The organism is Niastella sp. sgz303648, from assembly GCF_059587045.1.
In genome coordinates this window covers 980,413-1,038,083 of record NZ_JCAPSW010000001.1, presented here as the reverse complement: position 1 = coordinate 1,038,083, position 57,671 = coordinate 980,413, and the positions used below count along the sequence as shown (strand labels likewise).

General features: G+C 44.3%; 42 protein-coding genes (2 of these 42 only partly in view). 27 read left to right on the top strand and 15 right to left on the bottom strand.

The genetic code is table 11. The annotated features are described in order from the left end of the window. Positions 1-1,011, bottom strand: partial view of an FAD-binding protein gene (locus tag AC59IL_RS03570; protein WP_496550705.1) — the 5' portion only. It extends 582 nt beyond the left edge of the window; only the first 1,011 of its 1,593 coding nucleotides appear in the window; the start codon lies at positions 1,009-1,011; the stop codon falls past the left edge of the window. 77 nt (positions 1,012-1,088) lie between these two features. Continuing rightward, complete coding sequence (locus AC59IL_RS03565) at positions 1,089-1,451, bottom strand: hypothetical protein (protein WP_496550704.1); 363 nt, start codon at positions 1,449-1,451, stop codon at positions 1,089-1,091. 229 nt (positions 1,452-1,680) lie between these two features. Between AC59IL_RS03565 and AC59IL_RS03560 the strand changes: the two genes are divergently transcribed. Next, a complete protein-coding gene (locus AC59IL_RS03560) occupies positions 1,681-3,015 on the top strand; it encodes a hypothetical protein (RefSeq protein WP_496550703.1) in 1,335 nt (444 codons plus the stop codon). 50 nt (positions 3,016-3,065) lie between these two features. On the opposite strand, the gene AC59IL_RS03555 is transcribed toward AC59IL_RS03560, so the two are convergent. From AC59IL_RS03555 to AC59IL_RS03545, 3 genes are all read right to left on the bottom strand, one after another. Continuing rightward, positions 3,066-4,631 (bottom strand): RagB/SusD family nutrient uptake outer membrane protein, encoded by a 1,566-nt coding sequence (locus AC59IL_RS03555; protein ID WP_496550702.1) that lies wholly within the window; start codon positions 4,629-4,631, stop codon positions 3,066-3,068. Between the two features lie 19 nt (positions 4,632-4,650). Then, entirely contained in the window at positions 4,651-7,755 is a 3,105-nt protein-coding gene (locus tag AC59IL_RS03550; RefSeq protein WP_496550701.1) for a SusC/RagA family TonB-linked outer membrane protein, read from the bottom strand. 366 nt (positions 7,756-8,121) lie between these two features. Beyond that, positions 8,122-8,724, bottom strand: coding sequence for a hypothetical protein (locus AC59IL_RS03545; RefSeq protein WP_496550700.1), 603 nt, complete (start codon positions 8,722-8,724; stop codon positions 8,122-8,124). Between the two features lie 251 nt (positions 8,725-8,975). On the opposite strand from AC59IL_RS03545, the gene AC59IL_RS03540 reads away from it, so the two are divergent. The 9 genes from AC59IL_RS03540 (at position 8,976) to AC59IL_RS03500 (ending at position 20,785) form a co-directional block, all read left to right on the top strand. Beyond that, entirely contained in the window at positions 8,976-11,342 is a 2,367-nt protein-coding gene (locus tag AC59IL_RS03540) for an ABC transporter permease (protein WP_496550699.1), read from the top strand. A gap of 594 nt (positions 11,343-11,936) precedes the next feature. Then, positions 11,937-12,758: an HAD-IIA family hydrolase gene (locus AC59IL_RS03535; RefSeq protein ID WP_496550698.1), complete on the top strand. Its 822-nt coding sequence runs from the start codon at positions 11,937-11,939 to the stop codon at positions 12,756-12,758. A 302-nt stretch (positions 12,759-13,060) separates the two neighbouring features. Continuing rightward, positions 13,061-13,435, top strand: a complete 375-nt coding sequence (locus AC59IL_RS03530) for a heavy-metal-associated domain-containing protein (protein WP_496550697.1) — start codon at positions 13,061-13,063, stop codon at positions 13,433-13,435. Between the two features lie 305 nt (positions 13,436-13,740). Further along, on the top strand, positions 13,741-14,703 hold the full coding sequence (locus tag AC59IL_RS03525; protein WP_496550696.1) for a hypothetical protein: 963 nt from the start codon (positions 13,741-13,743) through the stop codon (positions 14,701-14,703). Between the two features lie 537 nt (positions 14,704-15,240). After that, positions 15,241-16,407: a T9SS type A sorting domain-containing protein gene (locus AC59IL_RS03520; RefSeq protein ID WP_496550695.1), complete on the top strand. Its 1,167-nt coding sequence runs from the start codon at positions 15,241-15,243 to the stop codon at positions 16,405-16,407. A 224-nt stretch (positions 16,408-16,631) separates the two neighbouring features. Further along, complete coding sequence (gene hypF, locus AC59IL_RS03515) at positions 16,632-18,953, top strand: carbamoyltransferase HypF (protein ID WP_496550694.1); 2,322 nt, start codon at positions 16,632-16,634, stop codon at positions 18,951-18,953. Positions 18,954-18,977: 24 nt separating this feature from the next. Then, the gene (locus tag AC59IL_RS03510; protein WP_496550693.1) at positions 18,978-19,232 is read left to right on the top strand and encodes a HypC/HybG/HupF family hydrogenase formation chaperone; all 255 of its coding nucleotides are present in this window, start codon (positions 18,978-18,980) and stop codon (positions 19,230-19,232) included. Between the two features lie 100 nt (positions 19,233-19,332). Continuing rightward, positions 19,333-19,845, top strand: a complete 513-nt coding sequence (locus AC59IL_RS03505) for an OsmC family protein (protein WP_496550692.1) — start codon at positions 19,333-19,335, stop codon at positions 19,843-19,845. 133 nt (positions 19,846-19,978) lie between these two features. Next, the gene (locus AC59IL_RS03500) at positions 19,979-20,785 is read left to right on the top strand and encodes a lipocalin family protein (protein ID WP_496550691.1); all 807 of its coding nucleotides are present in this window, start codon (positions 19,979-19,981) and stop codon (positions 20,783-20,785) included. 61 nt (positions 20,786-20,846) lie between these two features. Here the strand turns inward: AC59IL_RS03500 and AC59IL_RS03495 are convergent, their stop codons facing one another. Both AC59IL_RS03495 and AC59IL_RS03490 read right to left on the bottom strand, forming a co-directional pair. Beyond that, positions 20,847-21,248 carry a DUF4267 domain-containing protein gene (locus AC59IL_RS03495; RefSeq protein ID WP_496550690.1) on the bottom strand — a complete coding sequence of 134 codons (402 nt, stop codon included), beginning with the start codon at positions 21,246-21,248 and terminating at the stop codon, positions 20,847-20,849. A gap of 148 nt (positions 21,249-21,396) precedes the next feature. Then, positions 21,397-21,972: a Crp/Fnr family transcriptional regulator gene (locus AC59IL_RS03490; protein WP_496550689.1), complete on the bottom strand. Its 576-nt coding sequence runs from the start codon at positions 21,970-21,972 to the stop codon at positions 21,397-21,399. Positions 21,973-22,532: 560 nt separating this feature from the next. Here AC59IL_RS03490 and AC59IL_RS03485 point away from each other — a divergent pair. The 7 genes from AC59IL_RS03485 to AC59IL_RS03455 all read left to right on the top strand — a co-directional run bounded on the left by AC59IL_RS03485 (position 22,533) and on the right by AC59IL_RS03455 (position 33,326). Continuing rightward, a complete protein-coding gene (locus AC59IL_RS03485) occupies positions 22,533-24,590 on the top strand; it encodes a chondroitinase-B domain-containing protein (RefSeq protein ID WP_496550688.1) in 2,058 nt (685 codons plus the stop codon). Between the two features lie 218 nt (positions 24,591-24,808). Then, positions 24,809-25,819 (top strand): T9SS type A sorting domain-containing protein, encoded by a 1,011-nt coding sequence (locus AC59IL_RS03480; RefSeq protein WP_496550687.1) that lies wholly within the window; start codon positions 24,809-24,811, stop codon positions 25,817-25,819. Between the two features lie 18 nt (positions 25,820-25,837). After that, complete coding sequence (locus tag AC59IL_RS03475; protein ID WP_496550929.1) at positions 25,838-25,954, top strand: T9SS type A sorting domain-containing protein; 117 nt, start codon at positions 25,838-25,840, stop codon at positions 25,952-25,954. A 414-nt stretch (positions 25,955-26,368) separates the two neighbouring features. Continuing rightward, entirely contained in the window at positions 26,369-27,139 is a 771-nt protein-coding gene (locus AC59IL_RS03470) for a cupin domain-containing protein (protein ID WP_496550686.1), read from the top strand. Positions 27,140-27,488: 349 nt separating this feature from the next. Continuing rightward, positions 27,489-28,850 carry a Gfo/Idh/MocA family protein gene (locus AC59IL_RS03465; protein ID WP_496550685.1) on the top strand — a complete coding sequence of 454 codons (1,362 nt, stop codon included), beginning with the start codon at positions 27,489-27,491 and terminating at the stop codon, positions 28,848-28,850. 68 nt (positions 28,851-28,918) lie between these two features. Further along, a complete protein-coding gene (locus tag AC59IL_RS03460; RefSeq protein WP_496550684.1) occupies positions 28,919-29,986 on the top strand; it encodes a DUF6807 domain-containing protein in 1,068 nt (355 codons plus the stop codon). 415 nt (positions 29,987-30,401) lie between these two features. Further along, positions 30,402-33,326: a sensor histidine kinase gene (locus AC59IL_RS03455; protein WP_496550683.1), complete on the top strand. Its 2,925-nt coding sequence runs from the start codon at positions 30,402-30,404 to the stop codon at positions 33,324-33,326. Between the two features lie 98 nt (positions 33,327-33,424). Here AC59IL_RS03455 and AC59IL_RS03450 read toward each other — a convergent pair whose 3' ends face one another. Beyond that, a complete protein-coding gene (locus tag AC59IL_RS03450; RefSeq protein WP_496550682.1) occupies positions 33,425-35,023 on the bottom strand; it encodes a Na+/H+ antiporter in 1,599 nt (532 codons plus the stop codon). Between the two features lie 341 nt (positions 35,024-35,364). Here AC59IL_RS03450 and AC59IL_RS03445 point away from each other — a divergent pair, with 341 nt between their 5' ends. Both AC59IL_RS03445 and AC59IL_RS03440 read left to right on the top strand, forming a co-directional pair. Beyond that, positions 35,365-36,513, top strand: coding sequence for an AI-2E family transporter (locus AC59IL_RS03445; protein ID WP_496550681.1), 1,149 nt, complete (start codon positions 35,365-35,367; stop codon positions 36,511-36,513). A 160-nt stretch (positions 36,514-36,673) separates the two neighbouring features. Further along, entirely contained in the window at positions 36,674-37,162 is a 489-nt protein-coding gene (locus AC59IL_RS03440; RefSeq protein ID WP_496550680.1) for a DUF6496 domain-containing protein, read from the top strand. Positions 37,163-37,207: 45 nt separating this feature from the next. On the opposite strand, the gene AC59IL_RS03435 is transcribed toward AC59IL_RS03440, so the two are convergent. From AC59IL_RS03435 to AC59IL_RS03425, 3 genes are all read right to left on the bottom strand, one after another. Next, a complete protein-coding gene (locus AC59IL_RS03435; protein WP_496550679.1) occupies positions 37,208-37,792 on the bottom strand; it encodes a TetR/AcrR family transcriptional regulator in 585 nt (194 codons plus the stop codon). Between the two features lie 41 nt (positions 37,793-37,833). Further along, the gene (locus AC59IL_RS03430; RefSeq protein WP_496550678.1) at positions 37,834-38,583 is read right to left on the bottom strand and encodes an SDR family oxidoreductase; all 750 of its coding nucleotides are present in this window, start codon (positions 38,581-38,583) and stop codon (positions 37,834-37,836) included. Between the two features lie 90 nt (positions 38,584-38,673). Beyond that, positions 38,674-39,954, bottom strand: coding sequence for a GNAT family N-acetyltransferase (locus AC59IL_RS03425; RefSeq protein ID WP_496550677.1), 1,281 nt, complete (start codon positions 39,952-39,954; stop codon positions 38,674-38,676). Between the two features lie 109 nt (positions 39,955-40,063). On the opposite strand from AC59IL_RS03425, the gene AC59IL_RS03420 reads away from it, so the two are divergent. After that, positions 40,064-41,875 (top strand): ABC transporter ATP-binding protein, encoded by a 1,812-nt coding sequence (locus AC59IL_RS03420; protein WP_496550676.1) that lies wholly within the window; start codon positions 40,064-40,066, stop codon positions 41,873-41,875. Here AC59IL_RS03420 and AC59IL_RS03415 read toward each other — a convergent pair whose 3' ends face one another. Both AC59IL_RS03415 and AC59IL_RS03410 read right to left on the bottom strand, forming a co-directional pair. Beyond that, a complete protein-coding gene (locus AC59IL_RS03415) occupies positions 41,876-43,816 on the bottom strand; it encodes an AAA domain-containing protein (RefSeq protein ID WP_496550675.1) in 1,941 nt (646 codons plus the stop codon). It lies immediately after the preceding gene. Positions 43,817-44,213: 397 nt separating this feature from the next. Further along, entirely contained in the window at positions 44,214-45,026 is an 813-nt protein-coding gene (locus AC59IL_RS03410; protein ID WP_496550674.1) for a hypothetical protein, read from the bottom strand. A gap of 426 nt (positions 45,027-45,452) precedes the next feature. On the opposite strand from AC59IL_RS03410, the gene AC59IL_RS03405 reads away from it, so the two are divergent. The 3 genes from AC59IL_RS03405 (at position 45,453) to AC59IL_RS03395 (ending at position 48,096) form a co-directional block, all read left to right on the top strand. After that, on the top strand, positions 45,453-46,265 hold the full coding sequence (locus AC59IL_RS03405) for a cyclase family protein (protein ID WP_496550673.1): 813 nt from the start codon (positions 45,453-45,455) through the stop codon (positions 46,263-46,265). A 186-nt stretch (positions 46,266-46,451) separates the two neighbouring features. Beyond that, complete coding sequence (locus AC59IL_RS03400) at positions 46,452-46,868, top strand: hypothetical protein (protein ID WP_496550672.1); 417 nt, start codon at positions 46,452-46,454, stop codon at positions 46,866-46,868. Between the two features lie 262 nt (positions 46,869-47,130). After that, on the top strand, positions 47,131-48,096 hold the full coding sequence (locus AC59IL_RS03395; RefSeq protein ID WP_496550671.1) for an OmpA family protein: 966 nt from the start codon (positions 47,131-47,133) through the stop codon (positions 48,094-48,096). Between the two features lie 265 nt (positions 48,097-48,361). Here the strand turns inward: AC59IL_RS03395 and AC59IL_RS03390 are convergent, their stop codons facing one another. Continuing rightward, positions 48,362-48,703 carry a hypothetical protein gene (locus tag AC59IL_RS03390; protein WP_496550670.1) on the bottom strand — a complete coding sequence of 114 codons (342 nt, stop codon included), beginning with the start codon at positions 48,701-48,703 and terminating at the stop codon, positions 48,362-48,364. Positions 48,704-49,158: 455 nt separating this feature from the next. Further along, positions 49,159-49,923: a DeoR/GlpR family DNA-binding transcription regulator gene (locus AC59IL_RS03385; RefSeq protein WP_496550669.1), complete on the bottom strand. Its 765-nt coding sequence runs from the start codon at positions 49,921-49,923 to the stop codon at positions 49,159-49,161. 706 nt (positions 49,924-50,629) lie between these two features. Here AC59IL_RS03385 and AC59IL_RS03380 point away from each other — a divergent pair. The 4 genes from AC59IL_RS03380 to AC59IL_RS03365 form a co-directional block, all read left to right on the top strand. Continuing rightward, positions 50,630-53,926: a SusC/RagA family TonB-linked outer membrane protein gene (locus tag AC59IL_RS03380; protein WP_496550668.1), complete on the top strand. Its 3,297-nt coding sequence runs from the start codon at positions 50,630-50,632 to the stop codon at positions 53,924-53,926. A 54-nt stretch (positions 53,927-53,980) separates the two neighbouring features. Then, positions 53,981-55,723 (top strand): RagB/SusD family nutrient uptake outer membrane protein, encoded by a 1,743-nt coding sequence (locus AC59IL_RS03375; protein ID WP_496550667.1) that lies wholly within the window; start codon positions 53,981-53,983, stop codon positions 55,721-55,723. Between the two features lie 13 nt (positions 55,724-55,736). Then, positions 55,737-57,086 carry an alkaline phosphatase family protein gene (locus tag AC59IL_RS03370; RefSeq protein ID WP_496550666.1) on the top strand — a complete coding sequence of 450 codons (1,350 nt, stop codon included), beginning with the start codon at positions 55,737-55,739 and terminating at the stop codon, positions 57,084-57,086. A 255-nt stretch (positions 57,087-57,341) separates the two neighbouring features. Beyond that, positions 57,342-57,671, top strand: the beginning of a protein-coding gene (locus AC59IL_RS03365) for an MFS transporter (RefSeq protein WP_496550665.1). It continues 996 nt past the right edge of the window; only the first 330 of its 1,326 coding nucleotides appear in the window; the start codon lies at positions 57,342-57,344; the stop codon falls past the right edge of the window.

Below are 57,671 nucleotides of genomic sequence, written 5' to 3'. Positions count from 1 at the left end.
CAGCTCATCGCCGTATTGATAATTGCCGGGTGTTGGCTGCGGTTTGGGATAATCAGCGCGGTAGGGTACTTTGTATAATACTTTCAGAAAAACGCCTTTATCGGGATCGTTTTCGGCAAACCGGTGCGGATTAACCACTACTTCAAAATGATATAAACTGCGGTTGTTGCTTTCCGGTGCAAATGGAAGAAATTCCTGAATGGCATCAAAGTTCCATTCGTTGATGGCGAGTTTCAGTTTGTCGTTATAGGGAATATTAGCTACGGTATATTTCTCCAGTAAATAAATGGGTTCTGTTTCCAGTAAAATACCATGAATAAAACCAAAACTGCCAAAGCTTACCACCGCTGCGTTGAACAGATCATCATCGCGAAAAACTTCGGCGCCCAGCCAGTCTAAATATTCCTGCGAGGCCACCGGGTTTGATGCCCTTTCGAGCCATACATGTCTGTTAGCGCCGGTAACAATATGCAACCCGATAATGGCATCATGCACGGCGCCCACTTTAAAACCGGCGCCATGTGTTCCTGTAGAAGTGGCGCCTGCAATGGTTTGTCCGTTGCTGGCGCCTGAAGCGCGCAATGCCCTGAGCCAGCCATTTTCCTGTTCAAGCTCTTTGTTCAATTGTAAAATACTCATGCCACATTGGGTAAATACTACATCCTGTGCGGTTTTTCCTTTGGCAAGGTATTGGGGTGATAGAAAACTATTCCCCAAACTAAAAAAGGTGCGCAGTTCGCGGGTATCTACCAGTCCGCCTTTGCATACGGCTACATCACTGAACGACCAGCCGTTGCCCAATGCCCTTAATGAAATATTATTATCTATTGCATGTTGAATGAGCCATTGAAAATTTTGTGTAGTGGCTTTATAATTTCTTTCCTGTTCGGTAAAAGAAAATGGCAGGCGCATATTAAAACTGGCGTCCTTCGTTAACTGAACTGTAAAATTCTGATGACCGTTTTGCCAGTCGGTAATGGGAATTAATGATATGCCATCTGGTAGTGCCATAAATTTTTTAAGTATTACATTTTTAACCTGTTTAATTTTGGTTGGGCAAATTGAATATTTGGGTTATTGCCCATTGCCTATTGTCTATTGCCTCCTAAATGTCCGGGTTGTGTATTCGGGGGTGAACAACACCACGAAATTTTTTGTGGAATCACAATGCCCAGTGTTATAACAGTTAGTAAAATATGTGCAGGGGTGTTTTTTACAACTACCTTATTTAAGTGGTTGTACCGCTGATCGCATTGCGGACGAATATCTTTCGATTGTTTTAATCCCCAGAAGTAATGCCAAACAGTAGTGTCTTTGTTAATATTTGCCGCATCGGCGCAGTCGTATTCTGTTATTATTTTAGTGGTGCTGCAGCTTTGTAATAAAACGGTTATGAACAAAAGTGCAGTTGTAAACAGTAGTAATGGTTTGAATGCTTTTGGCAATAGCATACGATTCGTTTAATGGTAGTAAGTGTTTGAGTAACAATATTCAAATGTAACATATTGCAATGGGTGTAACAATACCACAAAGGGGGTAGGATGGCTGTTAAGAAATGTGTGAAAATTATGACAATAACTTTTGTGCAGCTGTAATTGAAAATGCTTTTACTTTACAGGTTCATTTTTATAGGTACTCAACATGCAAACACTCTCCCCCAGAAAATATGTGCAAACGAAAATGCGAACGCTGCCGGTATTTAAATGTATGGTGAATAAAGACTGGGAGGATAGTCAGCTTGCCAATGTGTCGGTAATGCGAAAACACAGTAACGGCAATGTAACTATAGGAATGTATATGGTTGATTTACTTTGCATGGGCGTAGTTAATACCGTATTTTTTTTCAATACGCCCGAAGAGGAGTTCGTGTCGCAATACAGCTTTGAGCTTTCTGATTTTAAGGAAATAGATTATACACTTGCACATAATATCGTATATGCCGGTCATGATTTTGCCCTTGAATTTGATATTCATCCCCACCGCAATTTTGACATAACCCGGTTTATACTGGAAGAAGACAATAATTCAATTCCCCTTATTGAAGTAGCGGTGGGTGCCGATGGAATGCCGCATCTGATCGTGCAAAATCACGGCGATTTTGCCGAGGCCCTGGCGAAATTAAAACAGTATGCCGGGGAGGGTAATTATTTTTATTCAATTGAAGGAGATAGCAAACCGCGGTTGCACCATGATAACCAGCCGGATATTGATATGGACGAAATCCCGGCCGGCGAAGTTAGTCTGGCCAATGTGCAAAACATTCGTTCAGACGATATGCTGAACATTGAAAAAGTACGGCAGCGCTCGGTGCTTGAACAATTGACAATCCATTCAGAATTGCTTACCCGTTTATTGCCGCCCGAAATAAATACCAGTACACCCGAAGAAGAGGCGGTGTGGCACGAGATGTGGGATGAAATAGGGCATGGGGCCGAAGAACCCAATAATGTGCTGCCTGAGCATTTTGATGAGCACCGGCAGGTAACAAAGCAAATAGACAAATTTTCTCACCTGCTTGAGCGGGAAAATGAACAGCTGATGAAGGAGTTTGAAACGAAGATGATCGAGCTGGCCAACCGCAATGCTTTTAATCCGTTGTGCATTCAGGTAATTTACGAACAGGGCATATTGCTCGATTGTACAGCATTGTGCGAAGTGGCAAAGCAGCATGCCCTGAAAATGTATAAATATTATCCGGTGCTTCATTTTAGCCTGGCCCTTGGTGCATTGATACAACAGGAAACAGATCCCCGCTTTGATAATATTTACAGTTTAACCGATATCCGTGAAGCGGTGCCCGGTTATGAACAATATCACGCTGATGAAATCACCAACTTCTGGTTAATCAGGTTATGGCTTTCTCTTGATCAAAGAGATCTCAGAAGCGCCGTACAATATTATTTTATGCTGGTAGATGCCAAAGCCACCGCCTGGTTGTTATTGCCGGTGCTTGAGAAGTATGTTGAAGTGTTGTACAGGTATAATAAAGCGTTGAAAGATCTGAAGGAACAATAAAGGTTACCGGTTACCGGGTACCAGGTAACCGGTATCTGGTAACCGGCAACTCACCAGCCGGGCGTTTGCGTAAACCCAGTATTACCATAACTCTTTGCAATATCAATTTCCGATTGCGGTACGGGCCACAAGGTATCGCGTAAGGGGAAGGCGCGTAAGGCGCCGCTTGGGTCTTTTACTTTCGGCATAATATCTCTGTCGATCTTCCATCTTTTCAAATCAAAATAGCGTGTTCCTTCGAGCGCCAGTTCAATTCTGCGTTCATGACGAATGCGTTGCCGCATCTCGTCCTGCGATAAACCTGTGGGCAATGGCGGCATATTAATACCGGGTCGTGCCCTGATCGAATTAATAGCTGTGTATACCGAGGCATCGGGGCCTGCGGCTTCGTTTTGCGCTTCGGCATACATCAGTAAAATATCTGCATAGCGCAAAAGCACAAAATCCTGATCGCTTTGTGTGGCATAGGTAGTAGGGTAGCGGGTGCTGTCGATATATTTACGAACCAGAAAACCGCTGGCAACATTATCTCTTGTAGGGTCAAAAGCCGTGGCGGCAGTTGTGCCCCGCCAATCGCCGGGTACTATCACTGTTAACTTTAAACGCGGATCGCGGTTGTCGTATGGTTTGGCCGGATTGTAGAGCAGAGAGGAATCAGGGCCTTTAATGGGCCGGCCGTCGGTACATTCAAATTCATCGACGAGGTTTTTCAATACCTGAAATGCATTGGTATACGAATATACCCAATCGGTAGTGCCGGCATAGTTGGGAGGCAGGTACCGGGCGCTGAATATGATCTCGGGATTATTGTTTTGCCCGGGTTTTAAAAACAGGTTGCGAAACCCGCCGGTATACAAACTGAATTTATTTTCTGTTATCACCTGATTGGCGAGCGCAGCTGCTTCGGACCAGCGGCTGTTGGTAAGCATTACTTTGGCTTTATAGCCCAGCGCGGCGCCACGAATTACATGTCCGTTGTTGTAGGCGGTGTTTGGTAAATTATCGATGGCAAAATCAAGGTCGGCCAGTATGGCGTTGGTGACCGTGCTTTTGGCCGTGCGGGGCAGGGTAGCGCTGCTGATATTACTGTTCAGCGGTTCCAGAGTAAGCACTACATCGCCATATAGCTGAACCAGCAGAAAATAATAATGCGCCCTGATGAACCTCACTTCGGCTTTATATCTTCTTATGGTCGCTGTATCCATGGCTACCCTGTCGATGTTCGCCAGAAAGTTATTACAGGCTGCAATGGCTTTATACGGCAGATTATAGGCGTCTGACTGAATGCCTCCTGAAGTGGCTTCAATTACTCCGGTAGATACGTTATTGAAATTATTACCGGTCGACAAGGTATAGCCATTGTCGGCCAGTATATCCCAGTGCATGGTTAAACAGCCCCATCCGGGCGCAGTATTGCTTACACTGCTGGCATTGGTGCCCGGCGATAAATAACTGTACACGCCGGCGAGGGCCAGATCGGCGTCGTTTTGTGTTTTCCAGAAATTTTCTGCCGGTACCTGGTCGAGCGGATTTTTGTCGAGGTATTTATGGCATGCCGTAAAACCTGCTGCGGCTATTATGATATAAAGTAAGAAATATATTGTGCTGCGTTTCATGCTGTACATCGTTTAATAATTAAAAAACTGCTTTTAAGCCAAATGAAATGACCCGGTTTTGCGGATGGTTTACATACCGCAGGTTGGTGGCAACCCGTTCGGGGTCAAGACCGGGGAATTTGCTGAAGGTGACCAGGTTGTCACCGGCAAAGTATATACGCAGGCTGCTCATGGCTGCATATTTGGCGTATTTCGCAGGTAAATTATATCCAAACTGAATATTTTTTATGCGCAGAAAAGAAGCATCTTTTAAATACCAGGTTGAAGAGGTACCTGCATTATTGCTGATGTTCCCTGTGCCGGATAGATAGATCATGGGCATGGTTGTGCTGGGATGATCGGGCGTCCAGGCATTCAGCCAGTCGGTAGTTGGTACCGAACTCTGATCGAAGGGTTGCATGCCCCACCGGTTTACAAATATCTTCTGGCCCTGCGAACCATACAGAAAAACGGTAATGTCGAAGTTCTTCCATTCGGCAAAAGCATTGAACGAATAATTGTATTTGGGATAAATGCCGGGTACAATTACACGGTCATTGGCATCGATAGTGCCATTAGGGTCCACATCTTTGAATTTCATATAACCGGGTTGCGGGCTATAAGGTTGTTTGGGGCTTTTGCTGACTTCATCGGCCGTTTGAAAAATGCCGTCGAATTGGTACAGGTAAAAACTGCCGTAGGGCTGCCCTTCGATGTTAATAGTGTTGCTGCCTGTATTGATTTGTGTGGCGCCATATTTTACCAGTTTGTTTTTGTTGGTTTGTATGTTGCCACTTACTGTGTATTTTACCTCGCCAATATGGTCGCTATACTGGGCGCTTATCTCAATACCTGTGTTGCGCATTTTTCCATTGTTGATGGTGGGAGCGGTGTACCCGATATAGGCAGGCAGCGACTGCTGCGCAAGAATATCATAGGTTTCTTTGTTGTACCAGTCGAATGTAAGCGACAGCCTGTTATTCAGCAATGTTACATCTGCGCCCACATCAAACACCCGGGTCGATTCCCATTTGATCGAAGTGTCGACCAGGCTGGTTTGTATTACTCCCGAACTGAGCGCTGTATTGTTATATGGATAGGCAAATCCTACGTTATAAACATTCTGATAAGGATAATTGGTGATATTCTGGTTGCCCAGCACACCAAATGAGCCGCGTAACTTTAAATCGTTGAGCCAGCCAACATGTTCCATGAATTTTTCCCTGTTGATGCGCCAGCCTGTAGATACCGAAGGGAAAAAGCCCCATTTATTACTGGGCGGAAAGCGCGAAGAGGCATCGTACCGGTAATTTAATTCAAGCAGGTACTTTTCTTTGAAATCATAATTGACCCTTCCATACAAAGAATACAGCGACCATTCGGCTGCCGTACCCGTGGCTGATTGAGCGCCCGATGAACCGGCATTTACCTCACGTAAATCGTTGTTGGGGTATACCAGCCGGCCACCGCTGAGCGACTGGCCTTTGAAATACTCGGCCTGCGTTCCGCCCAGTATTTTAAAACTGTGGTCTTTTATTTGTTTGCTCCAGGTGAGCTGCGAATAAAATATCGGGTATACATAGTTGGTATCTGTTACTGTAAGGCCTTGTCCGCCTACATCCAGCACTCTTTGGGGAGCTTCGTTTGGACCCGCAAACCAAAAGTATTGATTCACCTGGGGTTTGAAGTCAAATGTTTTACGGAAATCGAAATTGAACCCGCCGCTTGTTTTCCATTCAAGTCCTTCGAGCACTTTTACATTTACAAATACATTGCCCTGCATGTAATAATCATTGGTATTGGCTGTAGCATTTTCTGCAATTGCTACCGGGTTCTTATTCACCGATTCAAACGGATAGGCTACACTGGTATACCGCCCGCTGCCGTCGGGCAATTTGGGACCGTACAACGGAGCCTGTGAAAGGGTGCTCAGGAACTGGTCCTGACTTCCCTGGCGTGCGTAATACCGTTTGCTGTAATTAATGGTAAGACTTGATCCGAAATTTACCCGCTCATTTACTTTTGAATTTATATTGAGCTGCAGGTTGTATTTTTTGAATGAAAAACCCAGCATAATATCCGGTTGATCAACATAGCCTAATCCAACATTGTACGAAGTGCCGTTTCGTCCGCCCGATAAACCGAGGTGGTGGTTTTGAACGGCTACGGTGCGAATCATCAGATCGAGCCAGTTTACATCGGGATATAGATTTTTGTCGGTTGCGTTGGCATAAGCGTCAATGGTTGCCTGGCTGAACCGGTTAGATGCAGCAGCGCCTGAGTTGTTGGCGGCCGTGTTATACATCTGCATAAACTGCACTGAATTATAAACGAGCTTTGGCAATGCCGTAGGTGAAGTGATGCCGATATTATAATCGTACGATACATGAAAACCACCGCTTCCTGTTTTTGTAGTTACCAATATAACGCCGTTGGCAGCGCGGGTTCCGTAAATAGCGGCAGAAGCGGCATCTTTAAGAAGTGTAACAGAAGCTATATTGGCAGGGTCCAAAGCGGTCATGCTTCCGGGAATACCATCAACAATCACCAAAGGATTGGTGCCGGCGCCGCTGTAAGTACCCAATCCGCGTACGCGCAATACCGAATTTTCATTGCCTGCTTCTCCAGAGCCCTGTGTAAGGCTAAGGCCCGGTAATTTACCCTGCAGTAATTGGGTAGGGTCGGTTGCTACACGTTTGTTGAGGTCGGTGCCCGTTACAGTGGCAACGGCGCCGGTAAGATCAAGTTTCTTTTGCGTACCATACCCCACTACCACCACTTCGTTCATGGCAGTGGATTGTTCTTTTAAAATAATGTTGAGACTGGTTTGGCCCGATAGTTTTTCTTCATGCGTGGTATACCCAACATGGCTGAACACGAGCGTTGCCTGTGGTGTAGTGGCGCGCAGGGAAAATTTTCCATCTTCATCAGATAGTGCGTTGATCTTAGTGCCTTTAATGGTCACTGTTACACCCGATAGTGCATTTCCTTTGTCGTCTTTAATAGTGCCGGTGATTTGAGTGTCCTGGGCGAATAGCGAAGTGCCGGTAATAATTGCCAGTAAGCAGGTGGCCAGTAATACCGCGCATGCGCGGTAATGTTTTTGTAAAAGAGCGTGCATAGCAGTAGTGATTTGCTTTTTCATACAGAAGTCAATTTTGAGCCGGAAACCGGAAGTCAGAGGTCGGAAGTCAGAAATCGGATTTGCATAGCCATGGTGATGGTGGTCCGAAACTGAGGTTCGACCTGTTTCTAACTTCATACTTGTTATTCGAATGGATACGGGTCGTTATCCGTTGGGATTAAACGACAGAAACGACACAAATGGCAGAAGGTTAAGGGATACTCAGAAGCATCGCGATAAGCTTCTGTAATTGCAAGTAAGGCATATTTGTGTAACTGACTTTTAAATGGATATGCAAAGTGTTAAGTTAATTTGGCAAAGGCATATCAGGCCGCCTAACGTAACGGAGATACGAAATACAGGAAAGAAAAAAAGTATGTTGGCGTGTTATGTTGTTTTTAAATCGAACGTGCAGTGTGCGTTTGTACTTCTGAAGGCAACAAGATAAAAAATGTCTAACGCTCCAATAATAATAAATACAGCTTTCGTTTCTTTGCCACCCAGCATAATGCCAAATACACAAATCATCAATGCGAGTATAAGAAACGGAACGGCGATGGATTCGGGGTGATAACGAAAGCGGTGTTTGGTTTTGTAATTGCTTAATATATTTAATATGGCTGGTTGAATGTTTGATAATATAATCTGTTCCCTGTCGTCGTACACGCAAATTTGCAGGAATGAATCGTCTGCGTTTTTGTCGAATCGGATGCTTAGTACAACGCCCCTTGTTTCGTTATACAGGCTGCAATTGATGGCTATACCTGTTATGTCATTGCCGGCGATATCGTTTTTATATTCCCTGATAGAATGGTAAAACCTGGTTTTTTTTCGGGTATAAATGGAAACCGACATTTCATCGGCCTTCGGTTTTTGAACATCGATCAGTTTCGGAATTTGCCTGTTACAGTAGTCTTCAATATCATAAATCAGGTCTTTTGTTACCCGGTAAGAGTCGAGCTGCTTAAAATTTTCATATCGCGTAGGCATAATGTTGGGTTTTGATGTAAAAGCATCAAATTTTAACAACTAAACAAAGCACTGCAGGAACCCGGTCAGATCAACCCAATGAAGTTCAGATAGGGGAGGGAATATGTATAAATTTAAACAATTTAGTTCATATGTGGCTGTGTTGACTGGTTGGGCCAAAAGAATTTCTGAAAAAATTTATGGAAATTCTTCCCGTTTGCGTCCTTGCCTATTCACCATTCACGCGTATGCTTTACACGTACTTTAAATTCATGTTTCGCCGTCTTTGGAAAGACCGCCGCTTTACAATACTGAACCTCGTTGGCTTATCGACCGGTTTGGCGGCTGCTATATTAGTTTACCTGTGGGTTTACGATGAGTTGCAGGTTGACCATTTCTTTAAAACCGACAGCCGGCTGTACCAGGTAATGAATAACCGGCAGGATGGCGATAAGGTTGTTACCAATGGCGACGGCAGCGCTATTTTAGCTGAAACGCTTAAAAAAGAATTACCCGAAGTGGAATCCGGCGTGAGCACCACACCGGCCTTTTGGTTTAGAAAAATAAATATATCTAACGGCAATACCGCTGTTAAAGCCACGGGCAATTTTGCCGGGCCGCAGTATTTTACCGTGTTTCCTTATGAGCTGGTGGAGGGCAAACGGGAGCAATTACTGACCGATAAAAACGCCATTGTTATATCGGAACAGCTGGCCAAAAAGTTATTTAATACAACTCGCCATGTAACAGGTAAAGTAGTGGAATGGAAATGGTTCAGCTTCAGCGTGCAGTGTGTTATTACCGGTGTGTATAAAAACGCGCCTGCAAATGCAACCCTGCCGTTTGATTTTCTGCTCTCCCTCGAATCGTGGGGTAAAGATGTTATGCACCTCACCACCGGAACGCCCGATATAAGCGGCGGCCCTTTTAATAATTTTATCGTGTTAAAGAAGGGCACCAATGTGGCACAGTTTAATAAAAAGATTGCAGGGTTTATAAAAAAGAAGTTTCCCGATTCTCCAATCAGTTTGTTTGTACGACCATATGCCGATGGTTATTTATATGCCAATTACGAAAATGGGGTGCAAACCGGCGGTAGAATTGAATACGTAAAACTGTTTTCCATTATCGGCATCTTCATTTTACTGATTGCCTGTATTAATTTCATGAATTTGAGTACTGCAAAGGCAGCGCAACGAATGAAGGAAGTAGGTGTAAAGAAAACGCTGGGCGCAGGCCGGCGGTCGCTGGTGTACACTTTTATGGGCGAATCGTTACTAATGAGCGCTATGGCGCTGCTGATTGCTTTATTGCTTGTTTGGTTGCTGTTGCCGCAGTTCAATGCGTTCACGCAAAAGCACCTGAGCCTTCCTGTTAATGCCACGGCAATCGGATCTGTGATTGGCATTGCGTTATTAGCCGGCCTGGTGGCAGGCAGTTATCCTGCATTATACCTGTCGCGTTTCAGACCTGCCATTACCTTAAAGGGAAAATTTACCGGTTCTGTTAATGAATTATGGATACGCAAGGGGCTGGTGGTGTTTCAGTTTAGCCTGTCGGTATTTTTTATGATTGGTGTTATGGTTGTCAATAGCCAGATGCGATATGTACAATCAAAGAACCCCGGTTTTGATAAAGACAATATTCTTGTTTTTGAAATGGAAGGAAGAGCGGCCAAAGAAAAGAATGCCTTTTTTACTGCTGTAAAAACGGTACCCGGCGTGGTGCAGGCTTCCTGCATAATGAACACCATTCTTTTGCCGGCAGCGCCTGCGGGTGGTGGTCTTCGGTGGGATAATAAAAATGAGGATGATGCTGTTCGGTTTCACGGACTATCGGTTAATTACGACCTGATCGAAACGCTGGGTATTCAAATAGTGGCCGGTCGTTCTTTTTCGCGGAGTTTTGCTACCGACAGCACCGCCATAATTGTTAATGAAGAAGCAGTTAAACAAATGCATTTGACCGACCCAATTGGTAAGGTAATTACTGGCGTATCGGGAAACCAAAGCCATATTATAGGAGTGGTCCGCAACTTTCATTATAATTCATTGCATGAGCCTATACAACCTTTTATTTTCAGCCTGGCGCCTGATGAAACGCTGTTGGCCATGGTGAAAATAAACAGGGAACATCGCCAGGCTACCATTAATGCATTGGCTGCATTTTATAAAAAGTTCAACCCAGGTTACCCTTTTGAATACAAATTCCTCGATGAGGAATACCAGGAGCAGTATGCTTCAGAAAAGCTGGTGGCTAACTTATCAAAGTACTTCGCCGGCTTAACCATTATCATCACCTGCCTGGGCTTGTTCGGACTGGCTGCATTCAGGGCCGAAACACGTCGCAAAGAAATTGGTATTCGCAAAGTGTTAGGCGCCACGGTAAGTAATATTGTGGGTTTGTTATCTAAAGAGTTTTTATATCTCGTATTTATAGCGTTGCTGATTGCTTTTCCTTTGGCATGGTGGGGCATGAACCAATGGTTGCAAAGTTTTGCCTATCGTATTAATATGGGCGCCTCGGTTTTTGTTATAGCAACTACGCTGATCTTTGTTATTACAATTTGTACAATCAGTTTCCAGGCGCTTAAATCGGCGATGGAGAATCCGGTGGGGAGTTTGAAGGCTGAAGGTTGAATCAGGAAATGGAAAGTTGACAATGGGTGCCGGTTACAAGTTACAAGTTACAGGTTACAAGTTTCAGGTTGTTACATGTTACAGAGAATAACTGCTTCTGAAGCCCTGCAACCTGAAACCTGCAACCTGTAACATAAGACTGCCGTTTCACGTTTGTTGAAAATATTATCTGCGCAATATTATAATGAATAAAAGCTGTCGTTTTTGTCGTTAATTTCTTACATAACTCAGTGAACCCTTCTTGCTACTTACCATTTACTACTCGCTTCTTCTTCATTAATTCACACACAGTTAATAATTAAGTAGGTGTTTTTAAAATTGAATGTGTATATTTGCACCATAGTTCTTTATTCATACCAGTAAATGTTCAGCCGCTTAACAATATAATTAACAAAGCGGTCGTTCTTCGGTTGTAATTTTGCCACAAATGCGCTCTGCATAATCATTTTTTCCGCTTGTCATTCCTGCTTGTTCAGTATAAATTCTTGCCTGTGAGCACTTTATTTTGCTTGCCCTTTAATGCTTAAAACAGCTTGCCCTGTTGCCGGCCATCTGAAAGGATACATTTATTCAAAAAACAAAAAAGATATACCTATGGCACAAAAGGGCTTTCTTATCGACATGGATGGTGTTATTTACAAAGGCAGTGAACCGATACCCGGAGCAGTTGAGTTTATTAATTCATTACGCGAGCGTGGTTATCCTTTTCTGTTTTTAACCAATAACAGTCAGCGTACACCGCGCGACGTATGTTATAAATTACGCAAATTAGGTTTCAATGTAAACGACGATGATATTTTTACCTGTGCTATGGCAACAGCGCGTTACCTCGCTTCGCGTAAAACGCATGGCACAGCTTATGTAATTGGTGAAGGTGGTTTGCTTACCGAATTGCATAATGTAGGCTATTCAATTGTAGACGATCATCCTGATTATGTGATCATTGGTGAAGGACGTACCATTATGCTTGAATCGGTTGATAAGGCGATCAATATGATCATGAACGGTTCAAAGCTGATCGCTACCAACCTCGATCCCAATTGCCCGGTAGGCAATGGAAAAACCCGTGCCGGTTGTGGCGCATTTGTCGCCATGCTTGAATTTGCTACCGGTAAACAGGCGTTCAGTGTAGGTAAACCAAGCCCGGTGATGATGCGTATGGCGCGCAAGATACTGCAGCTGAGCACCGATGAAACCATTATGATCGGCGATACCATGACCACCGATATTCTCGGCGCCGGCTCTATGGGCTTTACAACAGTGCTGACCTTATCGGGCGTAACCAAAGAAGCTGACCTTGATCAGTTTGGTTATACACCTGATTTTATTATTAAATCGGTAAAAGATTTACTGGATGATAACCTGTTCGCACACGTGCTCGAAAAGGAACAGGAGCGTGTCTTAAATGTTGCGTAGTAAGTCCGAAAGTCAGTAAAGTCCGGAAGTCGGAAAGATGGTTGCCCTCAATGCAGCTTTCTTTCTGACTTTCGGTCTTCCGGTCTTTCCGACTTTTCTGACTTCAGGAGGCCCGCTTGTATTTTGTTGCACTTTATAACTTATTGCATTTTACGAACGTGATTTGCAATCGAATTGTTAACGGAGAACACTTTGTTTATTAACCGGCAGTACAAGCCACGTAAAAATAATACCTACTTGTTTGTGCACTAAGGACTGGTGTAAAAACAAAACTCAATTACGTAAAAAACAAAATCAAACAGATGAAAAAGTTGTTTTGTGCAGCTATTATTTTGGTAGTAGCCTTATCATTTGCCAAAGCACAAAGTCCCAAACCTTACAATTACAAACTGGATGGACCTTTTACTTCAATCCAAACGTTTAAAGTAAACGGTGTGTGCGATATGTGCAAGCATACCATCGAAAGCGCCTTGAAAAAATCGCCTGCGGTATACTCGGCCGATTGGGATGCTGAATCAAAATTGCTGCTGGTGAAATATAACCGGCTGAAAACAACGCCCGCAAAAATTGAACAGCTGGTTGCTTCAACCGGCCACGATACGCAGCATGTAAAAGCCGATGCCAGTGCTTACAATTCCCTGCCGGATTGTTGCAGGTATGAACGGAAGTCAAAATAGTAGAAGTCGGAAAGTCAGTAAAGTCCGAAAGTCCGAAAGAAGAATGCATTCGCAGCAACTATCTTTCCGACTTTCGGACTTTCCGTCTTCCGGACTTTCCGTCTTCCGGACTTAAATGGATTTGTTTGATTGTTATTTTGAGCCTAAATTGCTTCGATTTCCCGGAATATCCATTGAAAAGAACCCACCCCATACATACTACAGGCAAAAGCCGGCATGTAATTAGCCCAAAAACTGTACAGTAAACCTGATCATTTCAGGCTCATTCAATTTGCGTTGAAGGCAATTGTTCAACTGTACCGATCATGAAAAATGTTGTAGTAGCGTTGTTTCGCCAGTTCAGTAGTCGTTTGATGCCAATGGTTTTTGGCATTTTGTGTACATTGAAAATTTTTGCCCAGGAAAACCAATGGATCATAGGCGAATGGAACGGCGTTTATTTCGGCGAAAAAAGCAAGATTACCAAAACCTTTGATACGCGTTTACAAATTACCAAAGTGAACGGTTCGCAGTTTGAAGGTATCGTGCAATGCATTCTTCCCTCAGATACCACTGTGCGATTACATACCCGCCTTACCGGACGAATATATGCCGGTTATATAATGACCAAGCTGAAAGAAGTGGTTTATTTCAAAGATCCCCCTGGTCAATATACATGGGCCAAGCATTGCAACGCCTGCGATTCCATGAAATATTCCTGGTCGCAGAAAGGCGACAGCATTGTATTGCAGGGCGAAAGAAGATGCGATACGTTGTGTAATATCATAGCCCGTTACTCAAAAAATATCGGTTCGCTCACATACCGGGCTGCTTTTTTATACGACCCTGAAATTACTGCCCGCAGGCCGGTAAAAACAACCGGCACTACCAGCATTTCATTTATACGGCCGATTGCACGGGATTCGCTGGTGGGAAGAGATTTTCTCGCAGGCAGGGCCGTGAACAATGCCACCCGCTATATCATCAATGCCGATTCGGCTGAAATACGGCTTATGGATAACGGCATTGTTGATGGCGATACCATTAGTTTGTTTTACAATGGCCAGTTGATTGTACAAAAACTGGGATTAAAAGAAAAACCATTTGTTATCAGGCTACCCATCTTTAAAGGATTTCCCAACCGGCTTGTGATTTATGCTGAAAGTTTAGGTTCTTTTCCTCCCAATACCGCACTGGTGCAGGTAAGATATGGTAAAAAAGAAGAAAGTTTTTTGCTAAGCTCCAATATGTCGAGAAGCGGCAGTATCGAATTGGTGAATAACCAATAACGAAGACGCTTAATGCCTAACGCCTAACGCTTAACGCTTAACGCATAATGCCTAACGTTTAATGCATTCGTGGAGGGCTGTTTTGCATTTACTGTTCTGCGTTCAGCATTTAGCGTTCAGCGTTTCGCGTTTCACGTTCAGCGTTCAGTGTTTCACGTTATTGCCAAAATAGTTTATAATTCGGCTAATTGCAGGCAGGCAACCGGTTGATAAATATATTTACTTCACAGTACCTTCTTCGCTAACTTAAAACCTGCTGCTATATGAAAATGCCAAAACCGCTTGAGTATATCGTTCTGGTATGCTCATACTCGTGACACATCTGTAATCCGCATTATTGAACACATTCCTGTTTACAGCCGAACATAACACGTACAGTTTGTAACTGTAAGGCCATTGCTAACCAATTTATGGCTTGTACAACCTCGTTATGTTGCTGAACGATCCTCCCTAAATTAACCCGCACCGGAGAAACCGGCAGATCATAGGTTATGATGTGCCCCGGATACTTATTTTTTAAACGTAAAGCCTTATCAGATGAAACATCTACACACCATGCGGTATAACTCAACCGCGATTGCTTTGCTATTGTTATTCGCCAACGGAGCATTAACGGCGCAGGTTAAACTAAGCGCCACCGCCAGCTCAGGCAGTGCTTACAGCGTGATTTCGTCAAAAGGATTTGGTAATGAAAATCCTGATTGTAAACATCCTTCTTTTGGTGCGCATGTTACCCAGGCAAGTGATGGCACCCTGGGAAAAAATGTATTTGTATTTCACAGTCATATCGATGCCGATGATGACCGCTGTACCAATGAAGACCGTGTACGAATGGAAATAAAAGGCGGATCAGAATCCTCTGCCACCATGCAGCATACGAACGGACAAACCGCTTATTACCGCTGGAAATTTAAACTCGATGCCGGATTTATTCCCGGCAGCCGCTTCACGCATATTTTTCAAATCAAAGCCTATGGGGGAGATGACGGTGCGCCGTTAATTACCATTACACCCAGAGCCGGTACGCCGCAAAAAATGCAGATCATTCACAGCGCCGGTGAAGGCAGCGGCAGTTTGGGAACAGTTAAGGAGGTTGATCTGGCGCCCTTTAAAGGCGCCTGGGTTGAAGCCTATGTAAAATATAAAAGCAGCGAAGGCAGTGCCGGAACATTTGAAATAACGCTTAAGCGTATGAGTGATGGCGCAACGCTGCTTTCGTACAGTAAAACCGGTATTGATATGTGGCGCACTGATGCTGAATACAATCGTGGAAAATGGGGCGTATACCGCGGAAAAGATGATGTGCTGCGCGATGAGCAGGTTCGGTTTGCCGATTTCTGTATATCTGAAAGCAGCGCCAGTCAGTGCCCGGCAGAGGCAGGTACGTTAAGCGCCGCCGGCAATTCAACTGAACAGGACATGGCGGCATCCGTTGAAGAAGCGAATAGTGAAAAAATAATACGTAGTGTGCCCAATCCGCTGCAGCAGCAGAATACCATCAGCTTTTATCTCAACAAGCCGGCCCGCACCAATATTACAGTATACGATATCACCGGAAAACAGGTGGCTATAGTGGTAAATGCGCAACTGCAGGCCGGTATGCATAAAGCAACACTCGATGCAGGTCGTTGGCCGGCAGGTGTATATACTTTAACAATGATGTATGATAAAAAAGTGATCACCCGGAAATTGCTCAAAGAGTAATTAAAAGAAAATAATTACATACCCTGACCGGTCCATTAAATAAAAAAGAGGCTGTTCTTTATTCAGGAAGATAGCCTCTTTTTTTTGTATTGCATCTGACAGATTAACTGAAAACCGGCGCTAAAGTAATAGCGGCCCGCCCCATACCTCATGATCACTGTCATTCAACGCGCTGATGCCCGTTATTCCACTTATTGGTGTTGCTTACTAATATTGCCTGTAACGTGGAAACATATCATATCCATATCAGAGGTCTGGTGCAGGGCGTAGGTTTCAGGTCCTTTATCTGCCGGCTGGCAGAAAGCATGGATCTGAAGGGATGGGTAAGCAATACCGGTAACGGCGTTCATATTGAATGTAATGCTACCCGTAAAATTGCCATGGATCTTTGTAACCGGTTATTAAGCCAGCCCCCGCCCCATTCGATCATTACTCATTATGATATAGAAAAAACCAAACCTCAGCTTTACACTTCTTTTTTGATCAGGGAAAGCAGCGACGATACTATTCCCGATCTGTTGTTAACGCCCGACCGGGCGCTGTGCGATAATTGCCGTAAAGAATTGAATGATGAGCACAACAGCCGTTATCAATATGCATTTACAACCTGTCCTGAATGCGGGCCCCGGTATTCGATCAGCAAAGCCTTTCCATACAATCGCGCCAATACCACTATGTCGGAAATGCATTTGTGCAAACATTGTTTGCAGGAATACAATGATATAAATAACAGCCGGCATTATAGTCAAACCAATTCCTGCACCCATTGCAGCATTCCCATGCACCTGTATAAGGCCCCGCATGAATATATAAGCAGCGACAGCAGGTCGATATTGCTTACTATCAATAATGCGCTCGAAGCCGGTGATACAGTGGCTGTGAAAGACATTGGCGGTTACCTGCTTTTATGCGATGCCACCAATGGCGATGCCATTCAGATGTTGCGCCGGAGAAAGCGCCGTTCGTATAAGCCTTTTTCCCTGTTGTATGCAGATGTTGCGATGGCGCAAAAAGATGTATTCATAAGGTCTGTTGAAAGAACAGCGCTCACCAATACGGTTGCTCCGGTTGTTCTTTGCCGGTTGAAGGAAAAATCGGGCAATGGTATTTGTGCTGCAGCAATTGCCCCGGGTTTGAACAAAATTGGTGTGCTGTTGCCCTGTTCGCCATTGCTGACGCTTATTGTACAAAATTTCGGCCGCCCCCTGGTTACCACCGGTGGCAATATAAACGGATCGCCGGTTTTATACAAAGATGATGATGCACTGGATATATTACCCGGTATGGCAGATTACATACTCACTTATGACCGGGATATTGTAATTCCGCAGAACGACAGTATAATGCAATTTACCGATAAGGAGCAAACTGTTTGGTTACGCAGAAGCCGCGGACTGGCGCCTAATTATTTTCCGGCTCCTTTTGATATGCACGATAATGTGATGCTGGCAATGGGCGCCGATCCTAAAAATGCTTTTGCCCTTTTGGTTAATCATAAACTGTACATAAGCCAGTATCTCGGCAATCTTCATAATGATGCATCTCAAACAGCTTTTAAAGATACGCTGCAGCATTTGCAGCAGTTGCTGAAGGTAACACCCGGTTATATCATTACCGATAAACATCCTGGCTATTTTGTTACACAGGAAGCCGAAGCATTGGCCACAACCAGTGGTGCATTGTTAACATCGGTTCAGCACCACAAGGCGCATTTTGCAGCCGTGCTGGCCGAAAATAATTTATTGCGAAGTAAAGAATCGGTGCTTGGCGTTATCTGGGATGGCGCAGGATACGGTGATGATAAACAGATATGGGGTGGGGAAGTATTTGTTTTTGAAGACCGGCATCTTAACCGTGTAGCGCACCTTGATTACTTTTCACAATTCGCGGGTGATAAAATGCTCAGGGAACCCCGGCTATCGGCCTTTGCCTTATTGAAATATTTTCCTGCACAGCAACATCTGCTGAAAAAGTTTTTTACCGAAAAAGAGTGGTCGATGAACCAGCAGCTCATTAATCAGCCGCATCCGTTGCTTACCAGCAGCATGGGCCGGTTGCTCGATGGTATTGCGGTCATTCTGGGACTTGTGCAGTATAATACCTGGGATGCTGAAGCTGCTATGCAACTGGAGGCACTGGCTACCCGGTGCACTGTTAAAACAACCGATTATTATCATATACCGCTTATAAACGGGCGCATGCAATGGGAAGAGCTGATGGCCGGATTGCTGCAGGATGTTGAACAAAAAGTACAGTCACCGGTCATTGCCTGGAAGTTATTTTACTCGCTGGCCATGGCTGTTTTAAAGCTGAGCGATCATTTCGAAACCAACCGTATTGCTTTCAGCGGCGGCGTATTTCAGAATGCCCTTCTTACCGATATGATCATAGAGCTGGCATCGGGTAAAAAGCAATTGTATTTTCACCGGCAATTAAGTCCGAATGATGAATGCATTGCATTTGGCCAGCTGGCGTATTACAGTTTATACCGGCATAGTATGAATGAATCACATATTATTCAAATAGAAAAGGATATTATAAAATAATTATAAACCCAATATATCAATGTTATGTGTTTAGCAATTCCCGGAAAGATCATATCAATTTATATGCATGCAGATTCAACTTTCAGACTGGGGAAAGTTTCTTTTGGCGGTATTATAAAAGACGTAAATCTGCTCAGGGTACCCGAAACCATTCCCGGCGATTATGTGCTGGTGAGCGTAGGTGTTGCAATCAGTAAAATAAACGAAGAAGAGGCCCGGAAAACTTTTGAACGACTGAGAAAGTCGGGCGAGGTAGAAACCTTGGCCAATAATATTTAATACATATCAGTGTATGCGAAAGAGATCAGTTTTTTGAATGATAAAAATCATATGATGAAAAGAGGCGGACAAATAAATTTGTAATCATTAAAAGTTAATTATGGAAAAGGCATTTGGCGAACCCGTTAAACAACTACAGCCGGTGTGTTTCAGTACACAACTTAACTGGATAGGAAATAGGAAAGGCATTTTGCGTGCCGGTGAAGCTCAGAGTATCATTCATGTGGCTACACCGGCTCAGTTTGGTGGTGAAGGACATGAGTGGAGTCCCGAAGAAATGTTCCTCGGTTCAATAAGCAGTTGTTTCATGACCACCTTTCTGTTTCTGGCGCGTAAGCATGATCTGGCTGTTTCGCACTTTGAATGCGCCGCCCACGGAGAGGTTGAGTTGGTAAAGGGTAAGTATGAATTTACCGAGGTAGAGTTGTATCCTAAGGTGCATATCATGGATGAATCGCTGCGCTGTAAGGCCGAGCAGGTGCTGGTAAAAACCAATCAATACTGCCTCATAACCGCTTCAGTTAAATGCCACATTGTTTATCATACCGAAATACTGGTAGGCTATCAGCCTCGCCAAAAAAATAGTAAACAGGTGAATGGATACACCCCTTAGTGCAGAACACATATTATAACCGTTCGACTATGCAAAAAAGCCCCGGTGTGTCGGGGCTTTTTGCATAGTCGAATTATTTATATCTTTATCGCCGCCACCAAATTAATTGCTGGTACCCCTACAAAACCACACTATGACAAAATTGGTCCCTGCGCTTCTTTTTACCCTTGTTCTGTTTGTTTCCTGTTCCAACAAACAAGTTTTGGAAAATAAAGTATGGAAGCTGGTAAATGTAAGTTCCGGCTCTACGGCTGCCTTCCTGAACCATTTGGAGGGTGAATTGTCGAACCCCGGTGGTTATAGCCGGTTTTTACGCTTTTACAGCGACGGCACCTATACCGGAAAGCTGGCCACTACATTTGATTATGGCACCTGGACCGTATCGGGCGACGCGCTTACCCTTACCTCAAACGATAAGTCGGTGATGAAATTTAATATAACAAAGCTTACAGATGAAGCGCTTGTGATGAATATCGACAAGTTGAAGCTGTTGGGCGAAAAGCTGGACTTTCAGTTTGAAGCAAAGCCGGTGATTAAAGACAAAGACGATGATGCCTACAGTTTAAAAAACAATGGCTGGCAAATAAAAGCAAAGCAAAAAGAAACAGATGCCCAAATACTGGAAAGAATTAAAGGTCACATCCTTTGCCAGTTATTGTATATTGAAAAGGCCATTGAAAATAAAGAAGAAACCATTTCGATCGGCCAGTTTGCAAGTCCGGTTAAGTTTTATGGAAATGGCCTTGGGTTGAAACCATTGGCAGATGTGCCCGACGAATGGAAGGAAACCTTTTTCGACAATGCCGATATGGAAAAAGGTTATGATTATCTGTCAAAAGGATTTGAAACAAGGATATCGGTACCCGATACCAAAAACAGGTTCCTCATGTACAAAGGTATTTTTGAGCAGCTGTTTCTGAACCTTAAAAAATTGCATTAACTCTCAGTTCCGGAGCCTGCTCCCGATATCGGAGCAGGCTCTCACGGAGATTTGGCGTAACCTATGCCTTCGCCATTTTTGAAGCTGCTCTGAAATAATAAATTCCCAGTGGTAAGCAGATCAAAATAGCCGATAAATGCGGATATAATCTGGCGGTTTCATAATCAGGATGAGATAGCACCGTCAAAAAATCTACTGTTGGAATGATACAACCAAGTATCAGTGCAACGCCCAGCGCGCGCCTTTCTTTCAACAACAACAGCGCCAGAACAATGGCTCCTGTAAAAATATCACGTATGCCTTTTATATGCTGAAACGAATAATCATTGTTGGTTGAAACATGAATGCCAAATGCGGTAGTAGCGGCTTCGGGAATAATGAAAAAACGGATCCCGATAAATAACATTAATATGCCGGTTAAAACTGACATCCAGAGTGCGATTGTTTTTACTGAATTTTTCATTTTTATATTTTTTAGTGATTTAATCTGAGGCAAAGATCACTTCAGTAAAAAACAATTTCATGCACCTGAGTTAATAAATACATGTTTCCGGTTGCCAGTTGCCTGTTTCCAGGAACTGGTATCCGGTATCCGGTATCCGGTAACAAGTTTAGCCAGCGGCCAGTCTTTTCCGTATCCTGCTTAACGACTGCGGCTTAACCCCTACATAAGAAGAAATATGGTATTGTGGAATGCGTTGCTGCAGATCGGGGTAGGTTTGTAAAAAAATACGATAACGTTGCTCGGGGGCGTCGGAATATAAAGACGTGATCTGTTTTACCGACTCTACAAATATCTGCTCGGCTATCAGCCGGCCGAACTTTTCACCCCCTTTTATATCGCTGTAAAAGATCTGCAGGTCGTTGTACGATATGGTGAGCATAGTGGTATCTTCAATGGTTTGAATGTTTTTGGCAGAAGGCGAATGGTCGAGAAAGCTCTCATAACTGCACACGAAATTGCCTTCCTTGCCAAAACCATAAATCAGTTCTTCCCCATCATTGTTGATGAAATAACGCACGAGCCCCTGTTGAATGAAGCCTGCATGCTGACAAACCTGTCCTTCTTTCAAAAAATATTCTCCTTTGACATAGCTCTTTTCTTTAAATAATTTTTGAATCAGTTCTTTTTCGCTGTCGCTTAGCGAAATAAAAAATTGCAGGGTTTTGATGAGCTGATCGTGCATAATTTTACATTGAATGTCCAAAAATAGCGGATTTCAATTTCCCCGGCAGCGTTACCTATTAACGTTATATACTATTTGTGTTAAAATAGTTTAGTTCCCGGTTAATTACAGGTATTCATGCAGTGCAATAAAGTTGTTACTTCATGTTCACTAACGATTAACCAAATAAACTGTCATATGAAAAAAGAAAATCCGCCGGTGTATATCGGCAACGTGTACTCCTATTACTAAAGCTTAATATTTCCATTGACTCTGCTATTCCTTTTTATTTTTCCCCATTTGTAATTGCGGTGCGATTTGTGTGTTTAAAAAATTCCCCTGGCATTTTCTTGGTAATCCGTTCCCAGGGATTGGCAGTAAAGTATAGCTACCGTTTTTTAGATTAATGCATACCTTCTTAACATACCGTTTTGCATACGGTGTGCTATGTATTGATCTGTACATCATTTATTCCCCCCTCTTTAATTCGCATCAGGAAAAACGCCTGATGACAATGATCTTTTTGCCTAGTCTGGTCCTTCCGCCCAGATTTTTCATCATTAACAATAACGCAAAAAACAATGAACAACAAAATCTACCTTTTGCTTTTAATGCTTTTTGTAGCTCCCGCCACGATGCTCGGAGCAACCATTACTGTTTCATCTTTGTCGGCCCTGCAAACGGCCATCAATAATGCATCGCCCGGCGATGTGATCATTCTCACCAACGGCGTGTATACCGCCAGCGCCGATATCACGATTAACAAACAGGGTACCGCAACACAACCCATCACCATTCAGGCGCAAACCATTGCCGGCGCCGAGATCACGGGATCGAACGGTTTTAGTATTGTTAGTCCGGCTAAGTACATTATCATCAAAGGATTCAAGTTCACACACAGCGCTTCACAGGCTACCATGGCAAGCGGCACCAGTTTTTGCCGGTGGACCCGCAATATTTTTCAAACTCCCGGCGAAGGCGAGAACCTGCTGCTGAATGGTAATGACCACGAAGTGGATTACAATACGTTTCAGCATAAGAATGCGCTCGGCCGGTTTATTGCCGTACGCGGATCGGGCAGCCAGATTGCGCAACGCCTGCATATTCATCACAATTATTTTTTAGATCAGCAGCCGCAAACCGGTAACGGCGCCGAAACAGTGCAGTTCGGTTTAAGCGGGTACAGCCTTTCTTCGAGCAACAGCATTGTTGAGTACAATCTGTTCGAAGAATGCGAAGGCGAAAATGAATTGATATCTGTAAAATCCTCTGCAGTAACAATACGATATAATACCATTCGCAATTGCCCCGCGCAATTCACGTTGCGGCATGGCAACCATAATGTGGTATATGGAAACTATTTCATCAATACACCCGGCATCCGCATATTTGGCGATGACCACGTGATATTCAGTAATCACTTCGAAAATTGTGATCCTGCCATCAATATCGGTAATGGCGATGGCGAAGTGGCCGATGGCGATGCTCTAACGGTACACGATCGTCCCGACAGAGTGCTTGTTGCATTTAATACATTGGTGAATAATACATCGAACATTACCCAGGCCAGCCGCACCGACGGATTGGGCGCCACCGATATTACAGTGGCCAACAACATTGTACAGGGCGGGGGAGCGGCCGCTTCTATTGCCGGGCCATATACCGGTGGCGTATGGTCGGGAAACATCATTTATAATACCAGTGGCGCCGGTTCTATGCCGTCATCGGGCTATCGCAATGTAAATCCTTTGCTGGCACGCGATGCCACCGGCACTTTTCATTTGCAATCGGGCAGTCCGGCAATCAATACCGCTACCGGCACTTATTCGGCTGTTACCACCGATATGGACGGACAATCACGCACATCGCCCCTTGATGTGGGCGCCGATGAAGTTTCTACCGCGCCTGTGATTGCGCAAATATTGTCAGTTTCAATGGTAGGATATAATGGAAGCGATCCATCAGCCTGTCAGCCTGTAATCGCCAGCGGCGATGACGGCAATGTGCCTGCCAATGTACTGGATAATGATCTCAATACACGCTGGTCGGCCAGCGGCGACGGGCAATGGATACAGTTCTGTTTGAGCAGCGCTTCAACGGTTACCGGTGTGCAGATCGCTTTTTACAATGGCAATACACGCACTTCAACTTTCGATGTACTGACCAGCACCGACGGTGTAAACTTTACCACAGCCGCCAGTGGTTTGGTAAGCAGCGGCACTTCGCTTAACCTTGAAACGTTTACGTTTACGGGCCGCACGGCAAAATATGTGCGCATTACAGGCCATGGCAACAGCGTAAATGCCTGGAATAGTTATACCGAAGTTAAAATACAAACCAGTGCAAGTATCGCAGCCCGTATGATGGAAGAAAGCCTGGCTCCCAAAGAAGCGCTGACCGGTTTTCCCAATCCGTTTCATACAACCAGTACCATCACCTTCTTTATCGAAAAACAGGGGCATGCGTACCTGAGCGTATACGATATGACCGGCAAACAGGTAGCTGTGCTGGTAAATAAAAATTTACCCGCAGGCTATCATCGAACAGATTTTGATTCGCAACGATTGCCGGCCGGTGCTTATTTGTTGAAGCTTGTTCAAAATGGAAAGAATATAATGAAAACTTTATTGAAAGAATAAAGGCGAGAACAGTTTATAGTTTGAGGTTTGTAGTTTGTGGTTCTTTCGGTGAATCATACTCAGTAGTAGTGGATCTGTAAAACTGTTTAGGTGCTTGATTTACTGAGAATGTCTAAATCGCGGCAGCAACCACAAACCCGAAACATTTGTTGGCAGCAACTACAAACTACGAACCTCAAACTACAAACAAACATAACGCTAACCTTAAAAACACTTTTATGAAATCCAAATTTACCAGCCAATGGCACAGGGAATTTTCTGTGCTATTCACACTTATTGTATTATCAGCTTTCAGCTCCATTACCCACGCACAGCTTGGCAGCGGCTGGGTACAATATTCTCCCACAAAAAAGATCCATCTCGATAATGAAGATGGTTTGCAAATATTCAGCTGGACCTCCTATAAATCGGTTTGCGATCCCATTTGCGCCGATTACAGCTACAACGGCAGCAATGAATCGGAAACCTTTCGCCTGCTCGATAACCGCACCAACCGTTCTGAGATCAGGTTGCAGAACGAATATTCAACAGGCAGCCGCCAGTTTGAAGGCTATGTTACTTTTTATGCGCCGCTGAACGACGAAAGCCTGATGCAGATTTTCGGCAGCACCTCAGGCGCCACACAACTGATGATACGTGGTTATGCAGCCAGCGGCGGATCGATACGCGGAGGAGGTCAAACCCTGGCTACCAATGTATACGGAAAAGAAGTGCGCGTAAACGTTATTCATTTGCAGGAAAATGTAGGCAACAAGATCATTATTTACATCAATGGTGTTAAAAAAGCCGAGATAGCCGACAATGAATCGGTAACCAATTATCACAAATACGGTAATTACGGCACCCTCACTACCGGTGAAGCCGTTGTTAAATGGCGCAACGTGCGTTCGTTCAGAGATGGCACTGCGCCTTCGTCTACTGCCGCTACAGAGGCACGTGAAGCTGTTGCTGAAACTACAGAAGCTTCCGGCAATTACAACATCAGGATATTTCCCAATCCCGTAGCCGGCAAACAGGCCACTATCAGGTATTCATTATCAAAACCTGAACTGGTACGCATTGTACTGTACAACATCAACGGACAGGCAGAGGAGATCATCAATGCCCATCAACAAACCGGCGAACAAAGGGCGTACTGGAACACTTCGAATAAACCGGCCGGAGTGTATGTGGCAAGAATTACCATTGGTAGTGAAACGAAAAGTATAAAAGTAACGGTACAGGAATAACATCTTAATTCGAACGATCTGCCATCAGGTTATCATCGTCGCGATTTTGATGCGCATCAGCTGTCTTCGGGTACCTACCTCGTAAAGCTGGCGTATAATGGAAAGAGTACAATGAAAACGATATTGAAGAAATAAAAATTTGCCTTTCCTTTTTTCTGACGGGTTGAAGCCAAACGGCTTTGGCCTGTCAGTTTTTTTTGTACCACATTTTTGGGTGTAAGAAGCGAATCAGGTATAGGGAAAATGCGGCTGCAGGCCGCTTCAGCGCCGGGTACACGACCCGGTCACCGGCTGAAACCCGCATGAAAGAGGGATATTTCGTCAAAAATGCTGGTGTTTACCCGGATAATTGCTGCGAAAAATACGACAACAGCCGGGTTAACAATATTGACCACAATCATAAAGCTACATTTCATAGTTTACTCTTAACCCCTTATAATTCATACCTTGTGCCCTGAACCTTATACCTTGTGTTTTCACAATGCAACTTATCGCTGATACTTGTCATCTATACTTGACACCTGAAACTCTTTATAGTATATTTACGCCATGAGACGAATCTTATTTACGATTGCCATTTTTACATGCTTTTGTGCTAATGCCCAACGAGATACAGTGCGCTCGAAAGTGTTTGAATGGAACAATCTGATGGTGGATAAAGACTCCAGCAGCTACCGCGTACAGTTTGTGCTTGGGCCAACCACCAATCTCGATGAACTGGAAATTCATGCTACCGAACTTGATCCCGGCAAATCGCCATACCCGCCCTTTTCATGGGTCGATGCTGAAGAACTGATCATTGTAAAAGAAGGAAATTTAAAAGTTACAATTAAAGGCAATACTAAAATAATTGGCCCCGGGGGCGTAGCCCTGGTACTTCCGGGCGAACAACGCTATTTCGAAAATACCGGTAAAGTGCTTACTACTTATTATGCGTTGCGATTTAAAACAAGGTCGTCGGCTAATGCCGATCGTGGCAATCAGTCAGGCGGCTCTTTTATAGGCGACTGGGATATGTGGCCGCTTGAAGAAAATGAAAAAGGCGAAAGAAGAGAAGTGTTCGACCGGTTCACCGCCCTGTTTCAGAAAATGGAATTGCATGTTACAACACTTAACGAAGAACAGATAAGTCATAACCCGCACAAACATCCGCAGGAAGAAATATTATTAATCAGAAAAGGCAATGCCCAGGTGCAGATCGGCGAAGCCTTGTACAAAGCAACCGCCGGTGATCTCATATTCTTCGCATCCGGCATCCGGCATAATATCAGAAACGCAGGTAAAGGACAACTGGAATATTTTGCCTTGCAATGGCAGTAGTGGCCAATGGTGAATGGTCAATGGTCAATATTGCCGTGCTTCGGAAATGCCGATTATATACAACCTGTTGCGGATGAGGCAGCGGTTGTGCCTGCAACGTCTGGCTCAGCAGCGTTTTGAACGCTAAAGAGTGCGACGCAACGGATGCCAAATTGTAATTCAATAGCCTGGTACCAAAAACTATTACTTCAAAATTCGGTTACTGCCCCTATTGACCATTCACCATTGACCATTCACTAATTCTACCCAAAAATTAATTAATATATGCCACCTTTATTTTAATGTTGAAATTGATTATGTTCTCCTTAATTTTAAGGCCTTTCAAACAATCAACCTTAATATTGCCGTTATGAAAAATTCTCGACGCCGGTTTATTCAGCAAACAACAATGGCCGGAGCTGGTATTTTAGCTGCAAAAGCGGGATTCTCTTTCACTGCACAAAGTTACAGAAGAATAATAGGGGCTAACGACAGGGTACGGGTTGGGGTAGTTGGTTTTTCGGACCGCCACCGCAGCTCGCACATGCCTTGTTTTATGAATCATTACAAAGAATTGAATTTCGATGTGGTGGCCGTATCGGATATCTGGAAAAAAAGAAGGGAAGAAGGCGCTGCCCAATGGAAAGAAAAAATGGGCCACGATATTGTTGCCTGTCGTAATAACGAGGAGCTGTATAGCCAGAAACTGGTAGATGCAGTATTCATCAGCACGGCCGATTTTCAACATGCACTGCATGCCATCGAAGCCGTAAAGGCCGGTTGCGATGCTTATGTTGAAAAACCATTTGCCGAAACCATGGAAGATAACCGCGCTGCCTTAAAAGCCATAAAGGCTACCGACCGCATAGTACAGATCGGTTCGCAGCGCAGAAGCGGTTCAAACTATCATGCCGCCAATGATTTTATAAAATCAGGTAAGTTCGGTCCCATTACAATGGTTGAATTAACCTGGAACGTAAACCAGCCCGGTCGTTGGCGCCGGCCTGCTTTACTGCAGCAGATAAAAGAAGAAGATACCGACTGGAAGCGCTATATCATGAACCGCCCGTACGAACCATTCGATCCGCGTAAATACCTCGAGTATCGCCTGTTCTGGCCTTATTCATCGGGTTTGCCGGGCCAATGGATGAGCCATCAGATCGATACGGTGCATTGGTTCAGCGGTATTCAACATCCGCGCAGCGTGGTAGCCAATGGTGGTATTTACATGTGGAAGGATGGAAGAAAGAACTGGGATACCATTACCGCCGTTTTTGATTACGGTCCGGTTGATGACCTTTCAACAGGTTTTCAGGTTGTGTTTGCTTCGCGCATGCACAATGGCGATGAACGCCCGTCGGAAGTTTATTTCTCCAATGGCGGTGAATTAAATCTTATTACCAATACGGTATCGCCTAAAGGCGGATTGACCAAACATTTTGCCGATGAAATGGGCATGAAGGAAAACCTGTTGCCCGAGCAAAGCTTATCACAGGCTGAGCCGGTAATAGCTTCTGCCAATACAGGCGGCGATAAACTAACCAGCAACCATGTACGCAACTGGATGGAATGTATCCGCAGCCGCAAACAACCCAATGCGCCGGTTGAAGCAGGCTACAGTCACTCCATTGCCACCATCATGACCAATGCTGCCGTTCGCACCGGTATGAAAGCCACCTTTGATGAAAAAACGCAGGAAGTGATGGCAGGAGGAAAGGCATTTAAATATTAGTTACCAGGTACCGGTTACCGGTTCCCGGGTCCCGGAAACAGGTAACCGGTAACTTTTAATAAGCATCTATGAAACTTCATCACAAATTCTTCAGTATTTGCACCATCGGTCTGGCTTGTTCAACAGCATCGGTGGCGCAGCAAAAAGAAATGGTAAAGTTTGAAAAACAAAAAGATCAAACCACCATCGATGTAACAATCGGTTCAAAACTGTTTACGCGTTTTATATTTCCCGATACACTGGCAAAACCGGTGTTGTATCCTATTTATGCAGCCAATGGTACCATGGTTACCAGAGGTTACCCCATCAATCCCTTGCCCGGTGAACCAACCGATCACCCGCACCACCTTGGGTTATGGTTCAATTTTGAAAATGTAAACGGGTTAGATTTCTGGAATAATTCCTTTGCCATCCCTGCCGCAAAAAAGAGCCAGTACGGATGGATCAAAACCGATCGCATTCTGAAAACAAAAGATGGCGAAAAAGGCATATTGTCGTATCATGCCAACTGGACGAATCAGCAAAACGATGTATTGCTTGAAGAAACCACCACCTTTGAATTCAGCGGTACCGAAAATCAACGCATCATCGACCGGGTAACGCTGCTGAAAGCCAAAACCGATGTAACGTTTACCGATGCCAAAGACGGATTGCTGGGCATTCGTGTAGCGCGCGAGCTGCAAATACCCAACAAAAAAGATCAGCTGTTTACCGACGACAAAGGCATTGTAACAGTTGTAAAGGCCAATCCCAATATTGTTGAAAACGGCAATTACATCACCAGTGCAGGCAAGGAAGGCGACAGCGCCTGGAGCACCCGGGCGGTATGGTGCAAAATGTTTGGTAAGATCAAAAACGATTCTATCAGCATCAGCATCATCGATCATCCTGAGAATATCAATTATCCCACTTTCTGGCATGCGCGGGGATACGGATTATTTGCAGCCAACCCGCTGGGTGAAAAAATATTCACCAATGGTAAATCGGCAAAAAATCTGCAATTGAAAAAAGGCGAAACGGTACGTTTTGCTTACAGAGTGGTGATTGATCAGGGGCGAAGGACCATTTCAACACAACAGTTAAACCAGCTGGCCGATGATTTCGGAAAAATAAAAGCGGCTGAAATTGGTAAATAAATAGATTCATAAGTTTAACTCCATATGGGTTTAAACAAAAGCGGACAGGTCATTACAGGTGGCTTGTCCGTTTTGTTTTAATAATCTTTTCTGCCGTGAAAGTCAACCTTTTGTGTTTTACAGAGCGCCAGCCTGCAGGGAGCGGGAGCCCTTCCGGATAGCAGAAAAACTTATTCTTTCCGGCTTTCCGGGTATTAAAAAAAATCGTAACTTGATTGTCGGCCCTATTCACTAATCAATACTTCACCTGTTACAGGAAAAGGCAATTCATGCCCAATGAGCATATACCTTCCGTGTACCTCGTCCTTTCCGATATTCCCATGCCGTTTTCCCGGTTATTATTACTGAATGCTATGAATTTAATTGACCCAATACCCTGCTAAGCCTGTGAATAAGCATTAGTAAAAATTTAGTAATGAGCACACACCCCGTAACAGACCTTTTAATATACGATACAACAGAACCGTTGTTGTCTTCGGTTTTTCATGCGGTAAATTTTAGTCTGGCTGTTATTGACGAAAATGCGCGTTATTCCGAAGTAAATGAAGCCTATTGCCAGATGATGGGATATACCCGGGAAGAATTGATCGGGCATCATTTTTTAACCATTGTGCCGCATGAACAAAAAAAATCTTTTCTGCAGATATTTTATCAAATCATCCACAGCGTTGACCAGTTTCAATTTGCCGGCGAATATGTGGCGCAGCGAAAAGACGGTCATGTATTCCCGGTATATGCTTACACATATGTTGTAAACCGCTCCAATGGCACCCGCTGCCTGCTTATATCAGTAATAGATATATCGGAAACCAAAAAGTATAAGAACCTGCTCGAAGAAACCGAGCTGGCAACCGGCATCGGCGGCTGGCAGCTTGATATGCAAACCAACCAGCTTTCGTGTACGGAAGGATTGTATAAGTTATTCGATATTCCGAACGATAAAGTGATCACATGGAATGATATGCTTTCGTTTTTTGGCAATGATTCCTTTAAACAGTTCAGGCTGGCAATGCAGCAGTCGATCGAAGATGGCCAGCCATTCAATCTGGAATTTAAATGCTTTACAACGGCCAATAACAGAACCAAATGGATAAGAGCAATTGGCAGAACCGAACGAAAATTAAATAAAACCATTAAACTGTTTGGAACCTTCCAGGATATTACGTTGCATAAGGAATCGGAAGAACAGATTTACCTGGGACAGGCCAAGTACAGGGCCATTGCCAACAGCAGTTTATACGCCTTTTTTTTAGGCAAGCCCGATGGGGCCATACTGGAAGTCAATACAAAAGCCTGCGAACTGTTTGGCTATACCGAAGAGGAGTTTATAAAGCTGGGCCGGCAGGGAGTTTTATATCAGACCGAAGAATTAATGGCATTGTTGAATGAACGCAAAACAAAAGGATTTACACAGGGCGAGCTTATTGGTATCAAAAAAGATGGTACGCATTTTCCCTGCGAATTTTCATCGGTTTATTTCAAAGATCTGAACGGTGAAGACAGAATGAGCACCATTCTGTTTGATATTTCAGAAAAAAAGAAGGCTGAAGAAGAAGTGAGAAAGCTATCGCATATAGCACGTGAAACGCTTAGCCCTATTGTAATAACCGATCTTGACAGAAGAATACAATGGGTAAATGCAGCATTTACCCGTATTACGGAATATAGCTTTAAAGAAGCGGTGGGCAAAAGGCCCGAAGATTTTTTGTATGGCAAGGAAACTGATCCTTCCGCCATACAACGTTTACTGGAAAGTAAAAGAGTAGGACGCACCTTCGAAAGCGAATTTTTTCTGTACAGTAAATCAGGTAAAAAAATCTGGGTTACCATGCAGGCACAACCGCAGTTTGATAAAAACGGAAAGCTCACCGGCTATTTTGCCATTGGCATCGACAGTACCGAACGTAAGAAAAATGAAGAAACTATCATTCGCAATCAGCGGTTGTTGCAACAGGCCGAGCGGCTGGCCATGCTCGGGAGCTGGGAAACCGATTTGAAAACTGGTAAAAGTATATGGTCTGATGAATTATACCGTATTTACGGCTGGCAACCGGGTGAGGTAGAGCCTACGCTAGAACGGCAATTATCCATCACGCATCCCGATGATCACGAACACGTGGCAGTGGCCCTGAAGCGCAGCTTTGATGGAAAAGGCGATTTTGAATTTGAACGAAGGATCATTCAGCCGGGTGGCGCCATGCGTATTATTCGTTCGCAGGGACAACTGATCAGGGACCGCTTCGGTGAGCCTGAAAAATACATCGGGGTGGCGCATGATATTACCAGTCAAAAGCTGGCTGAAGATCAGTTGCGGCAACAGGAAGCCGATATGATCGCCGCTATTGAAAATATACCCGACATTCTGTTCTCGACCGATATGCATGGCAACCTGCTCACCTTTAATTCGGCTGCAAAAAAAATGGCCGCCCGGGTGGGGCTGAAAATCGACCGGGGTTTGAACATTATGAATATATGGATGCAGTATAATGAAAAACGGTTGCCCTGGTATAACCGGGCCTTACAGGGCCAAAGAGTGACCTTTGAAGACCATTTTACCATTAATAACGGGGAATATAATGAGGCCATATATTTTGATATTTCAATGAACCCGGTATTTGATAAGAAAAAAAATCAGTTTGGCGTGAGTGTTTTTTGCAGAAATATTACAGAAAGAATAAGGCTCGAAAGACAGTTGATGGAAGAAAAAGTGAATCGCCAGCGCCAGATTGCACGGGCTACCATCAATACCCAGGAAAAAGAAAGATCTGAAATAGGCAAGGAGCTGCACGACAATGTAAACCAGATACTCGCATCTGCTAAACTTTTTCTGTCGTCGCCGTTTATTGAAGGCAGCGAAAAGGAAGTATTTGTAAATAAGGCAGTGGACCATATTCACATGGCCATAGAAGAGATCAGAAAGTTATCTAAATCGCTGGTATCGCCCAGTGCGGCCGACCTGGGCATTATTGAAACCATCGATGATCTTATGTACGATATAAAGATGATGCAAAAAATTGATGCACGCTTCAATCATGGTGGTATCGACGAATCGACGCTGGATAATGGTTTACGGCTTACCATATACCGTATTGTACAGGAGCAGGTTAATAATATATTGAAGTATGCCAATGCATCGATTGTTGATATCACTTTAGAAGAAGAAAGCAGAAAGCTGGTGCTTACCATCACCGATAACGGCAAAGGTTTTGATCCTGCTGTAAAAAGAAGAGGCATCGGCTTAAGCAATATTATCAATCGTGCCGATGTGTTCAACGGCAAGGTTGACATTCAAACCGCTCCCGGTAAGGGCTGTTGCGTAAAAGTGATTTTTGATAAGTAATATAGCACAAGGCACAAGTCTTGAAATTCGATCTGTATAATCAGATACAGCCTGTTCAATGTTGAACGACTTGTACCTTGAGCCTTGAGCCTTGTTTCTTAACTTCTCAACCGCGCCTCTTCCAGATCCAGCTCCCATTCACGGTCGCGGATCAGTTCTTCGCTAAAGGCTTTGGTGCGACGCAGGTGGTTGAGCTCGCGACGGCGCACTTCTATTATTTCAAGCAACATTTTGCGGTAATGCGGTAAAAATGAATTTTCGTCGTCGATGGCTTCTTCGGCCTCCAGCTTTTTTTGCGTAATGGCAATCATTCTTTTGTAGCGGTCTCTTACCCGTTTGTAGGTTTCATTGTTTTCCAGTTCCTGCTGGTAATTGTTGTCGATATGCGCCAATACCTTTTCGGCCAGCTTCAAACGCAAAGCGAGCGCCTGTTGTTCTTCTGAATCTTTTTCATTGGTACTGATCTTCAGCAACCGTATAAAACTCTTCAAACTCAGGCCCTGCAACACCAGCGTTACCAGTATCACTACAAACGTGATAAATAAAATAATATTCCGGTGCGGAAATGCTGATCCGTTCAATAAGGTAAGCGGTACGGCCAGCGCCGAAGCCAGCGATACCACACCGCGCATGCCGCTCCAGCCGATCAGCAGTACATTCCTCCATCCCGGGTTGGGTTCGGTGGTGCGTATGCTTTTAAACAATTTTCTGGGAATATAGGCGCCCGGAAAAACCCAAATGATGCGGATCACTATGGTCACTATACTGATGATAACGCCGTATAAAATGCCTTCGCTTACCGAAAAGTTTTCCATGCCGTTTATAATAGCCGGCAATTGCAGGCCTATCAGAATAAATACAAATCCGTTTAGTAAAAAGATCAGGGTATCCCATACTGCTACTACCTGTAAACGGGTTTCGTAGCTGAAAATATCAGGTGAGCGGAACGTGAGGAACAAACCACCGCTTACTACTGCCAGCACTCCCGATACATGAAAATGCTCGGCGGTGATGTACATAACATAAGGCGATATTAATGTAAACGCGGCGTCGATAGAAGGGGTGGTGGGAAAAAAACGGTGTATGGCATATACCACATGGGCAATGGCCAAACCAATTAAAATACCCATGCCGGCCACCACAAAAAAACTTTTTGCAGCCGACATAAAACTGAACTCACCCGTAAGTACAGCTGCCAGTGCAAACCTGAAAACGATAAGGCTCGCTGCATCGTTCACCAAACTTTCTCCTTCGAGAATGGTAACCACCCGTTTCGGAACTTTTAAGCCTTGTAACACGGTGGTTGCTGCCACTGCATCGGGCGGCGAAATAATGCCTCCCAGCAGAAAACCTGCAGCAAGCGGAAAACCGGGTATCAGCCAGGTTGCGGTAAAGGCCACTGCTGCGGAAGTGAAAATAACCAAACCGAATCCCAGCAGGCTGATAGGCCTTTTAAACTTCCAGAAATCGTTCCATGAAGTATTCCAGGCAGCAGCATATAACAGCGGGGGTAGAAATATGAGAAATACCAGATCGGGTTGCAATGAAATTTGGGGAATGCCGGGGATAAGGCTGATGAGCAGTCCGCCGATTACCAGAAAAATAGGATAGGCTATTTTCAGTTTACTGCTTATCATCGTTAATATACTGATAACAAACAGCAGCGATAAAATCAGTAAAAGTTTATCCTGTATCATTCGTGCAAATCTACGCTGAAAACGCTGAACGCTGAACGCTTAAGGCTTAACGCTAAATGCAAAATCTCCCTGTTTAGGCGTTTTGCGTTTTGCGTTTCGCGTTTATCACACTTTTGCGCTAAACGCTGAACGCTTAATGCTTAACGCTAAATTTCCCCTGTTTAGGCGTATCGCGTTTCGCGTTTTGCGTTCTGCGTTTTGCATTTTGCGTTCCGCGTTTCGCGTTGTGCGTTCAGCGTTTTGACTATAAAAATCATACCTGTACAGTGGTTTACAGGTACAGATCGGATACCGTGGCTTATTAATTGTATTAAACAGGGAGGGTATAGTCGCCCTTTCATATGAACACCAACAATAAAACACCTTTTGTAATTGTAGCAGCGCAGAGCATACTGGGCTTATTTATATTGTTCTATATTCTCTATATCGGAAGCTCCATTATTTTGCCTGTTATTTATGCAGCCATTCTCGCTATTTTGTTAAATCCGCTGGTGAACTGGTTGTGTAAGCATAATATTAACCGGGTGCTTTCCATATTCATAGCTGTATTATTGATGTTAGTGGTGGCGGGGGGACTCATTTATTTCGTCATTAACCAATCACTGCAGTTTGGCGATACCCTGCCGGTTTTACAACATAAACTGAACATGTTTTTAGAGCATATAAGCCGCTGGATCGCCAAAACGTTTAACATTAACAAGGCTAAGGTAGATGCCTGGGTCGTAAGCACCGAAACCGGACAGTTGAATGCTTCTGCAGCCATATTAGGTGAAACCCTTATTACCATGACTAACATACTAAAGCTGGTGTTTTTGATTCCGGTGTATGTTTTTATGTTCCTGTTTTATAAATCGCTGTTGCTTGAGTTTTTTGCGCGGCTATTCAAAAAAGAAAGCCATGAAGCAGTGGGTGAAGTGTTATATGAAACCAAAACGCTTATTCAAAGTTATCTGGTAGGATTGTTGCTCGAAGCGGCTATTGTGGCAACTTTAAATGGCGCCGGTTTACTGCTGCTGGGTATTGATTATGCCATTTTATTGGGAATAATAGGCGCCATATTAAATATTATTCCCTATATAGGTGGAATAGTAGCCATTGTTTTACCGTTAATAATAACGCTTACTACCAAACCGCCTGTTTATATTTTATGGGTGTTGATTTTGTATATGACCGTTCAGTTTATCGACAACCATTACATCGTGCCTAAAATAGTTGCGTCGAAAGTGCGCATCAATGCGCTTATTTCAATAATCGTTGTTTTTATCGGCGGCGCAATATGGGGTATAGCGGGAATGTTTTTATCGATACCGCTTACTGCAATTCTAAAAGTGATATTCGACAGGGTTACGCCACTAAAACCATGGGGGCTTTTACTGGGCGATACCATGCCGCCCATTGGAAAAATAATATTCAAATCGCCCCGCAACACCAAAGCCGAAGAAAAAAAGAGCCGGGAGCAGGAAGAGAAAAGAAGTAACAATAAGCAATAGGCAATAAGCAATAGACAATAGACAATAGACAATACGCAATAAGCAACACGCCTGTCATTTAAGTTTGCCAATTGTTAATTGCCAATTGCCTATTGCCAATTGCCCATTGCTTGTTGGCCAGCTGGCACATCAATTGTATCGTTGTTATAAAAAACTTGTTATGCCGGAAAAGAAAACCATCAGGCGGGCCCAACGCGATGCGCGTCAGGGAAAATCGCCTTCTACACAGGCTGGTGAGTTTGTGCATGATGAAATAGAAAAGATCCGTAAGGGTGAACATGGCGCACGGTCGGCCAAACAGGCCATTGCCATTGGGTTAAATGAGGCCAGACGAGCAGGTGTAAACCTGAAACCACCCAAAAAAGGTACTGTATCTGAAAAATCGCGTAAAAGCGCCGAAAGCGCTTTGGAAAGAGGCCATGAACATAAACCGGTTTCACGCAAAAGGTCACGGGCAAGAGTACGTGCGTTAAAGCAGGAACCGACAAACACTGTTTCGCATAGCGCCCTTTCAAAACAGGCCCGCACAGCCGCCCGAAAAAGAGGCGCATCTGTTCGTTCTGCGGCCGCACGTAAAGCTGCTGCTACAAAGGGGCCGCGTAAACGTTCACAGGCTGCGAAGAAAGCCGCACGAACGCGTAACCCATAATGCTGAACGCAGAACGCCTGAGCGTTCAGCGTTCTGCATTTAGCGTTAATCGTCTAATATCGACAACGTAATTTTAACAATTTCACGAAGCGCATCGGCGTCGGGGCGATTTCTGCCGGTCATGCGCAGCCCCGTCATAGTATTGAACAGATGCCTGGCCAGTGCTTTTGGTGTAAACTTTTTGGTAATTTCGCCTTTTGCCTGCCCTTCCTTTACCCATGAATAGAACAATTGTTCCATTTCTTCCATATTTTCACAGGCAATATCAGCCACCTCTTTATCAACCGTGTTAAGCTCCATGCTTACATTTATGAGCAAACACCCTCTTCTTTCTTTATCGGCCAGAATAGTCTTTACCGTATAATCAAAAATGATCCGGATCTTCTTTTTAGGGTCATCGGTTTTTGAAAGCAACTGATTCAATTCGCCCTGCTCGTTACAGCGGTATTGATTAAGCGTTTTAAGGAACAAACCATGTTTATCGCCGAACGTATCATAAATGCTCGAACGGCTTAAACCGGTTGCCTGTACCAGGTCGTCCATAGAAGTACCGTTATATCCTTTTTCACAAAAAACTTCTTTTGCTTTTTTCAGTACTTCTGCTTCGTCGAATTGTTTTGTCTTTGGCATTGTGGATTTTTGGAATCTTTGTTCCAAAATTACCTTAAATTTTACAATGTAACCATGCCGCCGCCGGCTATCAGATCTGAGCCCAAAACAAAAGTTGAGTCATCCGATGCGAAGAAGGTGGCAATCTTTGCAATTTCTTCGGGTTCACCAAAGCGGCCCAGCGGAACTTTGCTTTGGATGGCGGCCGCCATTACATCTACTTGTTCAGCTGGTATACCCATTTTTCCGAGTATGGGGGTTTTAACTGGGCCGGGGCTTATGGCATTCACCCGAATTTTGCGGGGCAATAATTCTGCCGATAATGTACGGGCTAAACTGCTCAGTGCTGCTTTGGTGGCAGAATAAACAGAAGTATGAGCCATACCCATATGCGCGGCGGTAGACGTATTGAGAATGATAGATCCGCCATCATTAACAACAGGTAGCAACTCCTTAATAGTGAAGTAGGCGCCCTTTATATTAATATTAAATTGATCATCAAAATGATCTTCGGTAACTGCTTCAATAGGAGCAAATTTGCCAATGCCGGCGTTGATGAATACAATATCAAGGCGGGGCGTGATCAATTGCACCTGTTGTGCCAGGTTACGAACATCGCTCATGCTGGATGTGTTGGAAAGAATCGCATGAACGTTGCCTCCGAGATTCTTTTTCGCCTGATCAAGCGCGGCCTGGTTGCGGCCGGTAATGATCACCGTTGCACCCTGTTCAAGAAATTCTTTTGCTGTAGCAAAGCCAATACCACTGTTGCCGCCCGTAATAAGGGCAGTCTTATTTTGTAAACGATTCATGATTGTGTTAGTTTAAGTAAAATTTATATCGGAACGATCATTCCGGTATAAAGGTAGGGTGTTTGGAATGAATGTTCCAAATAAAATTTGTTAAAGCGCTTTTTCTATAATAGCTCTTATGGTTGGCCTGTTCAGGTGGTTGGCCCAGTCTAACGCGGTACCTTTATATATGGCGTCTTTTATGGTGAGGTCGGGATTGGCCTGCATGGCTAACCTGGCAAGGGCTGCATCGTTCCTTTCTGCAGCCTTATGCAACAGCGTTAGCTGATGGCTGCCATACCGGTGGTTCACTTCGTTCGGTTGTTCTGATAGTATTGCAGCAGCCTTATCTTTCCAACCCAGGTCCCAGGCATCCAGCACCGTGCAGGTGGCGCCCTTTTCAATCAGCCATTTTGCCGAAACCGGTTGGTTGCAATGAACAGCCAGCTGTATCAGCGTCATACCGTTGTTGAGGGGTGTGTTTACATCGTGCGGCGTGAATAATTTATTAAGATCATTCAGTATATGAATATGGCCTGATCCTGTTGCTTCTGCCAGCTGAATCAGTTCGGCCGAAGGCGGATGGGTGATATAACGGTCATTCATAAGCCAACATGTAAGTCCATACCCGATAAACTGAAATCCGATTTGCTCATACATGTTTTTACCGGTTGCATTTAAAACTGCATACCGGTAGCCCTGTTCTTTGGCGTACTGACAGGCAGCTGTAACTACCGCTTTGCCGATGCCCTGTTCACGAACCTGTGGAATAACGCCTACATTATAAATACCCGCAGCGCCATAGGCGCCGGTGGTAAAATGCACGGCACTTTGTGCTACTATGTTGCCATCGAGTACTGCAATAAAACGTTGCACTTTTTCGGGATGTTGCTGCATGAAGGCAGTTGATATAGCGCCATTGTCGCCGGCATAGGGAAGGTCATTTATTTGATGTGTAGAGGTGTTATTATCAGCATATACCTGCAGGTTTGCCGGTACCGCATAACCTGTTTGTATTGTTTCAAGATCGAGGGCCATCCAGCAGGGCTGCCAGCCTGGCTGAAAGCCCCGCGCCAGTAATCGTACCTCTAAACCGGCCGGTTGCGGCGGCTGAAGCGACCAGCAGCCAATATTTTTGGCAGCATGCAGGCGATACCAGTTCATCATTTCATCTAACAGCGCACCGGCCTGTTCTTCAGTCATGCAGGGAAAACCGATCATTGCTTCACCGGTTGAAGGTGCAAAAGTCCATTGTAAACCATCCTTCGTTTGAATGTTTCCGCCCTGGGCCATTGCATTCGAACAAAATAATTCACGATGATTGTGTGCCGCTGCCTGTTCAAGCTGTTGCGGGTTGGCATTTTGTAATATCGATGAATGTGTTAATGGCATGAATGACAAATTTGCTTTTTGAAGTTAAAGCATTCTGCAACAAGCCCACCGTGATTTAATCGTGTCGTGCTGAATTATTAGGTAATTTTAGTTGGGGAAAATACAAAGCATGAAAAATTACAGGAATATGTTTACCATTGCCGTCAAATCAATTGCATTTGCCTGGCAAACCAATCGCCGGTTGTTATTGCTGCTGATAGTATTTAATGTTTTTCAGGGATCGGTAGTGTATCTTCAGTTCACCAGCTTTGCTTCTATTGTTGATGAAATTATAAAGATCAAACAGGGTACAAGCAATACCAATAGCCTCATATGGTCTTCAGTTATATTAGGATTAGCATTTCTGATACCGCTTTTTGTTGGCAATATCGTATCGCATTACCGCATGATATTCCGAATGCAACAGGCCGTTCAGCTGGATCTGTATAAAATCGAACGGCAGGGCCGGCTTGATATAGGCACCATTGAAAGCAGCTCGTACCAGAATTTGTTGCGCAGTGCGCAGGAGTGGGGTAGTGGAAGTGTACTGAATTTGCAGGATTTTATTTTCAACTCTGCTACCAATTTTGCCGGTATTATAACATCCATTGGTATTCTGTGGTCGCTCAACAAATGGCTGGTAGGGTTTGCCGTGCTGGCGGCCGCTCCCGTATACTTTTTTTATAAGAAGTATAGCATGGAAGTTTTTCGCATCCGGTATTTGTCTATCAATGATCATCGCGTTATCAACAACCGCATGTCGCATTTTGAAGATCTGCAAAAAGCAGTAGACGTTATTTTATTAAAACTGCAAAGCTGGTTAAAAGATCAGATCAAAGACAAAAAGCTGACCTTCAATAAAAAGATCATTCAGGCTGAAAGAAAAAAAGCTATTTCATACAGTGTTATGAGCCTGTGGTATTTGCTGTTTTTGTTTGCTGCCATTGCGCTCATGACTAAGGAAGCTATTGCCGGTCATATTGCGGTAGGCGGATTGCTGCTGGCCTTCACCACATACACCCGGTTCTATCAAACCATAAACGGTTATATTGAATCTGTTTCAGTTGCCGAAGAAGCTTCGCGTTATGCCGCACGCTGGTTCGAATTATTCGAAATGCAACCGAAAATCACTTCAAATGAAAATGCTGCGCGCATTGATTTTGCCGAGCCGCCGTTCATTGAATTTCAAAACGTTTCATTTCGCTATCCCGGTGAGGAAACAGAAAATCCCTTTGTACTGAAGGACCTTTCATTTAGTATTAAACCGGGCGAAAAAGTGGCAATCGTTGGCGTAAATGGTTCAGGCAAAACAACACTCATCAAACTGCTTTGCCGCATTTATGATCCTACCGAAGGAAATATTTTAATTAACGGAGTGAATTTAAAAGATATTCATCTCGAAGACTGGCAAAGTGCGCTGGGCATCCTGTTTCAGGATTTTCCTGTTTATAATTTAACCATCCGCGAATCGATAGGTGTGGGAAGATTATCAGATGCCGGTCAAAATGGAATGAGTAAAGAAGAAAGATTACAGCAGGCAGCCCGGTTTTCGGGAGCTGATGAATTTATCAAAGACTACGATCAGTTGATATGGAAGGAGTTTGCAGGAGGTGTTGATTTATCAAAAGGACAGCACCAGCGGCTTGCAGTGGCACGCATGTTTTACCGCAATGCCGCAGTAACTATTTTAGATGAACCAACGGCTTCTATCGATGCTGTAACAGAGGAAAAAATATTCAGTACCCTCGAAAAAAATATGCAGGGTAAAACGGTTATTTTGATCACCCATAGGTTCAGCACCGTTAAAAATGCCGATAAAATAATCCTGCTCGAAAAGGGCCGCATCATTGAATACGGATCGCATAAAGAGCTGATGCACCTTGAAAAGCAATACGCTTACCTGTACAATATGCAGGCCAAACGATATCTTGAAAGTTTGTAGTTAAGCAAATTCCCATGCGCTCACATACGCATTTCTGTCCTGCGCCCAGGTGATAAAGTTTTCGTAAAAGGGCAACTGCGACAGGGTGGCGCTGTCACCAATAACTACCAGCTTTTTGCGGGCACGCGTCATGGCCACATTCATACGTCGTATGTCTGACAAAAAGCCAATCTTGTTTTCAGCGTTGCTTCTTGTCATGCTGATGTAAACAATATCGCGTTCCTGCCCCTGAAAACTGTCGATGGTATTGATGGCAATTTTATGTTCATAGGGCTGCAGGGCAGGAGCGCTGAGGAATTGTTCTTTCAGCACATCTATCTGCTGTTTGTAGGGCGATATGATTGCAATGCTTGGAAAATTATTCGGCTGATAATGATCGTCGAGCGCCGACACCAGCTGCGTTAAATGTTTGAACAAAAAGGCGGCTTCTTCGGGATTATAGGTGCTGGTGCGTTCGGTTTTTTCATCAAACCCACAACCGGCGGTATCTACAAATACAAGCGGATTATCTTCTGAAAATAACACATGCGAGGCAACAGAGGCATGCGCTTTTAATTTGTCGCCATAAAAAGTGCTCGACGAATAGCCCATGATCATTTCGTTCATGCGGTACTGTTCTTCAAGCAAAACAACTGATTCAGGATGCAGCGCTACGCATTTCTCAAGCAGGGTAGTGGCCAGCCCGTTTTTGGCGGCTTCAGCACTTTTAACTGTTGGCGGCAACTGGCAATGGTCGCCGGCCAGAATTACTTTTTGTGCTTTCAGAATAGGTATCCAGCAGGCAGGTTCCAGTGCCTGCGCCGCTTCATCTATTACAACGGTATTGAATTTCAGGTTGCGGATGGTGTAATGGTTGGCGCCAACCAGCGTAGCGGTAATCACCTGCGCTTTACTGATCAGGTCGCCTGAGATATATTGTTCTGAATTATCAACCTCTTTCATGATGTTGCGCGCTTCGGCAAACAGGGCCTTGCGCTGGTCGCGTTCGGCTTTGCCGAAATGGCGTTTATACTTATGCGCCATATCCATAAAAGCCGACGCCTGTTTCTTCAGCCGCCTGATCTCTTTCATATGGCTGTGCTCCGTCATTTTAAAATCGAGCGTAAGCGATAATAATCTTTCCGAAACACGGGCGGGATTTCCTATGCGCAATACATTCAATCCTTCATCGGACAATTTTTCGCTCAGCAGGTCAACCGCCGTGTTGCTGGGCGCTACCACCAGAATTTGTTGCCGGTCGCGATTGATTATGGCTTTTATCGCCTGAACGAGGGTTGTGGTTTTGCCGGTACCCGGCGGGCCATGCACAATGGCCAGGTCATTGGCGCTTAATATTTTATTTACGGCTGCCTGTTGCGATGCATTGAGCCGCGCTGTCCTGAGCGAAGTCGAAGGATCGGGCGGGGTCAGGGTACTGAGCGTAGTCGAAGTATCAAACCGTGGTACGGCTTCTGGTACGCCGGTTAAAATTCTTATCAATTTTCCTTCTTCTTTTTTTTCAGCCCATGAAGAAGCCAGTTTCAGGGCCTGTTGCATTTCGTCGTAGCTGTTTTCATCAAACAGTAAATCGATACCCAGTTTGCCATCGCGCGCCCAGTCGGGCAGCTCATCGGTTCGCAGGGTGATTTTCAATTTGTTACCGCTCACATGCGAAATGGTGCCTTCAATTTTATTGGTTTCGGCATCATGGTTTGAGAACAAAACGGCAGGCATGCCGAAGCGAAACTGGTGTATGATATCGTTGTGGGTGGTGCGTTCAACTTCAACGGTCAGGTAATCGCCGCGGCCCAGCTCGGTATCGCGGATGGCGATGGGGTACCAGGTGAGTCCGTTGGCCCTACGCTCTGATACAGAAGTGGTTTGGGTCAGCTTCTGGTACAATTGCCGGTCTTCTTCACGTTCGGTCCTGAGCAGATCCTGCAGGCTTTTGAAATAATCCATGGCGCAAATATACTGAAGTCTGAAGTCAGAAGTCGGAAGCCGGAAGAGGTCGATTATTCAATATATCCATGTATTGCTGCACCCTTGGAAGATACAAGGAAGAAGGCACAGGTTACAAGGTCAGGGGCACAGGTTGCAGGGTTCCGGGGCAGGGGAAGGGAAGTAGGAACGCAAAACGCAGAACGCAAAACGCAGAACGCAGAATGCAAAACGCAAAACTCAGAACTCAAAACTCAGAACGCAGGAGTATTTAGCGTTAAGCTTTAAGCGTTCAGCGTTCAGCATTCAGCGTTCAGCATTTACGTAGAAAGCAAAATGCAAAACTCAGAACTCAGAACGCAGGAGTATTTAGCGTTAAGCATTAAGCGTTCAGCGTTCAGCATTCAGCGTTCAGCATTTACGTCATTCCCAAAATCTTTGCGCCGCCAACATATTTCACAGGTTCAATGTTTTCGCCGCGCATTACGCCAAAAGAAATACCTATTGCCAGCATCAGGCTGTAGGATAGAATCGGGGGCTTTTCTTCAAGTTGTAATTCGAATTTAATGGTGGGAGAGCCGTTCGTTACCGGATACCAGTCTGAGTATGCATCAGTGCAGGATAAAGTATCCCCATATGCCTCTACAACATCGTTAAGGTTGTATGGAAGGTACTCCGGGTCGCCACAATGAAAGTCGGGAATACTGCACAGTATTACAATAAACCGGTATTGCGAAAAATTGCCTGGCACACTAAAATTAAGGCCCGGTATTATAGCCGGGATATCAATGGATGCATTTACTTCATCTTTCAACAGTGTATAGCGAACCGGGTTTTGAATGATCGTATCAAATGGAGTTTTTCGGTTAAAGTTAAACCCTTCCAGCAGCCGCGGGTTGCGCGACAACAAAATGCTTCGCCGGCCCCATTCATTGCCGGTATCCAGTTGCAGGATATGTTTCATCAGGGCGTTTAACGGACCTGAAATATTATAATCAGTTACCACCTTTAGTGCCTGGAGCTTCTTCCGTATCCATTTTCCGGCTTTTGAACAGCCACCGAACTCCGCATTGTTCTTTCGGGTTAACTCAAATTTGGGAGAATTTTTTATTTGCTTTTTGTCCGCACCACCCTTTGTCCGCATAACCAGCCCATCGTGCCCCCGCATTTTATATACAGAAACAGGGCCCACGGGACCAACAAATCCATTGAAGTCATGTTGCTTAGCCATGATCAATTGTTTTACGGGTTTGAAAATTAAATGCATTTACAATGCATTCATGCGTGCTGACTAATGGGAGCTATAACCTTGAAGTATTCACCTGTAGGGGGTATAACGGGTAGGAATAATGGCAACGATAGGGAACTGACGTAGTAAATATAGGAATAATTTACATATAAAAAACATAAAAGCAAGATATAAGTTACACCTTTAAAGATGTGGCTTATATGTGGCTTATCTCTGGGTTATCTGTGGGTTATCCTTAACGTTAGCCTTAAGTTGCTATACCTTAGCCATTATTGTATTGTACCGAAAAAGCTTTATACAGGTGACATTAATATTGGAGCAAGGCTATTGAAATGCGTAATAATGACGTTATTGTGATTTCCTTCTTTCCGCCCCTTTTTTGTATCTTTTCCTGCTTAATATATTGCCATGAGAACATGCATTCTATTAATTTCGCCGCTGATGATAATTGCCGGTTGCAAACCTTCAAAGCAGGATGATACTGCAGCAAAATTTTTTGCATCAGGCAAATGGATCGATCTCACCTATAGTTTCAGCGATAGTACATTATACTGGCCCAATAACCCCACAGGGTTTAAACTCGACACACAGGCGAACGGCGTTACGCCGGGCGGTTTTTATTATGCATCCAATGCATTTTCGGCTCCCGAACATGGCGGTACTCACCTCGATGCGCCGGTGCATTTTGCGCAGGGCCATCAAACTACCGATCAGGTGCCGCTTGAACATTTAACCGGTGAGGCCGTGGTGATCGATGTATCGGAACAGGCTTTAAAGAATGCCGATTACCTGATATCGGTTCAGGATATTGAAAACTGGGAAAAGGATCATGGCAAAATTCCCGACCATGCCATTGTATTATTTCGAACCGGATATGGAGCGTATTATCCGGATGCAAAAAAATATTTCGGTACCGATGAAAAAGGAGCAGGTGCTATTCCTCATTTGCATTTTCCGGGAATCGATCCGGCTGCTGCGGAGTGGTTAACCACACAACGAAAAGTAAAAGCGGTTGGGTTAGATACGCCAAGCATTGATTATGGCCAATCGAAAGATTTCAAAACGCATCAGACACTGCTGGCAAAAGATATTCCGGCGTTTGAAAATGTAGCCAATCTTAGCCAGTTGCCTGTTACAGGGGCGTATATAGTGGCGCTGCCTATGAAAATAAAGAACGGCAGCGGCGGCCCGTTGCGAATAGTTGCCTGGGTGCATAATTAAGGCACAAGGCACAAAACTCAAGGCACAGTCGTTTAACGTTGAACAGGTTGCCTGTAATCAAACAGACCGAATCTCAGGACTTGTGCCTTGTACCCTGGGACTTGTGCCTTCTTCATATTATCATTTTGCACAATTGTCGCTTTTTCGGCAATAAGATATTATTTTAGTGATACCAAATCAGCAACTATGAAAATGAATCCCGGCCAAAAGTTCCTGCAATACATGTACAGCAATTTTACCGGCAATTTTGTGGGCTTTGCCATCGGCATGGCCTCTACCCGCCTTGTTTCGCATTTTTTCACCACGCGCAGTATTAAAAACCTGTGGGGACTTACCGCCAAAAAAACGGTGGTAGACAAACAAACCTTCAGCGGTTTGGAGTGGATGATTTCCATTATCATAGGCTTTCTGGTTTTTGAGATCATTTCAAAATGGGTGAAGAAAAAACTGGATCCCGTATTGCAAAAATATAAGGGCTATTTACCTGAAGATTGGGTTGAGGATCAGGAAGCTCCTCCTACGGCAGTACCGGTGGTTGTACAATCAGCACCCGCTGCTGAAACGCAAAAACCGGCAGATTCGGCAAGTGGCAGTGTTGCGTAAAGTTGATTTTTTAACCGGCTTTTATTCTGCTTTTGATCTTTTGTTGCGTCGTATGCCGATTTATTTTTTATCGGCATCCCGACAAAGGCGGGACTTCGGCGTTCGATTCGCTGTGCAGCTTATTTCAAATAGACTTTGTTAGTCCATGTGAATAATTTCCCATCAAACAATTGTGCCATCGTACAATACATCCTGTAACTTTTTTACTCATTTCACGACCAATACCTCAAACCTGTTTTTCCATTAATCAAAACGTACATAAATGATCAGATGCACATTTATTACCCTCATTTCTTTACTCACCTTTTTATTTGTTTCGGCCCAACCAAAAAACACTACCAATCCGGTTGCTGAAAAGCCGCTGCCGGTTTCATATGCCGACTTAGGCACATTTCCTTACTTTAAGACCTGGCCGGGATTCAGGCCGCTTAATGAAAGTGATTCTTTAATTATAGAACAAACCGGCGTGTTCTTTTTCGATGGTAAAAAGGTATTTGCTGTAGATGGAAAGGTTTGCAGTGAGAAGCTTACATTAATAAATGATGATGCGAAACGGCCTTCGGATATACAGATCATACAGGACTTTGATAAAATTGTGGCTGCAGCAGGAGGGAAGAAAGTTTTTACCGGCGAGCTACCTGAAAATTTGTTGAAGTCGGCCAGCGGAAAAGATGTTGTTACGTTAGGCAGTAATCACCAGGTAGTGAATTCTGCTTACTATGGCGTTGTGGAGTATGTGATCAAAACACCTGAAAAAGAAGTGTGGATACAACTTCAGCCATATTCAATCAAATCGAAGTTTTTTGCGGTGCTGGTGGTTGAAAAACAAACACAGCTGATAAGCACCAATATCAATAAGCAAAACCTCATTTTGCAGGACCTTGAAAAAAACAAACAGTCGGTGGTATACCTGCAATTCGCACCCGACAGCGCCACCCTGAAAACGCAATCGGCCGGTGAGTTGCTAAATATTGCAGGTGTGTTTCAGGCGCATCCCGACTGGAAAATAAAAATTGAAGTACATAATGCGCCGGTTGGCAAACCCGATTATACGCTTTCTCTTACACAACAAAGAGCTGCTGCCATCAAACAGCAATTAACTGAGCTGGGTGTAAAGTCATCTGCTGTAGAAGCGTTAGGCCTGGGCGATCAAAAACCGCTTGTATCAAACGATACTGAAAAGGGAAGAATAACAAATTCGAGAGTGGTGATAACCCGATTGAATTAAAAGAGGCCGCAGGCCTCAGAATAGTATTGCTGAACCATAAGTGCTACATGTGCCGGAGTTTTGTGTAACGTACGCTTATGAACGGTGAAATATTCGTATATGAAATAGGGGATATTTCAGAAGACGTTATTGAATTGCGGCCGAAAAACTCCTCTGAAAAATTTCGAAAATACAGAAGAAAGGAATAACCATTGCCAAAAAAAATGCGGAACCGCATGCCTGAATAGGCTGGTTCCGCATTTGTATATCAGGGTATAAACTTTACTTAGTTATAGTCGCGAATTTTTACGAAGTGATTATTCGGGTCAACATAGTAGTAACCCAGCTTGCCTAATGAATTTGCGGTATAAGGTCTTTCGTCGGGCATCGATAACTCATTTTTCTTAATGGTTAAAAACACCCACTCATCAATGACCCTGCTCAAAAAGTGATGTGTTTGTTGATCGGATCCGCGATAAAGAATACAGTTGCTGGAAGAGGAATTTTTATTATACCAGTTCTGCACTTCACTAACCGTCCAGTTTTTGGGACCGACATTGGAAACGGCGCATCCGGTAAAAATAAAAATACAAATGATGACTACACAGGTAAGGATATTTCTTTTCATTGGTTTGGATTAGCGTGATTATAAACGAAAATAATTCTCCATTTCTTACAAAACAAATGCCATTTGTTGAAAATTTTGCTTTTGTTTTAATTAAATTTTATATACATAGTAAGTGCACTGCGTATAATCACACTGTTACAGAGGAATGCGTTCGTTGTTATACGTTTTTAATCATGCATCGAAGCATCTTCGTTATATTATCATTTGATGAATACGAGATATTGCCAGGCTGCAATACTTAAAAGGCGCGAGCGCCTGAATGCAGTGGCGCTAAGAGTATAAAAGAGAAAAAGGAGAAAAAAGAGATGTTGATTATTAAAGATGCCGGCAAATTGTATGGATGCTGAAATAGAAAACTCTCTTTTTTCTCTTTTGACTCCTATACCCTCTTAGCTAAAAAAATGTCCCGCAAAGCGGGACTAAAAAGATAAAAGAGAAATTAAAACTTTTTAGACCTAATCAGCAATAATCGTTTTCACCCCTTTTTCTTCCAGTTGTCTGATGCTTTCGGCCGGAGCGCCGGAGTCGGTAATAATGTAATCAACCTGGTCTAAACCGCAGATACGGCCAATGCCGCGGCGACCGAATTTGGTGCTGTCGGCCAGCACCACAACCTGCTGCGCTACCTGTATCATTTTTTTATCAAGACTTGCTTCTGCCAGGTTGGTGATGGTGAGTCCGAATTCGGGTTCAATGCCATCGACACCCATGAACAACAATCCGCATGAAATTTCTTCGAGCAGTCTTTCACCAAAGGCGCCGGCAGCCGAAGCCGAGCTGTGATGAATGAGTCCGCCTATTTGCAGAATATCAACATTGGGCCGGTTGCATAATTCCAGCGCCACACGAAGGGCAGGAGTGATTACAGTAATGTGTTTCGACGGATGCAGTGCATGAGCCAGTTCAAATACAGTAGTGCCTGAGCCTATTATAATGGAATCGTTTTGTCCGAGCAATGTAAGAGCCGCTTTGGCGATCTTTTTCTTTTGATCGGCATTGATAAATTCCTTTTCATTGATGGTGCGTTCAATCGCATACGGATTATTAATAGAACCGCCGCCTTTTGTTCTGAACAACAGGTTCTTTTCTTCAAGCAGTTTAAGGTCTTTACGAATGGTAACACCCGAAACCTGCAATTCTTCACTCAGCTCCTGAATATCAACACGCCCTTTGTCCTGTAGTTTCTGAATAATGATCTGATGCCGATCTGTAATGGTCATAAAAAAAATTTCTTGATTTTGGGATTTCTGGATTTTGAGATTTCTTTTTCTGCAACATTCCCTTAAATCTCTAAATCTCAAAATCTCTAAATCGCTAAATTATGTAATTGGGTTACAAACTGTTTAATTTTTTAAAGAATATGGCCAATAAGCTACAGTCTTTGGCTTTAAAATAATATGAAATGTGAATTAAAATAACTTAAAAAGTATTTAATTTGATTAAATTATTAAAGATATTTACCTACTTTGCCTTTGTTATTATGGTTGTTAACGAACGATGGCAATGACAATTGGTCCGGCTTAGCGGACGGGCCAAAGGCAATTGACACCTGTACCACACACGCGCAGTATCAAACTTTTTCAATGCTCAGTTTGATACAATCTTGGTTGTATAAGCCCCCGCAAAGCCGGGGGCCAATTGCCCCAAAATGCTTCATCCTGCTATCGGTCGTTAATGATCGCGTTTCAATTTCATAGCAATTCCTTAATACGAAAGTTAAATTATGTTTCGCTTTGTTTAATTGCTTTGCGAACAATTAAAAAACCTTCAATTATGGAATTCCTACTTAACCAAAATGTAAGGCATTGCTATGCAGGCAATTGCTTTACAATAGTACATGGTTCAAATGCATCCTTTGTTACAGCAGCCTTTCTTGCCATAGGCTCCCGATGCACCATCAGTTCACTATCTAACATTGCTTAACGTATGAAAAAGACTGCATTATTCAATTCAACGCTGCCATATGCCCGCAGCCGCCGCATTCACCGGCAATTTGCACCCTTACTGTTGGTATTTGGTATTGGAATTTTTTTACTGCTTTGTTTTCAGCCATTGGCTGCAATGCCCTTTCAGACCGAACATGTCATCAAAGGAAAAGTAACAGATGAAAAAGGAACGCCCATGGCAGGAGTAAGTGTGAACCTTAAAGGAACTACTGCCGGCGCCACCACCGGCGCCGATGGCCTGTTTTCTTTAACCGCAAACAAACCCGAAGCGGTGTTGATCATCTCGTACATTGGCTTTACAACGGCTGAAGTAAAAGTAAACAGCTCAACAACTATCTCAATTGCACTTAAACGTGAGGATGCTTCCCTCGCCAATGTGGTGGTGGTAGGCTATGGCACGCAAAAAAAGGTTAACCTAACCGGCGCTGTTGACCAGGTAAGCGGTGATGTGCTCGAAAACCGGCCTGTAACGAATGTTACGCGCGGTTTGCAGGGCGTGCTGCCCAATTTAAACATCCGCATGACCGATGGTAAACCCATCAGGAGTGCTGATTATAATGTGCGTGGCGCTACTTCTATTGGCGCCGGCGGCAGCGCCCTGGTGCTTATTGATGGTGTGCCCGGCGATCCCAACCTGCTGAATCCCGATGATGTGGAAAGCGTTTCGCTGTTAAAAGATGCCGCTTCGGCCGCTATTTATGGCGCCCGTGGCGCTTTTGGCGTTGTACTCATTACCACCAAAAAAGCGTCGCGCAACAAAACGCGTATCAATTATTCAGGAAATTTTTCGCTGAACGACAGAACGGTTAAACCCAACCTCGTTACCGACGGATACGAATGGGCGAAAATATTCGATTCTGCCTTTTATGCTTTTAACGATTATAAATCGCACCCGCAAAAAGCAAACAGTGTTTTTCCTTTTTCGCTCAGTTACCTTGATGAGTTGAAAAAAAGGCACGACGATCCCTCACTGTCGCAGGTTGATATTGACCCTGCCACAGGCGAATATGTTTATTATGGCAGTACCGACTGGTTACAGGAATTGTATGCACCTTCCAATCCGTCGACCGAGCATACACTCAGTGTTTCGGGCGGTTCTGAAAAAGTAACTTATTATATGTCGGGCCGGTATATGTCGCAGCATGGTATTTTCAGGTATAACCCCGATAAATATAAAACATACAATGTAAGGGCGAACGGATCGGTACAGGCTTTTAAATGGCTGAAACTTGAAAACGACCTTACCTTTTCGCAAACGAATTATTTCTTTCCCATTCTTAACCATCCTACCAACACACCCGTTTGGCGAAGGATCTCTGATGAAGCTTTTCCCATTGCGATGATGAAGAACCCCGATGGGTCGCTCACGCAGAATGCTTCCATTGTATTTGGCAGTTTTATTTCGGGCAATAATTATTCTGATTTAAACCGCCAGCAAATTCGCAACACCTCGCGTTTTACAGCCAGCTTTTTACAGAACCGTTTACGGTTATACGGCGATATCACATTTCGCAGGCAGAATGATACCGAGAACCGGTTGTATACACCGGTGCCTTACAGCAAAAAGCCAAATGAAATGCTCGAAAGGGGAGAGAGCAAAATGAGTCAGCAGGAAGATAAGACCACCTATCTCGGATTCAATATTTACTCCGAATACGAACAGCATTTTGGCGATCATTATTTTAAAGGGCTGGTGGGTTACAACTACGAAAACTCGCTGTTGAAAAGCCTGTATATTCAGCGCGACGGTCTCATCAATAATTCCCTGCCTGATTTTTCGCTATTGAACGGTCTTAATTATCTGTTAACGGGCGGCGGCAATGAATGGACAACATTGGGCAGCTTTTTCAGACTGAACTATAATTATAAAGAAAAATACCTGTTCGAAATGAACGGGCGGTATGATGGTACTTCCAAATTTCCCGAGAGCCAGCAATTCGGTTTCTTTCCATCTGCCTCAGTGGGCTGGCGTGTTTCGAAAGAATCTTTCTGGGACAACCTTTCGCATATAGTGAATGATCTTAAACTGCGTGCATCATACGGAAGTTTAGGCAATGGTAATATTTCGCCATACCAGTTCCTTGAAGTGATGGAAGTAAAAAAACTCAACCGGGTGATCAATGGCGTGAATGCCGACTATACGCAAAAACCCAATGTAATACCGGCCGGTTTAACCTGGGAAAAAGCTACTTCTACCAACTTCGGTATTGATATCAGCATGCTGCGTAACCGGCTTACCACCACGTTCGACTGGTATACACGCAATACCACCGATATGTTCACCGTGGGGCTTCCTTTGCCGGCTGTATTTGGTTCTTCGGTTCCGAAAGGCAATTATGCCGATCTGAAAACAAAAGGCTGGGAATTGTCTATTGCCTGGAACGATGCAATACCGCTCGGGAGCGGTAGCCCCAAACCATTGCGGTATAATTTCAGGTTTACACTGGCCGATAATGAATCGCATGTTACCAAATTCAATAACCCGCTTGGGTTGATCGATACTTATTATGAAGGCATGAGTATCGGCGATATCTGGGGATTTGAAACCGAAGGGTTTTTTAAAGATGATAATGATATAAAAGCACATGCTGATCAAAGTTATATTCCCGTATCAGCTGCCAATAAACTGTTGCCCGGTGATGTAAAGTTTCGCGATCTGAATAAAGACAACGCCATTAACCTTGGTAAAAGCACTCTTGCCGATCCCGGTGACCGCAAAATTATCGGTAACAGCCAACCCCGCATGCTGTTCAGCTTTACGGCCGGTGGTGAATGGAACGGCTTTTTTCTCAATGCATTTTTTCAGGGTGTAGGTAAAAGAGATTTCTGGCCCGGTACCGATAATTCATTGTTCTGGGGACCTTACAACAGACCTTACAGCTGGCAACCGAAATCGGTTATCAATAATATGTGGACGCCCGAAAATCCCGATGCATACTTCCCGCGTTTGCGGGGATACACGGCCCTGAATTCAAAGGCCGAGTTAACCATGGTGCAGTCGCGCTATTTACAAAATGTAGCGTATGTACGCCTCAAAAGCATTACCTGTGGTTATAGTTTGCCCAAAGCCCTCATAGCCAAAGCCGGTATGAGCGATGCGCGGATATTTTTTACAGGGCAGAACCTGTTTACCTGGTCGCCCATGTACCGGGTAACCAAAGACCTCGATCCCGAAGTGATCGAAGGGGCCGATCCTGAAATGAACGTTAATTCAGGAAACGGCATGGCCTATCCGATGTTAAAAACCTATACGGTGGGTGTTAACATCACCTTTTAATAAGTGATGAATGAAAGTGCAAAAGATCTTATTAAAAACGGAAAAACACAAAAAATGAAAAAACTAATTTATATCATCATAACAGGTTTGGCCGCCGGTACAGTGGGTTGCAAAAAGGGCCTTGACCTGAAGCCATTTGATAAATTATCGCCCGAAACAGCATTTAAAACCGAAAAAGACCTGCAGTTATATGCCAATTCATTTTACCTGATATTGCCAACCGGTAATGATATTGTTCGGGGCGATGCCATGAGCGATTACCTCGTAGGCCGTTCATTGTCGTCGTACATATATGGTGCTTTCAATTCAACTATGGCAACGGGATGGAGCTGGGACAATTTGCGTAACGTGAATTATTTTCTGGAGCATTATCAGCAGGCAACCATACCGCAGGAAGGGCTTGATCATTATGCAGGCGTGGCCCGTTTTTTCAGAGCATGGTTTTACTTCGAAATGGTAAAAAAGTTTGGCGATGTACCCTGGTATAACAAAACACTGACGGTAAACGATCCTGATTTGTACAAACCACGCGACGCTCGTACACTCATTATGGACAGCGTGCTGGCCGATCTTGATTTTGCCTGCGCTAAAATACGTTCCACCAAAGACAATACCGCTTCGCAGATAACCAAATGGGTGGCGCTGGCGTTGAAATCGAGGGTTTGTTTGTTTGAAGGTACCTACCGTAAATATCATACTGAGCTTGGTCTTGCTGCCACTGCCGGCAAATGGTTCACCGAATCAGTTAACGCAGCGCAGGAACTGATCAGCAGCAGTAAATATAAAATACATATCAGCTCACCGGTTGAGGCCAGCTATCGCGATTTGTTCAGAAATGAAACACCCGAAGCCGAAGAAGTGCTGCTGAGTGCCGTGAACAGTAAAACCCTGCGCATATTCAACGATGCCAACTGGTACTGGACAAGCGCCACCTATGGCGGACGTTTTAGTTTGATCAAAACATTTGTAAATACTTACCTCAACCAGGATGGCACCCGGTTTACCGATCAGGCTGCCTATAATGAAATTCCGTTTGTGAATGAAGTCAGGAACCGCGATTACCGGTTGCAGCAAACCATACGCATGGGCAATTATACAAGAGACGGAGCGGTAGCGCCACCCGATTTTACGTATACTTACACTGGTTATATGCCGCTGAAATTAACGCTCGATTCAAAAGCTACCGATGGCGTGGCGGAGAATTACAATTCACTGCCCCTGATACGGTATGCCGAAGTGTTGTTGAACTATGCCGAAGCAAAGGCCGAGTTGAATGCGTTTACGGCGGCCGACTGGGATAAAACGATCAAAGTATTAAGAGCAAGGGCCGGTATCACCGGTTTAACTATGCCCGTTACGGCTGATACATACCTGCAGCAAAAATATTTTCCCGATATAACCGATGCGGTTTTGCTTGAAATAAGACGCGAACGCGGTATTGAGCTGGTGCTCGAAGGCTTCCGGTACGATGATCTGAAACGCTGGAAGGCAGGCAAACTACTCGAAATGCAATACGATGGCATGTATGTACCGGCGATGGATACACCGTACGACCTGAATGAAGATACAAAACCCGATGTGGCTTTTGTGACCAAAGTACCGGCCACCAAAATACCGGGTGTGTACTATTTTATTATCGACGGACAGCAATTCAAATTATCAGAAGGTACCAAGGGCAGGCTAATACTGATGGATAACCTCACAAGAAGTTATGAAGATTATAAATACCTGTACCCGATCCCTTATGATGAAATTGTATTGAACCCGGCATTGCAGCAGAATTCACAATGGAAATAATATGATGCATACAATGAAAAATAAACTGTTTCTGGTTACTGTTCTGTTGATTTTTGCAACAGCTGCATCAACGCATGCGCAGCGGGCAAAATATGTGATCATGATCTCTATCGATGGTTTGCGCCCAGATTTTTACCTCGATCGTTCGTGGGGCACCGTTAATTTAAATCAGATGATGAAGCAGGGGGTATATGCCCGGGCTGTTACCAGTGTGTTCCCGAGTTTTACCTATCCTTCGCATACCACTATGGTCACCGGCGCTTTGCCCATTCACCATGGAATATATTATAACAGTCCGTTTATACCGGTCGATACACCTGGCCGTTGGTATTGGAACGAAAGCGATATAAAAACACCAACGCTATGGGATGCAGTACATAAAGCAGGTATGAAATCGGCTGCCATTACCTGGCCGGTTAGTGTAGGCGCGCCTATCGATTATAATATTCCCGAAACATGGACGTGGCCCAATGGCACGGCCGATGACCGCCTCGCTGCCAGCAGCAAACAGGCAACACCTGCCGGTTTGTTCGAAGAGTTGCAGGAAAATGCTACCGGCAAACTGCAGCCGAATGATTATAATCTCAATTCGCTGGTAATGGATGAAAATGTAGCGCGCATGGGCGCCTATCTTTTCCGAACCTACAAACCCAATCTGCTGGCATTGCACCTGGCCTGTGTTGATCATGCCGAGCATGAAGAAGGGCGCGATGGTGATGGCGTACGAAGAGCCGTGGCCGGGGCCGACCGCGCTGTTAAAACATTGCTCGAAGCTGTTGAAAAAGCCGGTTTAAAAGACAGTACTGCGGTGATCGTATTGGGCGATCACGGACATTTTGATATTCATACGAGTCTGCAACCTAATATCTGGCTAAAAGAAAACAGTTTTCCGATGCCAACGGAAAAAGATAAAAAATGGAAAGCGCTGTTTCACACAGCAGGTGGTTCCGCTTTTTTGCATCTTGAAAATCCGAAAGACAGCGCTACGCTGCAAAAAGTACGAACCATCATAAACAGTTTGCCGCCTGCGCAAAAAAGACTGTTCCGTGTAATTGATCGGGGCGAACTGCAGCAACTCGGTGGCGATCCGCATGCGGCATTGGCATTGGCCGGTATCAACGGAGTGGTGTTTGGTGCATCTGACAAAGGACCGGCTGTGAAAGCAGCGCATGGCGGTACGCATGGTTTTGTGCCCGATATGCCCGGTATTGAAACCGGTTTTATAGGTTATGGCGCCGGGTTTAAAAAAGGAACCGTAATTCCGGTAATGAGTCTCGCAGATATTGCACCGGTAGTAAGCGAATTGCTGGGTCTTGATTTTACAGCACCCGATGGCATTTTGTATCCCGGGTTGTTAAAGTAAAACACTGGTGGTGCAGATCATTTAATACGTATCAGTTTGAGGTTGACAAAAGTTGATAAGTTAACAAGTTGACAGAAGTTGATCAGTTAACAGGTTAACATAGTTGATATGTTAAAGACTGGTTACAAGTTACAGGTTTCAGGTTACAAGGAGTTCCCTGTAACCTGCAACCTGAAACCTGAAACCTGAAACCTGTGACATTACATGGAAGTACCATTGACGATTCAATTTAAAAACGAAACAACATACTAACTAATGAACACGATTGCTGCTAACAATTCAATGGCCGACAGGGCCGGTATTCCCCGCCAGCTGATCTGGGGATATGTAGGTATATTAATTTTTATGATGGGTGATGGCATGGAAACCGGTTGGTTGAGTCCGTACCTCATTGGCAAAGGTATGTCGATTGAACAATCGGCTACGTTGTTTACTGCTTACGGAGTAACCATTGCTGTGTCGGCCTGGTTCTCGGGTGTGCTGGCTGAGGGATATGGGCCCAAAAGAACGATGCTGGCAGGATTGCTGTTATACCTCGCAGGTACCCTTGGTTTTGTTGGGTATGGCCTGCAACAGCTGAATTAT

What these genes read in the sequence shown, in the direction of transcription:
- AC59IL_RS03540 (WP_496550699.1), top strand. Translation starts at nt 8,976, where the DNA reads ATGTTTCGCCGTCTTTGGAAAGACCGCCGCTTTACAATACTGAACCTC.
- AC59IL_RS03375 (WP_496550667.1), top strand. Translation starts at nt 53,981, where the DNA reads ATGAAAAAACTAATTTATATCATCATAACAGGTTTGGCCGCCGGTACA.
- AC59IL_RS03495 (WP_496550690.1), bottom strand. Translation starts at nt 21,248, where the DNA reads ATGAAAAATTCAGTAAAAACAATCGCACTCTGGATGTCAGTTTTAACC.
- AC59IL_RS03415 (WP_496550675.1), bottom strand. Translation starts at nt 43,816, where the DNA reads ATGGATTATTTCAAAAGCCTGCAGGATCTGCTCAGGACCGAACGTGAA.
- AC59IL_RS03490 (WP_496550689.1), bottom strand. Translation starts at nt 21,972, where the DNA reads ATGCACGATCAGCTCATCAAAACCCTGCAATTTTTTATTTCGCTAAGC.
- AC59IL_RS03405 (WP_496550673.1), top strand. Translation starts at nt 45,453, where the DNA reads ATGAGAACATGCATTCTATTAATTTCGCCGCTGATGATAATTGCCGGT.
- AC59IL_RS03565 (WP_496550704.1), bottom strand. Translation starts at nt 1,451, where the DNA reads ATGCTATTGCCAAAAGCATTCAAACCATTACTACTGTTTACAACTGCA.
- AC59IL_RS03500 (WP_496550691.1), top strand. Translation starts at nt 19,979, where the DNA reads ATGACAAAATTGGTCCCTGCGCTTCTTTTTACCCTTGTTCTGTTTGTT.
- AC59IL_RS03465 (WP_496550685.1), top strand. Translation starts at nt 27,489, where the DNA reads ATGAAAAATTCTCGACGCCGGTTTATTCAGCAAACAACAATGGCCGGA.
- AC59IL_RS03395 (WP_496550671.1), top strand. Translation starts at nt 47,131, where the DNA reads ATGATCAGATGCACATTTATTACCCTCATTTCTTTACTCACCTTTTTA.
- AC59IL_RS03480 (WP_496550687.1), top strand. Translation starts at nt 24,809, where the DNA reads ATGAAATCCAAATTTACCAGCCAATGGCACAGGGAATTTTCTGTGCTA.
- AC59IL_RS03435 (WP_496550679.1), bottom strand. Translation starts at nt 37,792, where the DNA reads ATGCCAAAGACAAAACAATTCGACGAAGCAGAAGTACTGAAAAAAGCA.
- AC59IL_RS03450 (WP_496550682.1), bottom strand. Translation starts at nt 35,023, where the DNA reads ATGATACAGGATAAACTTTTACTGATTTTATCGCTGCTGTTTGTTATC.
- AC59IL_RS03425 (WP_496550677.1), bottom strand. Translation starts at nt 39,954, where the DNA reads ATGCCATTAACACATTCATCGATATTACAAAATGCCAACCCGCAACAG.
- AC59IL_RS03510 (WP_496550693.1), top strand. Translation starts at nt 18,978, where the DNA reads ATGTGTTTAGCAATTCCCGGAAAGATCATATCAATTTATATGCATGCA.
- AC59IL_RS03390 (WP_496550670.1), bottom strand. Translation starts at nt 48,703, where the DNA reads ATGAAAAGAAATATCCTTACCTGTGTAGTCATCATTTGTATTTTTATT.
- AC59IL_RS03530 (WP_496550697.1), top strand. Translation starts at nt 13,061, where the DNA reads ATGAAAAAGTTGTTTTGTGCAGCTATTATTTTGGTAGTAGCCTTATCA.
- AC59IL_RS03440 (WP_496550680.1), top strand. Translation starts at nt 36,674, where the DNA reads ATGCCGGAAAAGAAAACCATCAGGCGGGCCCAACGCGATGCGCGTCAG.
- AC59IL_RS03380 (WP_496550668.1), top strand. Translation starts at nt 50,630, where the DNA reads ATGAAAAAGACTGCATTATTCAATTCAACGCTGCCATATGCCCGCAGC.
- AC59IL_RS03555 (WP_496550702.1), bottom strand. Translation starts at nt 4,631, where the DNA reads ATGAAACGCAGCACAATATATTTCTTACTTTATATCATAATAGCCGCA.
- AC59IL_RS03560 (WP_496550703.1), top strand. Translation starts at nt 1,681, where the DNA reads ATGCGAACGCTGCCGGTATTTAAATGTATGGTGAATAAAGACTGGGAG.
- AC59IL_RS03545 (WP_496550700.1), bottom strand. Translation starts at nt 8,724, where the DNA reads ATGCCTACGCGATATGAAAATTTTAAGCAGCTCGACTCTTACCGGGTA.
- AC59IL_RS03550 (WP_496550701.1), bottom strand. Translation starts at nt 7,755, where the DNA reads ATGAAAAAGCAAATCACTACTGCTATGCACGCTCTTTTACAAAAACAT.
- AC59IL_RS03410 (WP_496550674.1), bottom strand. Translation starts at nt 45,026, where the DNA reads ATGGCTAAGCAACATGACTTCAATGGATTTGTTGGTCCCGTGGGCCCT.
- AC59IL_RS03370 (WP_496550666.1), top strand. Translation starts at nt 55,737, where the DNA reads ATGAAAAATAAACTGTTTCTGGTTACTGTTCTGTTGATTTTTGCAACA.
- AC59IL_RS03385 (WP_496550669.1), bottom strand. Translation starts at nt 49,923, where the DNA reads ATGACCATTACAGATCGGCATCAGATCATTATTCAGAAACTACAGGAC.
- AC59IL_RS03470 (WP_496550686.1), top strand. Translation starts at nt 26,369, where the DNA reads ATGAGACGAATCTTATTTACGATTGCCATTTTTACATGCTTTTGTGCT.
- AC59IL_RS03535 (WP_496550698.1), top strand. Translation starts at nt 11,937, where the DNA reads ATGGCACAAAAGGGCTTTCTTATCGACATGGATGGTGTTATTTACAAA.
- AC59IL_RS03445 (WP_496550681.1), top strand. Translation starts at nt 35,365, where the DNA reads ATGAACACCAACAATAAAACACCTTTTGTAATTGTAGCAGCGCAGAGC.
- AC59IL_RS03505 (WP_496550692.1), top strand. Translation starts at nt 19,333, where the DNA reads ATGGAAAAGGCATTTGGCGAACCCGTTAAACAACTACAGCCGGTGTGT.
- AC59IL_RS03460 (WP_496550684.1), top strand. Translation starts at nt 28,919, where the DNA reads ATGAAACTTCATCACAAATTCTTCAGTATTTGCACCATCGGTCTGGCT.
- AC59IL_RS03525 (WP_496550696.1), top strand. Translation starts at nt 13,741, where the DNA reads ATGAAAAATGTTGTAGTAGCGTTGTTTCGCCAGTTCAGTAGTCGTTTG.
- AC59IL_RS03400 (WP_496550672.1), top strand. Translation starts at nt 46,452, where the DNA reads ATGAAAATGAATCCCGGCCAAAAGTTCCTGCAATACATGTACAGCAAT.
- AC59IL_RS03430 (WP_496550678.1), bottom strand. Translation starts at nt 38,583, where the DNA reads ATGAATCGTTTACAAAATAAGACTGCCCTTATTACGGGCGGCAACAGT.
- AC59IL_RS03455 (WP_496550683.1), top strand. Translation starts at nt 30,402, where the DNA reads ATGAGCACACACCCCGTAACAGACCTTTTAATATACGATACAACAGAA.
- AC59IL_RS03520 (WP_496550695.1), top strand. Translation starts at nt 15,241, where the DNA reads ATGAAACATCTACACACCATGCGGTATAACTCAACCGCGATTGCTTTG.
- AC59IL_RS03420 (WP_496550676.1), top strand. Translation starts at nt 40,064, where the DNA reads ATGAAAAATTACAGGAATATGTTTACCATTGCCGTCAAATCAATTGCA.
- AC59IL_RS03485 (WP_496550688.1), top strand. Translation starts at nt 22,533, where the DNA reads ATGAACAACAAAATCTACCTTTTGCTTTTAATGCTTTTTGTAGCTCCC.